Source organism: Paraburkholderia sp. SIMBA_027, from assembly GCF_046535315.1.
GTDB lineage: Bacteria > Pseudomonadota > Gammaproteobacteria > Burkholderiales > Burkholderiaceae > Paraburkholderia > Paraburkholderia tropica.
Genome location: NZ_JAWRWY010000003.1, coordinates 458,590 through 514,746, shown reverse-complemented (window position 1 = coordinate 514,746; position 56,157 = coordinate 458,590). Strand labels below are relative to the sequence as shown.

At 66.0% G+C, this 56,157-nt stretch carries 55 protein-coding genes and 1 pseudogene (1 of these 56 only partly in view); 33 read left to right on the top strand and 23 right to left on the bottom strand.

Annotated features, from left to right (window positions below):
* Positions 1-132: 132 nt before the first annotated feature.
* Entirely contained in the window at positions 133-351 is a 219-nt protein-coding gene (locus tag SB764_RS07945) for a DUF2964 family protein (protein WP_065057699.1), read from the bottom strand.
* Between the two features lie 329 nt (positions 352-680).
* Here SB764_RS07945 and SB764_RS07940 point away from each other — a divergent pair, with 329 nt between their 5' ends.
* The 3 genes from SB764_RS07940 (at position 681) to SB764_RS07930 (ending at position 4,325) form a co-directional block, all read left to right on the top strand.
* Positions 681-2,723 carry a sigma-54-dependent Fis family transcriptional regulator gene (locus SB764_RS07940; protein WP_410863139.1) on the top strand — a complete coding sequence of 681 codons (2,043 nt, stop codon included), beginning with the start codon at positions 681-683 and terminating at the stop codon, positions 2,721-2,723.
* Between the two features lie 76 nt (positions 2,724-2,799).
* On the top strand, positions 2,800-3,939 hold the full coding sequence (locus SB764_RS07935; RefSeq protein ID WP_410863137.1) for a VIT1/CCC1 transporter family protein: 1,140 nt from the start codon (positions 2,800-2,802) through the stop codon (positions 3,937-3,939).
* 86 nt (positions 3,940-4,025) lie between these two features.
* Entirely contained in the window at positions 4,026-4,325 is a 300-nt protein-coding gene (locus SB764_RS07930) for a 2Fe-2S iron-sulfur cluster-binding protein (RefSeq protein ID WP_065057735.1), read from the top strand.
* A gap of 148 nt (positions 4,326-4,473) precedes the next feature.
* Here the strand turns inward: SB764_RS07930 and SB764_RS07925 are convergent, their stop codons facing one another.
* On the bottom strand, positions 4,474-4,761 hold the full coding sequence (locus SB764_RS07925) for a DUF4148 domain-containing protein (protein ID WP_065057734.1): 288 nt from the start codon (positions 4,759-4,761) through the stop codon (positions 4,474-4,476).
* 353 nt (positions 4,762-5,114) lie between these two features.
* Here SB764_RS07925 and SB764_RS07920 point away from each other — a divergent pair, with 353 nt between their 5' ends.
* Entirely contained in the window at positions 5,115-5,372 is a 258-nt protein-coding gene (locus SB764_RS07920; RefSeq protein WP_321891471.1) for a DUF4148 domain-containing protein, read from the top strand.
* 193 nt (positions 5,373-5,565) lie between these two features.
* On the opposite strand, the gene SB764_RS07915 is transcribed toward SB764_RS07920, so the two are convergent.
* The 3 genes from SB764_RS07915 to SB764_RS07905 all read right to left on the bottom strand — a co-directional run bounded on the left by SB764_RS07915 (position 5,566) and on the right by SB764_RS07905 (position 6,504).
* Entirely contained in the window at positions 5,566-5,979 is a 414-nt protein-coding gene (locus SB764_RS07915) for a hypothetical protein (protein WP_183038889.1), read from the bottom strand.
* A 99-nt stretch (positions 5,980-6,078) separates the two neighbouring features.
* Positions 6,079-6,273: a YqaE/Pmp3 family membrane protein gene (locus tag SB764_RS07910; protein ID WP_065057694.1), complete on the bottom strand. Its 195-nt coding sequence runs from the start codon at positions 6,271-6,273 to the stop codon at positions 6,079-6,081.
* Between the two features lie 36 nt (positions 6,274-6,309).
* The gene (locus tag SB764_RS07905; RefSeq protein WP_373681580.1) at positions 6,310-6,504 is read right to left on the bottom strand and encodes a DUF1653 domain-containing protein; all 195 of its coding nucleotides are present in this window, start codon (positions 6,502-6,504) and stop codon (positions 6,310-6,312) included.
* A 475-nt stretch (positions 6,505-6,979) separates the two neighbouring features.
* Between SB764_RS07905 and SB764_RS07900 the strand changes: the two genes are divergently transcribed.
* Entirely contained in the window at positions 6,980-7,195 is a 216-nt protein-coding gene (locus tag SB764_RS07900) for a hypothetical protein (RefSeq protein ID WP_065057692.1), read from the top strand.
* A 57-nt stretch (positions 7,196-7,252) separates the two neighbouring features.
* Here the strand turns inward: SB764_RS07900 and SB764_RS07895 are convergent, their stop codons facing one another.
* Positions 7,253-7,987: a GntR family transcriptional regulator gene (locus SB764_RS07895; RefSeq protein WP_321904279.1), complete on the bottom strand. Its 735-nt coding sequence runs from the start codon at positions 7,985-7,987 to the stop codon at positions 7,253-7,255.
* 179 nt (positions 7,988-8,166) lie between these two features.
* Here SB764_RS07895 and SB764_RS07890 point away from each other — a divergent pair, with 179 nt between their 5' ends.
* The 10 genes from SB764_RS07890 to SB764_RS07845 all read left to right on the top strand — a co-directional run bounded on the left by SB764_RS07890 (position 8,167) and on the right by SB764_RS07845 (position 18,199).
* Positions 8,167-9,432 carry a cyanate transporter gene (locus SB764_RS07890; protein ID WP_410863134.1) on the top strand — a complete coding sequence of 422 codons (1,266 nt, stop codon included), beginning with the start codon at positions 8,167-8,169 and terminating at the stop codon, positions 9,430-9,432.
* A 279-nt stretch (positions 9,433-9,711) separates the two neighbouring features.
* Positions 9,712-10,185: a hypothetical protein gene (locus tag SB764_RS07885; RefSeq protein ID WP_410863133.1), complete on the top strand. Its 474-nt coding sequence runs from the start codon at positions 9,712-9,714 to the stop codon at positions 10,183-10,185.
* Between the two features lie 382 nt (positions 10,186-10,567).
* Positions 10,568-11,254, top strand: coding sequence for an NADPH-dependent FMN reductase (locus SB764_RS07880; RefSeq protein WP_065057688.1), 687 nt, complete (start codon positions 10,568-10,570; stop codon positions 11,252-11,254).
* A 348-nt stretch (positions 11,255-11,602) separates the two neighbouring features.
* Positions 11,603-11,830 (top strand): transcriptional regulator, encoded by a 228-nt coding sequence (locus SB764_RS07875; protein ID WP_065057687.1) that lies wholly within the window; start codon positions 11,603-11,605, stop codon positions 11,828-11,830.
* A 147-nt stretch (positions 11,831-11,977) separates the two neighbouring features.
* Complete coding sequence (locus SB764_RS07870; RefSeq protein ID WP_183038892.1) at positions 11,978-12,898, top strand: ferritin-like domain-containing protein; 921 nt, start codon at positions 11,978-11,980, stop codon at positions 12,896-12,898.
* A gap of 85 nt (positions 12,899-12,983) precedes the next feature.
* Positions 12,984-14,447, top strand: a complete 1,464-nt coding sequence (gene iaaH / locus SB764_RS07865; protein ID WP_065057685.1) for an indoleacetamide hydrolase — start codon at positions 12,984-12,986, stop codon at positions 14,445-14,447.
* Between the two features lie 268 nt (positions 14,448-14,715).
* Positions 14,716-14,991 (top strand): ferrous iron transport protein A, encoded by a 276-nt coding sequence (locus SB764_RS07860; RefSeq protein ID WP_065057684.1) that lies wholly within the window; start codon positions 14,716-14,718, stop codon positions 14,989-14,991.
* The gene (feoB, locus tag SB764_RS07855) at positions 14,988-16,850 is read left to right on the top strand and encodes a ferrous iron transporter B (protein ID WP_410863131.1); all 1,863 of its coding nucleotides are present in this window, start codon (positions 14,988-14,990) and stop codon (positions 16,848-16,850) included. Before SB764_RS07860 ends, feoB begins: the two co-directional genes overlap by 4 nt.
* Positions 16,847-17,137 carry a DUF6587 family protein gene (locus tag SB764_RS07850; protein ID WP_065057682.1) on the top strand — a complete coding sequence of 97 codons (291 nt, stop codon included), beginning with the start codon at positions 16,847-16,849 and terminating at the stop codon, positions 17,135-17,137. The genes feoB and SB764_RS07850 overlap by 4 nt, the downstream gene beginning before the upstream one ends.
* A 267-nt stretch (positions 17,138-17,404) precedes the next feature.
* Positions 17,405-18,199 (top strand): CDP-diacylglycerol diphosphatase, encoded by a 795-nt coding sequence (locus SB764_RS07845; RefSeq protein WP_080180818.1) that lies wholly within the window; start codon positions 17,405-17,407, stop codon positions 18,197-18,199.
* A 27-nt stretch (positions 18,200-18,226) separates the two neighbouring features.
* Here the strand turns inward: SB764_RS07845 and SB764_RS07840 are convergent, their stop codons facing one another.
* Positions 18,227-18,760 carry a MarR family winged helix-turn-helix transcriptional regulator gene (locus SB764_RS07840; protein WP_110325958.1) on the bottom strand — a complete coding sequence of 178 codons (534 nt, stop codon included), beginning with the start codon at positions 18,758-18,760 and terminating at the stop codon, positions 18,227-18,229.
* 66 nt (positions 18,761-18,826) lie between these two features.
* On the opposite strand from SB764_RS07840, the gene SB764_RS07835 reads away from it, so the two are divergent.
* Positions 18,827-19,312: a carboxymuconolactone decarboxylase family protein gene (locus tag SB764_RS07835; RefSeq protein ID WP_074981312.1), complete on the top strand. Its 486-nt coding sequence runs from the start codon at positions 18,827-18,829 to the stop codon at positions 19,310-19,312.
* A gap of 109 nt (positions 19,313-19,421) precedes the next feature.
* Here SB764_RS07835 and SB764_RS07830 read toward each other — a convergent pair whose 3' ends face one another.
* Genes SB764_RS07830 through SB764_RS07815 form a run of 4 tightly spaced genes read right to left on the bottom strand, consistent with a single transcriptional unit; the run spans position 19,422 to position 25,109 of the window.
* Positions 19,422-21,431, bottom strand: a complete 2,010-nt coding sequence (locus SB764_RS07830) for an acetyl/propionyl/methylcrotonyl-CoA carboxylase subunit alpha (protein ID WP_410863129.1) — start codon at positions 21,429-21,431, stop codon at positions 19,422-19,424.
* 34 nt (positions 21,432-21,465) lie between these two features.
* The gene (locus SB764_RS07825; RefSeq protein ID WP_336753517.1) at positions 21,466-22,251 is read right to left on the bottom strand and encodes an enoyl-CoA hydratase/isomerase family protein; all 786 of its coding nucleotides are present in this window, start codon (positions 22,249-22,251) and stop codon (positions 21,466-21,468) included.
* A 28-nt stretch (positions 22,252-22,279) separates the two neighbouring features.
* Positions 22,280-23,887 carry a carboxyl transferase domain-containing protein gene (locus tag SB764_RS07820; RefSeq protein WP_074981308.1) on the bottom strand — a complete coding sequence of 536 codons (1,608 nt, stop codon included), beginning with the start codon at positions 23,885-23,887 and terminating at the stop codon, positions 22,280-22,282.
* A 40-nt stretch (positions 23,888-23,927) separates the two neighbouring features.
* Positions 23,928-25,109: an isovaleryl-CoA dehydrogenase gene (locus SB764_RS07815; protein ID WP_065057677.1), complete on the bottom strand. Its 1,182-nt coding sequence runs from the start codon at positions 25,107-25,109 to the stop codon at positions 23,928-23,930.
* Between the two features lie 223 nt (positions 25,110-25,332).
* Between SB764_RS07815 and SB764_RS07810 the strand changes: the two are divergent.
* The 3 genes and pseudogenes from SB764_RS07810 to SB764_RS07800 form a co-directional block, all read left to right on the top strand.
* Positions 25,333-25,539 (top strand): annotated as a pseudogene (locus SB764_RS07810) (helix-turn-helix domain-containing protein); the annotation flags it as partial.
* A 99-nt stretch (positions 25,540-25,638) separates the two neighbouring features.
* On the top strand, positions 25,639-26,055 hold the full coding sequence (locus SB764_RS07805) for a TetR/AcrR family transcriptional regulator C-terminal domain-containing protein (RefSeq protein ID WP_408585172.1): 417 nt from the start codon (positions 25,639-25,641) through the stop codon (positions 26,053-26,055).
* 52 nt (positions 26,056-26,107) lie between these two features.
* The gene (locus tag SB764_RS07800; RefSeq protein ID WP_110325953.1) at positions 26,108-27,118 is read left to right on the top strand and encodes a DUF2891 domain-containing protein; all 1,011 of its coding nucleotides are present in this window, start codon (positions 26,108-26,110) and stop codon (positions 27,116-27,118) included.
* 1 nt (position 27,119) lies between these two features.
* Here SB764_RS07800 and SB764_RS07795 read toward each other — a convergent pair whose 3' ends face one another.
* From SB764_RS07795 to SB764_RS07770, 6 genes are all read right to left on the bottom strand, one after another.
* Positions 27,120-28,622 carry a chemotaxis protein CheW gene (locus tag SB764_RS07795; RefSeq protein WP_410863127.1) on the bottom strand — a complete coding sequence of 501 codons (1,503 nt, stop codon included), beginning with the start codon at positions 28,620-28,622 and terminating at the stop codon, positions 27,120-27,122.
* 54 nt (positions 28,623-28,676) lie between these two features.
* On the bottom strand, positions 28,677-29,174 hold the full coding sequence (locus SB764_RS07790) for a chemotaxis protein CheD (RefSeq protein ID WP_065057673.1): 498 nt from the start codon (positions 29,172-29,174) through the stop codon (positions 28,677-28,679).
* Positions 29,161-30,012, bottom strand: a complete 852-nt coding sequence (locus SB764_RS07785) for a CheR family methyltransferase (protein WP_065057672.1) — start codon at positions 30,010-30,012, stop codon at positions 29,161-29,163. Before SB764_RS07785 ends, SB764_RS07790 begins: the two co-directional genes overlap by 14 nt.
* 16 nt (positions 30,013-30,028) lie before the next feature.
* Positions 30,029-31,726 carry a methyl-accepting chemotaxis protein gene (locus SB764_RS07780; RefSeq protein ID WP_410863126.1) on the bottom strand — a complete coding sequence of 566 codons (1,698 nt, stop codon included), beginning with the start codon at positions 31,724-31,726 and terminating at the stop codon, positions 30,029-30,031.
* A 419-nt stretch (positions 31,727-32,145) separates the two neighbouring features.
* Positions 32,146-33,708, bottom strand: coding sequence for a DUF3443 family protein (locus SB764_RS07775; protein ID WP_343664147.1), 1,563 nt, complete (start codon positions 33,706-33,708; stop codon positions 32,146-32,148).
* A 13-nt stretch (positions 33,709-33,721) separates the two neighbouring features.
* A complete protein-coding gene (locus SB764_RS07770) occupies positions 33,722-34,186 on the bottom strand; it encodes a DUF2844 domain-containing protein (RefSeq protein WP_065057669.1) in 465 nt (154 codons plus the stop codon).
* Positions 34,187-34,832: 646 nt separating this feature from the next.
* On the opposite strand from SB764_RS07770, the gene SB764_RS07765 reads away from it, so the two are divergent.
* Entirely contained in the window at positions 34,833-35,222 is a 390-nt protein-coding gene (locus SB764_RS07765; protein WP_065057731.1) for a hypothetical protein, read from the top strand.
* Positions 35,223-35,241: 19 nt separating this feature from the next.
* Entirely contained in the window at positions 35,242-35,766 is a 525-nt protein-coding gene (locus tag SB764_RS07760) for a glycine zipper family protein (protein ID WP_065057668.1), read from the top strand.
* 105 nt (positions 35,767-35,871) lie between these two features.
* On the opposite strand, the gene SB764_RS07755 is transcribed toward SB764_RS07760, so the two are convergent.
* Positions 35,872-39,111 carry a transglycosylase domain-containing protein gene (locus SB764_RS07755; RefSeq protein WP_410863123.1) on the bottom strand — a complete coding sequence of 1,080 codons (3,240 nt, stop codon included), beginning with the start codon at positions 39,109-39,111 and terminating at the stop codon, positions 35,872-35,874.
* Positions 39,112-39,441: 330 nt separating this feature from the next.
* On the opposite strand from SB764_RS07755, the gene SB764_RS07750 reads away from it, so the two are divergent.
* Positions 39,442-39,774 carry a hypothetical protein gene (locus SB764_RS07750; protein ID WP_065057667.1) on the top strand — a complete coding sequence of 111 codons (333 nt, stop codon included), beginning with the start codon at positions 39,442-39,444 and terminating at the stop codon, positions 39,772-39,774.
* Between the two features lie 193 nt (positions 39,775-39,967).
* Positions 39,968-40,249 carry a hypothetical protein gene (locus SB764_RS07745; RefSeq protein WP_205997239.1) on the top strand — a complete coding sequence of 94 codons (282 nt, stop codon included), beginning with the start codon at positions 39,968-39,970 and terminating at the stop codon, positions 40,247-40,249.
* A 119-nt stretch (positions 40,250-40,368) separates the two neighbouring features.
* Here SB764_RS07745 and SB764_RS07740 read toward each other — a convergent pair whose 3' ends face one another.
* The gene (locus tag SB764_RS07740) at positions 40,369-41,088 is read right to left on the bottom strand and encodes a response regulator transcription factor (protein ID WP_065057665.1); all 720 of its coding nucleotides are present in this window, start codon (positions 41,086-41,088) and stop codon (positions 40,369-40,371) included.
* Between SB764_RS07740 and SB764_RS07735 the strand changes: the two genes are divergently transcribed.
* The 3 genes from SB764_RS07735 (at position 41,087) to SB764_RS07725 (ending at position 44,410) form a co-directional block, all read left to right on the top strand.
* Positions 41,087-41,263: a hypothetical protein gene (locus tag SB764_RS07735; protein ID WP_156773564.1), complete on the top strand. Its 177-nt coding sequence runs from the start codon at positions 41,087-41,089 to the stop codon at positions 41,261-41,263. The two genes, SB764_RS07740 and SB764_RS07735, sit on opposite strands and share 2 nt — an antisense overlap.
* Positions 41,264-41,454: 191 nt before the next feature.
* Positions 41,455-42,756 (top strand): MFS transporter, encoded by a 1,302-nt coding sequence (locus SB764_RS07730; protein WP_065057664.1) that lies wholly within the window; start codon positions 41,455-41,457, stop codon positions 42,754-42,756.
* A 166-nt stretch (positions 42,757-42,922) separates the two neighbouring features.
* The gene (locus SB764_RS07725; RefSeq protein WP_410863122.1) at positions 42,923-44,410 is read left to right on the top strand and encodes an MFS transporter; all 1,488 of its coding nucleotides are present in this window, start codon (positions 42,923-42,925) and stop codon (positions 44,408-44,410) included.
* A gap of 137 nt (positions 44,411-44,547) precedes the next feature.
* Here the strand turns inward: SB764_RS07725 and SB764_RS07720 are convergent, their stop codons facing one another.
* From SB764_RS07720 to SB764_RS07710, 3 genes are all read right to left on the bottom strand, one after another.
* On the bottom strand, positions 44,548-44,817 hold the full coding sequence (locus SB764_RS07720) for a hypothetical protein (RefSeq protein ID WP_065057663.1): 270 nt from the start codon (positions 44,815-44,817) through the stop codon (positions 44,548-44,550).
* 44 nt (positions 44,818-44,861) lie between these two features.
* Positions 44,862-45,293 carry a DoxX family protein gene (locus tag SB764_RS07715; RefSeq protein ID WP_065057662.1) on the bottom strand — a complete coding sequence of 144 codons (432 nt, stop codon included), beginning with the start codon at positions 45,291-45,293 and terminating at the stop codon, positions 44,862-44,864.
* Positions 45,294-45,512: 219 nt separating this feature from the next.
* Complete coding sequence (locus SB764_RS07710) at positions 45,513-45,674, bottom strand: hypothetical protein (RefSeq protein ID WP_167371392.1); 162 nt, start codon at positions 45,672-45,674, stop codon at positions 45,513-45,515.
* Positions 45,675-45,894: 220 nt separating this feature from the next.
* Between SB764_RS07710 and SB764_RS07705 the strand changes: the two genes are divergently transcribed.
* Positions 45,895-46,737 (top strand): helix-turn-helix domain-containing protein, encoded by an 843-nt coding sequence (locus SB764_RS07705; RefSeq protein WP_074981292.1) that lies wholly within the window; start codon positions 45,895-45,897, stop codon positions 46,735-46,737.
* A gap of 129 nt (positions 46,738-46,866) precedes the next feature.
* On the opposite strand, the gene SB764_RS07700 is transcribed toward SB764_RS07705, so the two are convergent.
* Positions 46,867-47,019: a hypothetical protein gene (locus tag SB764_RS07700; protein ID WP_161495605.1), complete on the bottom strand. Its 153-nt coding sequence runs from the start codon at positions 47,017-47,019 to the stop codon at positions 46,867-46,869.
* Between the two features lie 257 nt (positions 47,020-47,276).
* Here SB764_RS07700 and SB764_RS07695 point away from each other — a divergent pair, with 257 nt between their 5' ends.
* From SB764_RS07695 to SB764_RS07670, 6 genes are all read left to right on the top strand, one after another.
* Positions 47,277-51,059 carry a nitrate reductase subunit alpha gene (locus SB764_RS07695; protein WP_410863119.1) on the top strand — a complete coding sequence of 1,261 codons (3,783 nt, stop codon included), beginning with the start codon at positions 47,277-47,279 and terminating at the stop codon, positions 51,057-51,059.
* Positions 51,056-52,579, top strand: coding sequence for a nitrate reductase subunit beta (gene narH / locus SB764_RS07690; RefSeq protein ID WP_065057659.1), 1,524 nt, complete (start codon positions 51,056-51,058; stop codon positions 52,577-52,579). Before SB764_RS07695 ends, narH begins: the two co-directional genes overlap by 4 nt.
* A 1-nt stretch (position 52,580) precedes the next feature.
* Entirely contained in the window at positions 52,581-53,276 is a 696-nt protein-coding gene (gene narJ / locus SB764_RS07685) for a nitrate reductase molybdenum cofactor assembly chaperone (protein WP_410863117.1), read from the top strand.
* Positions 53,277-53,375: 99 nt separating this feature from the next.
* Positions 53,376-54,059: a respiratory nitrate reductase subunit gamma gene (gene narI, locus SB764_RS07680; RefSeq protein ID WP_410863115.1), complete on the top strand. Its 684-nt coding sequence runs from the start codon at positions 53,376-53,378 to the stop codon at positions 54,057-54,059.
* 33 nt (positions 54,060-54,092) lie between these two features.
* Positions 54,093-54,881, top strand: a complete 789-nt coding sequence (locus SB764_RS07675; protein ID WP_410863113.1) for a peptidylprolyl isomerase — start codon at positions 54,093-54,095, stop codon at positions 54,879-54,881.
* 45 nt (positions 54,882-54,926) lie between these two features.
* On the top strand, positions 54,927-56,157 hold the 5' portion of the coding sequence (locus SB764_RS07670) for an MFS transporter (RefSeq protein WP_183713201.1). It continues 47 nt past the right edge of the window; 1,231 of the gene's 1,278 nt are visible here — the first part of the coding sequence; the start codon lies at positions 54,927-54,929; its stop codon lies beyond the right edge, outside the window.

Sequence of the window (56,157 nt, the reverse complement as noted above, 5' to 3'; positions counted from 1 at the left end):
GCGCGTGCAGCATCGCATTCAGGATCGCGTCGGGTTGCACGCGCACACGCCCGCTCCCGCGCCGGCTCCGTGCGGGCGCATGCTGCATCGCAACGATCGTCGCGCGCCAGTGCAACGTGACGACTCGCAACGTCACGACTCGCGATGCTGGCGATGCTCGATCTCGAGATCCTTCGGATGCACGGTCAGCATGGCGACGAACACGGCGATGCCGCCCCCGACCGTCGCCATGCCGTAGACCACGAAGTCGTGCCTGTCGAAGAGCAGACCGTGAATCGCTGCCGCGAGACCCGCCAGCGCGACGAAGACGGCGAGCGCCGCCACCAGGATCCTGAATTCGCCATAGACCATGACGCACTCCCCTAGGGAGCCGCGACGGCCCGACATCCATCCGCCCACAACCCGCTGCGCCGCCGCCGGAACGCGCGCGAGGCGCATCCCTTCCTTTATCCTGGCACTCGCGCGCATAAAGGCAAGCAGTGGCAAACAGCAGCAAGCAGCGACAAGCGGCGCGTGCGGGCCGCGCTCCCCTCGGCACAAACCGGCCATCCCTATGCGCCGAAACGCCCGGATTCGCCCCGATGTGGCGCGCGCCCGCCTTCCTGTACCATGAGGCGAGGCATCACGGCGCGCGCCGGCTTGTTGCGGCGCAGCGCAGCCACACAAGATTGGAGACACGAGTGACCCGACGCCCCTCCGTCACCGTCAAGCCGCCCGAGGCGGCGCGCGCGGACACGATCGCCCAGGCGCATGCGCGCTCGCTGGCGCTCGGCCTGCGCGCGGGCGAAGCGCCCGACTTCCAGCCGCTCGGCGGCGCGGACCTGCGCGACCTGCTCGACGCGAATCGCACGCTCTACCATCAGGCGCGGCCCGTGATGGACGCGCTGCACGCGCAGATCGTCGATACCGAAAGCATGGTGGTGCTCACCGACCGCAACGGCGTGATCCTGCACAGTCTCGGCGATACCGATTTCGTCGAGAAAGCGCGGCGCGTGGCGCTGCGTCCGGGCGTCTCGTGGGCGGAGCGCGACCGCGGCACCAACGCGATCGGCACGGCGCTCGTCGACGCCCAGCCGACCATCGTCCATGCGGGCGAGCACTTCCTGCGCGCGAACCACATCCTCACCTGCTCGTGCGCGCCGATCGCCGATCCGTGGGGCCGCACGCTCGGCGCGCTCGACGTGAGCGGCGAATCGCGCGGCTTTCACAAGCACACGCTCGCGCTCGTGCGGATGTCGGCGCAAATGATCGAGAACCATCTGTTCAACATCGAGTTCGCCGATGCCGTGCGGCTGCAATTTCATGCGCGCGCGGAGTTCATCGGCACGCTCTATGAAGGCCTCGCCGCCTTCGCGCAGGACGGCACGCTGCTGTGCGCGAACCGCAGTGCGCTGTTCCAGTTCGGCTCGCCGCTCGCCACCCTGCAATCGCGCGGCTTCGACGCGCTGTTCGGCCAGCCCTTCGCCGCTTTCATCCAGCAACTCGCCCGCGCGCGTGGCGAGCCCGTCACGCTCACGCTGCCGAGCGGCGTGCGCGTGGTCGCGCGTGGCACGTTGGGCGCTTCGGCGTTCGGCGCGCCGTCGTTCGGCCAGTCCGCAAGCGCGTCGAACCCCGCGCAGGCCGCACAAGCCGCGCGCGATATCGCACGGCCCGCGCCCGCGAGCGCACGCGTCGCCGAAACGGCCTGGCAGCCGACGCTCGCCGATCTCGACAGCGGCGACGCGCGCGTGTCCGCCGTGCTTCAACGCGTCGCGCGCGTGCGCGGCCGCGACATCGCCGTGCTCGTGCTCGGCCGCACCGGCACCGGCAAGGAATGGCTCGCACGGGCGCTGCATCAGGATTCGCCGCGGCGCGACGCGCCCTTCGTCGCGCTCAATTGCGCGGCGCTGCCCGACTCGCTGATCGAAGCCGAACTGTTCGGTTACGAGGAAGGCGCGTTCACCGGCGCGCGGCGGCGCGGCAGTCCCGGCAAGATCGTGCAGGCGCACGGCGGCACGCTGTTTCTCGATGAAATCGGCGACATGCCGCTCGCCCAGCAAGTGCGCCTGATGCGCGTGCTGCAAGAGCGCGCGGTCGTGCCGCTCGGCGGGGCGCGGGCGGTGCCGGTCGATCTGCGCATCGTCTGCGCGACGCACCGCGATCTGCGCGCGATGATCGCCGACGGCACCTTCCGCGAGGATCTCTACTACCGCATCAACGGGCTCGCCGTGACGCTGCCGCCGCTCGCCGAGCGCAGCGATCTCGACGCGCTCATCGCCCGCGTGCTCGCGCGCGTGCGCGCCGAGGCACCCGACGCGCCCACGCGCCTGACGCCTGCCGTGCGCGCGTGTTTCGCGCGCTGCCGCTGGCCGGGCAATCTGCGCCAGCTCGCCAATGTGCTGCGCACGGCCGCGATTCTCGCCGAGGGCGAAGACGCCATCGACATCGTGCATCTGCCCGAGGATCTGCTTGCCGATTGCGCGTCTGAGTCTGGGTCTGGGTCTGCTTCGGAGTCGGAGTCGGTACGAACATCCGTCCACGCCGATGAATCCGCGCATTGCCGCCATGCGCACGCACAAGACACGCGCGACGACAACGGCGACGCACGCCCCGAACGTCTGGCCGACTGGCAAGCGCATCTGATCGACGACGCGCTGTCGCGCCACAGCGGCAACGTGTCCGCCGCGGCGCGCGAGCTCGGGCTCGCGCGCAATACCGTCTACCGGCACCTGCGGCGGCGCTAGCCGCGCGCGTGCAGCGATACCGGTATTCGCGCGCCGCCAGGGTAAGCTTCGCGACAACGCTTTTCCCCCGCGCGACATGGCCTCCGCCCAGGAACTCAAACGCTACCGGCGCAATCTCGCCGACGAACTCGACAGCGCCGTCGTCTACGACACGCTCAGCGCCTGCGAGCAGGACACGCGGCGGCGCGCGATCTACGCCGAACTCGCCGCCTCCGAACGCGAACACGCCGACATCTGGCGCAGCAAGCTCGCAGCCAACGGCGTGCGGGTGCGCACGCATCGGCGCAGCGCGAAGACGCGGCTGTTGCAGACGCTCACGCGCGCGTTCGGACCGTCGCTCGTCCTGCCGACGGTGGCCGCCGCCGAGTACGCCGACCGCGACCGCTACGCGCGCGAACCCGGCGCCGAAACGCTCTCCGCGCAGGAGCAGGAACACGCGGCCATCGTGCAATCGATCGTCGAGAGCAAAGGCGCACGCGGCGCGCGCGGCCGCACGAAAGGCGAGCAGATCGCGGCGGCCGAGTCGTGGCACAAAGGCGCGACGCGCGGCAACGACCTGCGCGCGGCAGTGCTGGGCGCGAACGACGGACTCGTCTCGAACTTCTGCCTGATCATGGGCGTCGCGGGCGCGGGCAGCGCGAGCCGCACGATCCTGCTGACGGGACTCGCCGGACTCGTGGCGGGCGCGTGCTCGATGGCGCTCGGCGAATGGCTCTCAGTGACGAACGCGCGCGAGCTGGCGCGCACGCAGCTCGCGAGGGAAGCCGACGAACTCGAACACACGCCCGACGCCGAGCGTCACGAACTCGCACTGATCTACCAGGCCAAGGGCGTGGACGCCGACGAGGCGCGCCGCGTCGCCGCCCAGATCATGCGCGACAAGGACGAAGCGCTCGACACGCTCGCGCGCGAGGAACTCGGCATCGATCCGAAGGAACTGGGCGGCAATCCGTGGTCGGCAGCGGCGGTGTCGTTCTGCCTGTTTTCGCTCGGCGCGGCGTTTCCCACGGCGGCGTTTCTGTGGGCGCACGGCACGGCGGCCATCGTGCAGAGCGTGGCGCTGAGCGCGCTCGGGCTGGCGGCCGTCGGCGTGTTCACCTCGCTGTTCAATGGGCGCAGCGCGGCGTTTTCCGCATCGCGGCAAATCGTGATCGGTCTCGCCGCCGCCGCGTTCACGGCGGGCGCGGGGCGTCTGCTCGGCGTATCGATATCATGAGCGCCGACAACAACCCGCGTGGCTTCGCGCAGGAGACCGAAGCATCGACAGCACCGGAACGTGAACCTCAACACGAAGTCACGCCCGTGCCGGCTGTATCGACAATACCGGTCGTGCGCGTGGAACCGCTCGGCGCGACCTTCGAAGCGCCGCCCGAACTGACACTGCTGGAAGCCGCTTCGTTCGCGGGCATTCGCCTGCCGCGTCTGTGCCGCAACGGCACGTGCCGCACGTGTCTGTGCCGCATCGTCAGCGGCGAGATCCGCTACACGATCGAATGGCCGGGCTTGTCGCGCGAGGAAAAGGCGCAGGGCGACGTGCTGACCTGCGTGGCCGTCGCGCTCACCGACCTCGTGCTCGACGTGCCCGACGCCGAATTGGCCTGAATCAGGCCGCTTTGGCCGGATTTCGCCCTTTTTGCGCGCTGTTATCCACTTCCGCGCCGATTATTCCGATTGATGAAAAAAACCGGCCCGCGATTCGAGATCGCGGGCCGGTTTCTGTGTACGTGGCGAAAGCGCTTCGCCTGACGGCTTATTGACCGCCGAAGTACACCGATTGCGGACCTTTGCGCGCGGCTTCGGAGACGTAGCCCGCACCGGCCATCGACGTGCTGCTCACGCCGCCGTACGCGCTGTTGCCCTGCGTGACGGGCGCGGCGACCGTGGCGGCGCCGGCGTTCTGGTTACGGCTGGTCTGCTGGAATTCGACGAGCTGCGCGCGCACCTGATCGCGCGTGAGACCCTGTTCAGACTGCGCAAACGCGGCCAGCGGCGCGGCGAAGGCAGTGGCGATGACAACGGCTTGAATGAGCGACTTCATGATGACCTCCGGATTGTTGGAATCGCCCGGCATGTCGCGGCACCAGGGCCGGCATCGAGCGTTGAGTGGATTCTAGGCAAGCGCCAGTTCCGGATATATGGCGAATCAGGCGATTTCCAGTTGCGGATTTCGCAATAATCCCGCGCGCGATGCGAAATGATCTGACACCTAAACAATGCGCCGTTTTAAGCGATCGCCGAAATAATCAGACGAATTGGCGGGACGATTGTTGTCGCCAGGAGAACACTGAATTCGTTTGGTAGGTATTTACCCTAGGCTCACGGTCGCCTACATTGTCGCCATGGGTCAAGGCGTCGCGCCGGCCCGCTAAAAAAGAACCGGAGGTCATCGTTATGAAGTCGCTTCTCAAGGCCGCAGTCATCGCCGCCATCGTCGCCGCCCCGGCGGTTTCGTTCGCCCAGTCGCAACAACCCGTCACGCGCGCTCAAGTCCGCGCCGAACTCGCGCAACTGCGCGCAGCGGGCTACGATCCGAGCGACTGGATGCACTATCCGGAAAACATTCAGGCTGCCGAAGCCAAGATCGCTGCCGAAAAGGCCAACACGGCTTACGGTCCGTCGACCGCCGGCACGTCGCAGTCGGGTCAGTAAGTTTTGACGCGCGGTCGCTGACAGGTCAGGCAGCGCGCCGCGTCCAGATGTGAATCAGGCCCGCCGCTCTTTTGAGCGGCGGGCCTGATTTTTTTCGGACGATACTTAGAGATTAGAGACAGCGGTTTGCCGGCGTCACAGCCTGGCGAGGCTTCCCGAAATTCCCGAGGTGTGACTCTAAAAGCCCGTCGGCTTAACGATGACCACCGCCTCCGCCGCCATGACCGCCGCCGCCACCGTGGCCGCCTCCCCCACCACCACCGTGGCCACCGCCACCGCCGCCGCCGGGCGGACCCCACTGACCGCCGTGTCCTCCGGGACCGCCTGGCCCGCGCCCGCCGCCGGGGCCGCCATGCCAGCCGCCCGGGGGCGGTCCGCCATGCGGCCCACGCGGGCCGCCGTGCCAGCCGCCGCCACGGTAGTAATCACCGCCGCCGCCCCAGATGCCGATATTCACGCTGCCATAAGCCGGCGCCGCATACCCCGGCGCGTAGCCGTAGTCGTAATAACCGGGCTGGCCGTAGCCGTATCCATAGTCGTAACCGGGCGCCACGGCGCACCCCGCGAGCAGGGCGACGGCGCCCACCATCAGCGCATATTTAAGCATGACCGAATCTCCTTTCCATATGTAAGAAAGTGGAATCAGTCTTAAGTTCTCGCTGAATTGTGAGCGCGCATTACGGGTGTAACCGCGCGACGCGAAGCATCAATTGCGGCGGCCGAACGCGTCGTTGATCTTGCGATCGGTTTGATACTGGCTCAGCGAATACACGGCCCAGATGGCCGCCGGAATCCAGCCGATCAGCGTGATCTGCAGGATCAGGCAGATGATGCCCGCGAGCGGACGGCCAATCGTGAAGAACAGCAACCAGGGCAAGACCAGAGCAATCAGTAGACGCATCGTGAGCGGACCTCGTGTGGTGTGAAAAAAGTGCGTTCAGTTGACGGGCGCGAAGCGCGGCACGAGCGCGCCATCGACTTCGACCAGCTCGAAAAAGACGGATTCGGGCCGTGTCCAGATCGTGCCGTTCGCGGCGCGATACACGATCATCGTGACCGACGGATCGGACTCGAGCGTCGCTTCGCAAACCAGTTCGTAAATGCCGCCTTTGTAGTGCCGGTAGCGCACCATCGTCATGTTCCTTTTTCGTCGATGTACTTCGATTGCGCCGTCACGTTCGCGGCGCGATCGGCGTAGTGTATCAATGGAACGCGCGCGCACGTAGCGCGACGCCTTGCGGCGCACGCAAGATCCCACGCCGCGAACTTCATCCCGGTTAATACGTAGTCCAGATAAATTATCGACGAAGGCGATTAGTTCGCGGTCAACGCGCTCGGCCCGGCGCCGGTGCCGGCCTTCTCACCGTGCCGAACCGGGCGCCGTATGTGGGCATCGACCTCGCGCGCCGGCCGGCCGCCGCGCGGGCGATCGTAGCGGATCTGGAGCGGCTCAAACGCGCACGCGACCAGAAAAAATAACCGGCGTGACGGCGGCGAGCCTGCGCATCGACGCAAAAAAACCAGCACGAGATTATTTTGACGCGCTGGCAGCGGTCTTTTTGTCGTGCGATAACCACTTAATCGCCACACTCGCCGGAGCCATCGCGATGGCCACGCTCGAAGCTTTCCGCACCGTACTCGACGATCCGCATACCCCCGAGATCATCCGCAATCACATTATCGATTCGCTGCAATATGCGCTGCGCAATCACGGCCAGATCTTCGCTTCGAAAGAAGTCGAATGGCTCGCCACCTGGGACGACGCGCGTATTCCGCTCGCCGCGACCAAGGAATTGAACCGGCGCGTGGCCGAAACGCGCTAAGCGCGTTCGTTGCTCATGCGCTGAGCGCGCCTCTGCGACGCGCCGGGCGCGCGGCCGCTACGGCGCCAGCCCGGCGAACACTGCCTTCAGGTCGAGGCCCGCGCGCGCACGCGCCTGCTTCACCACCCGCGCCTCGATTTCCGCCAGATGCTCGCGCATGGTCGCGAGCGCAGCGTCGCGCTCGCCCGCTTCGAGCGCGGCGATGATCTGCGCGTGCTCGTCGGGCGCGCAGGTGGTGGCCTTGTTCGGATCGAACAGCGCCTTGTACAGCTCCGTCTTCGCGACGAGCTGCGCCAGCGCGGCTACCAGTGCCGCGCCGCCCGCGATCTCCGTCAGCACCAGATGAAACTGGCCCGCGAGGCGCACCGCTTCGTCCACGCGGCCGTCGCGCAGCGCCTTCTTTTCGCTGCGCACGTGGGCGGCAAGCGCGCGGCGCGCACGCGCATCGAGCGCGCCGCACAGGCTCGTCACCACGCCCGCCTCCACCACCTGCCGCGCGCGAAACGCCGCGCGAATATCGTCCTCGGACGGCGACGGCACGAACGCCCCGCGATTCGGTTCCATCACGAGCTTGCCTTCGTAGCCCAGCCGCGCGAGCACCTTGCGCAGCGCGCCGCGCGTGCAGCCGAACGCCGCCGCGAGCTCGCGCTCGACGAGCTGCTGGCCCGGTGAGAGCTTGCCTTGCAGCAGCGCCGAATTGATCGACGCGTAGACGAGGGCTTCGACGTCGTCGGATTCGTCGTCGGTCTGGGGCGGGAGGGGCGGCGTGATCGAGCGGGTTCGGGATGCCATGAGCGTGGGTGCGATTTGACTTGCGGACAGGATCAGGCCGCATTGTAGCGACGCGCGCCCCCGGACGAAACCGGGCAACGCATGGCCGTTGCGTGATACCCGGGATAGCCGGGCAGATCATATTGTTGACAATCAATCTGTATAATGGTCAACCAAATATAGCAGATAAGGTTGACCGCATGACACTTCGCCAGGACCCTTCCCGCGCCTCGCCGCCCCACGCCGACGGAAAAGCCGCCCTCGTCTGGTACGCGACCATCGTCGCGATCGGCCTGAATCTGCGGCCCTTGCTCACGTCGATCAGCCCCCTCATGGCGACGATCCGGCACGACACCGCGCTGTCGTTCTCGGGCGCCTCGCTGCTCACGAGCCTGCCCGTGGTGGCGATGGGACTCGGCACGTTCGGCACCGGCTGGCTCGCGCGCCGGCTCGGCGAAACGCGCGGCGTGGCGCTCGGCCTCGTCGCGATTGCGGCGGCAGTCGGGGCGCGCGCGGTCGCGGCGTCGGGCGTCGCGCTCATGCTCACCGCCGTGGCGGCGGGCGCGGGCGTCGCGGCCATCCAGGCGCTGCTGCCCGCCGTCATGAAGCAGCGTTTCGCGCACCGCGTGCCGCTCGCGATGGGCCTCTTTTCCGCGTCGATCATGGGCGGCGGCGGCCTCGGCGCGAGCCTCAGCCCGCTCGTCGCACGCGCGGGCGCGTCGTGGCACGGCGCACTCGCGATCTGGGCGCTGCCCGCCGTGGCGGCGCTCGGCCTGTGGCTCGGAATCAATCGCGGCAAAGGGGCGAACCGCGCGCAAGCGGCGGCGCACGCAAGCACGCAAAACCACGCCCACGTGCCGGTCTGGCGCAAGCGCCGCGCATGGACGCTCGGGCTGCATTTCGGCCTCGTCAACGGCGGCTATACGAGCCTCGTCGCGTGGCTGCCCGCGTATTACCAGCAGCATGGCGCAAGCGTCGAGGCAAGCGGCTCGCTGCTCGCCGCCATGACGGTCTTCCAGGCCGCCAGCGCGCTGCTGCTGCCGCTCGCGGCCGCCCGTTTCACCGACCGACGTCCCTGGCTGATCGCCGGGCTCTGCGCACAGTGGATCGGCGTGGCCGGCCTCGCGGCCTGGCCCGAGGCCGCGCCGCTGCTGTGGGTCGCGGCGGCGGGCGCGGGCCTCGGCGGCACCTTCTCCGTCACGCTCGTCACCGCGCTCGATCATTCGGGCGATCACCGCATCGCGGCTCGCCTCGTCGCGTTCGTGCAGGGGCTCGGCTTCGTGATCGCCGCGCTCGCGCCGCTCGTGGCCGGACGCGTGCGCGACCTGAGCGGCAGCTTCACGGCCGCGTGGGTCATGCTCGCCGTCTCCATCACCGCGATGATCGTGCTCACGCTCGCGTTCTCGCCGCGCAGTTATGGGCGATGGCTCGGCATCCACGGACCGGGCGCGCTCGACGCAGCCTGATCTCTCTGCCTGGCCCGGCGGCGCAAACGCACCCAAAAATCGCGAAAAAATACCTTGCACCGCCGCGCCCGCGCACTCGGCGTATCCGCGCAACAGCGACGCGCGCATTTCCCTCAAACGTTTGCATTCACCGCTGTACGAATGTACAGTGCGTGCAGCCGGCCATCCGTGCCGCCCGGTTGCCGTACCGGGCACCGCCGCCTTCGGGCGTGCCCGCCAGCCCGCGCTTTGCGGGCCGGTGCGGTCGGCGGGGCAGTTCATCAAAACGGAGATCACGACGTGCGATTCATCTTGACGGGGAGCTTGTTGTGCGCCCTCGCATCCACCGCGCTCGCTGGGGAACACTACATCGAGATCTGGAATCCGCCCGAGGCCCGCACGCCCGGGGCGCATCCCACGACGACCGACAAGAAAGGGCACGGGCATCACGGCGCGAAGCACAAGCTCGCCAATAACGACCGCCTCGGCACGCGCAAGGTCGCCGAACCGGCGCTGCGCGCCTCCGCGCCCACCGTACCCGTGCTGCCGGGCTCCACGCCCATGCTCACGAAGCCGGAACCGGGCACGCTGCCCGCGATTCCGCCGCAGATCGGCCCCGACGGCAACGTGCTGCAAGTTGGCTACGCGGTGTCCGCGCGTCGCGCGCAAAGCCCGCTGATGGCGCTGTCCACGGTGCAGGTCGCGCGTCCGTCGATGCAGGCCGCCACGCCGTCCGCCGCGCAATCCTCCGCCGCTTCGCGCGCGCCGCAGTAAAAGCCACCCGCAAAGCCACCCGCGCCGCCTCATTTCCCGGACGAAAAAAAGCGGCCCCGCCACCTTGCGGTGCGGGGCCGAATCCCATGTCAAGGAGATGTCATGGAGGAGACGGTTTCATCGTACCGATGACCCGCTCGCGTCCCAACCAATGCTTTCGCATATGCATATCGCGCGCGTACCCCAGGTGCGAACCCGCCGCGACGGCATATGGTTAGAACAAAAAGTCGTTTCGCGCCGCGCGGCGCGCTCACTAAGATGACTGTTCCGGCCTGATTTAAGCCGCCCCAGCATCGGGCATCAGGCACCCGGCGAATGACCCGCGTTGCCGCGCGCCGTCATGCTTCGCACGCCCGCCCATCGCCATTTCGAGGAGCACCCCTTGAGCACTTCCGATTCCAGACACCGTCCGCTCGTGGTCGGCATTGGCGGCACGACGCGCGCCGCGTCGTCGACCGAGCGCGCGCTGGCCTTCGCGCTGCGCGGCGCGGAAGCCGCCGGCGCCCGCACGCAACTGTTCGACGGCACCTTCCTGCACAGCCTGCCGCACTACGCGCCCGAAAGCCCGACGCGCACCGACGCCCAGCTCCAGCTGATCGAAGCCGTGCGCGCCGCCGACGCCGTGATCATCGCGACGCCCGGCTATCACGGCGGCGTGTCCGGCCTCGTGAAGAACGCGCTCGATACGCTCGAAGAACTGCGCGGCGACGCGCGTCCGTATCTCGACGGCCGCGCGGTCGGCTGCATCGTGACCGCCTACGGCTGGCAGGCCGCCGGTTCGGTGCTGACCTCGCTGCGCTCGATCGTGCACGCGCTGCGCGGCTGGCCGACGCCGTTCGGCGCGGGCATCAACACGCTCGAAACGCGCTTCGAAAGCGCGCACGAATGCTCGGACCCGAAGGTCGTCGATCAGCTCTCGACGGTCGGCCAGCAGGCCGCGCAATTCGCGCTCGCGTTCAATTCGCGCCACACGGCGTCGCAGACCGGTGCGGCCCTCGCCGCCGCCGGTGGATCGAGTTCGTCGGCCCAGCCCGCACGCAACGAAGACCGCCTGAGCGTCGCCGTCTGAACGGCTGACCGGCGGAGCGTCTGACCACGCTCCGCCGACTGTCTGAAGCGTCCGCGCCCCACGGACGCTCGCCGCTTCCTCCTCTCCCGCCGGACTCGCCACGCGCTGTGCGCGCCAGCGCACGCATGCGCACGCCTTGCGTCGGTCAGCCCACAGACGGCGCATTGTGGCGACCGCACATTGAAGCCGCATACGCGAACCCGCCCTGCGCGAATCCTCATGCAGTTGCCGCTGCTGATCGTTGCAGACCGGACGTGATTTGCTTGCGACGAATGATTGGTTCCGCCCGCGCAGGGGTGTCACTACGCTTGGGCCTGTTTACGCAAGCATCGACAGGATTCAGTGGCCATGCACGCAACCCTTCGCTACAAAGGCTACGAAGTCGCGCCCAGTGCGCAGCGGCTTCCGAACGGCCTGTACGCCGCCAATCTGACGATCGGCACGCTGCCGAGCACGCGCCCGCGCGCGCACCGCTCGTTCGACGCGCTCGATTACTTCTTCGACGAGCGCCACGCGCTCGCCTACGCGTGCCGATGGGCGCGCATGTGGATCGACGAACAGCGCCGCTGCGCCTGATCCGGCCCGAATGAAGGACGAATGAAGCACGCTTGTAGCGGCCATCTACGGTCGTCGCCAGCCGGTTCCGGCCTGCGCGCGCCAAGGCAGGATTTCTTACGAATGTGACAGAATAGGAGTCATATCACTGTCATTTTTACTGTATCCATGTCCGAAACCCTGACGCATCCAGAGGTAGGCGGCGATCACCTCACCGACCAGGACGCCGCGCTGCGTCGCTGGACTCACGACACGCCAGGGCCCATCAAGATCGGATCGGACGAACATCGCAAGATGTTCTGCCGGATGTTGCTCGACACCCACGATCCGTACCGTCCCGCCGTGCTCGACTGGCCGAAGCTCGAAGCCGATGCGCTGCGCCGCCTGACGTCGCTGCCGATCTGGGATATCGCCGTGCAGACCGAAGGCCGCGCGTCGATCCGCGTGAAAACCTACGCCGCGACCGTGACCGAACCGCTGCTGCGCGAAGCCATCGAAATGGACGGCGACGAGGAAGCGCGCCACAAGGTCGTGCTCTCGCATCTGGTGCAGGCCTACGGCATCGAACTCGCGCCCGAACCGCATTACGCGCCACCGAAAGACGCCGAATGGGCGTGGATGTTCACGGGCTACAGCGAGTGCATCGACAGCTTCTTCGCCTTCGGCCTGTTCCGCTCGGCGCAGCGTTCGGGCTTCTTTCCGGCGGAACTGGTCGAGACCTTCGAGCCGGTGATCCAGGAAGAAGCGCGCCACATCCTGTTCTTCGTGAACTGGGTCGCGTGGTATCGCAAGACCATGCCGTGGTGGCGCCGTCCGTGGCACTCGCTGCGCGTCGGCGCAATCTGGATCAAACTGATATGGGACCGCGTGGCGATCGCGCGCGGCATCGACGCCGACGGCGTGGCGCACGACTCGAACTTCCTGCCCGCGAACCGCGAGGTGCTCGGCGACGCGCTCAAGCCGCGCGAGATGATCGAACTGTGCCTGAAGGAAGACACCGACCGCATGAGCGGCTACGATCCGCGCCTGTTGCGTCCGACGCTCGTGCCCGCGCTCGCGCGGCTCGCGCTGCGCTTCATGAAGCGCTAGCCGAAGACGTCCGCACCGGCGCGCACGGTTTGCGCGATTGCGCATGATTGCGCGCGCCCGCCGCGCCGCACAAGGAGGAGACTGCATGACCTGGACTGTCGACCAGCAGCTCGAATTGACCGCGACGCAGGCCGTCGACGCGATCCGCGCGGGCCGGCTCAAAGCCGCCGATTACGTCGCCACGCTGATTGCGCGTGCGCAGGCGCTCCAAAATCTCAACGCGCTGACCACGCTCGACGTGGAAGGCGCGCTCGCGGCGGCGCAGCGCATCGACACGCTCGGCGCCGCGGAACGCGCGCATCTGCCGCTCGCGGGCCTGCCCGTGGTGGTGAAGGACAACATCAACACGCGCGGACTGCAAACCTCGGCGGGCACGCCCGCGCTCGAAGGGTTCGTGCCCGCGCGCCACGCGCCGTCGGTGCAGCGTCTCGTCGATGCGGGCGCGATCGTGCTCGGCAAGGCAAACATGCACGAGCTGGCGTTCGGCATCACCAGCACGAATCTCGCGCCGCACGCGGGCCCCGTGCGCAATCCCTGGGATCCCGAACGAATTCCCGGCGGCTCGTCGGGCGGCACGTCCGCCGCCATCGCGGCGCGCATCGTGCCCGCGGGACTCGGCACCGATACCGGCGGCTCCACGCGCATTCCGGCCGCGCTCTGCGGCATCGTCGGCCTGCGTCCGAGCGTGGGCGACGGCGGCACGCAGCGCCGTTATCACGATCCGCAAGCCGTCGTGCCGATCAGCCATACGCGCGACACCGTGGGCCCGATGGCGCGCACGGTCGCCGACGTGGCGCTGCTCGACGGCGTGATCACCGGTCACGGCCCGCTCGCGGAAGCGGCCGTCGCGAATCTGCGCATCGGCTTGCCCGCGCCGTTCTGGGAAGGCCTCGAAGCGGCCACCGAAACAGTCTCGCGCGCGGCGCTCGCGAAGCTCGCGGCGGCGGGCGTGACGCTCGTACCGATCGACATGGGCGACATCTTCGCGCTCAACGACCGCGTGAGCCTCGCGATCGCGCTGCACGAACCCATCGACGATCTGCAGGCGTGGCTCGCGGCCAATCACGCGCCGGCGCGCAGCGTGGCCGAGGTGGCGGCGCGCATCGCCAGCCCCGACGTGCGCGAGGCCTACGATGCGATCCTCGCCGACGCGCGCGGCAGCGACTATCAGACCGCGATGACCGTGTGGCGTCCGCGCCTGCAGCAGCGCTACGCGCAGACCTTCTCCGCGAAGGGGCTCGACGCGCTGCTGTTCCCGACCACGCGCCTCGCCGCCGTGCCGCTCGACGAACTGAACGGCTCGTCGCGCGTGTCGATCGACGGCGGCCCGCCCATCGACGAGATGGAGGCCTATCTGCGCAACACCGATCCCGCGAGCAACGCGGGCATTCCGGGGCTCGCGCTGCCGTCGGGTCTCGTCGAAGGTGACAACGGGCCGCTGCCGGTCGGCCTCGAACTCGACGGACCGGCAGGCAGCGACCGCCGCCTGCTCGCCATCGGTCTCGCCTTCGAGCGGATTCTCGGCAGCCTGCCCGCGCCCGCCCTCTGAGCACAACGGCCCAGTTTTCTTTCGCTCGACTTCCGCTACGCTTACGCCTTTTCGGCCGTGCGCCGTCAGTCGTACGTGGCGTCGGCGCGACCTGCGCCGGCCATGCGTGCGACAAATTGGCGCATATCGTCGAACAAACTGCGCCCAGCCCTTTGCACACCGTCTCTCACCCCGATTGCAACGCCGCAATCTGACGCACGCCACCGCACGCAAAGCGCATCGCCGCTACAATGAGAACAGTTCTCATTTCAATATAGAAAGCTTCCCCATGCGTCTGACCGACCTTTCAAAAGGCGCAAGCGCCTTTGTCGCGCGCGTAGAAGACGCCTCCGCGCCGGACCCCATCGCCCAACGTCTGCGCGATCTGGGCTTCGTGCCCGGCGAGCCCGTGCGCGTGGTCGCACGCGCGCCCTGGAGCGCCGACCCGCTGCTCGTGCAGATCGGCTCGACGCGCTTCGCGCTGCGCCGCGCCGAAGCCGAACGCGTGACCATCCAGATCGAAGCGATCGACGCCACCGACACCCAAGCCGGAGCCGCTGCATGAGCACGACGAACGCCACGCCGCTGCGCATCGCGCTCGTCGGCAACCCGAATTGCGGCAAGACCGCGCTGTTCAATCTGCTTACCGGCGCGCGCCAGAAAGTCGCGAACTACGCGGGCGTGACGGTCGAGCGCAAGGAAGGCCGCTTCGTCACGCCGTCGGGCCGCAAGGTGCAACTGCTCGATCTGCCCGGCGCGTACAGCTTCGATTCCGCGAGCCCCGACGAGCGCGTCACGCACGACGTGCTGATGGGCCGCTATCCGGGCGAGGCGATTCCGCAACTGGTCGTCTGCGTGGCCGACGCGACCAATCTGCGTCTGCATCTGCGCTTCGTGCTCGAAGTGAAGCGCATGGGCCGCCCGGTCGTGCTCGCGCTCAACATGATGGATGCCGCGAAGCGACGCGGCATCGTCGTGGACGCGGCGAAGCTCTCGCAGGCGCTCGGCATGCCGGTGGTCGAAACGGTCGCCGTGCAGCGCAACGGCGCGCAGTCGCTCGTCGATCTGCTCGACCGCGTGAACGCGGACGACGCCGCGCCGTCGCAAGCGGCAACCGCCGACATCGCGCAGGACGGCGATCTCCACGCCGCCGTGCGCCGCATTCTCGCCGACGCCGTGACGATGCCGCGCGCCACCGACGCGCGCGACGACGCCATCGACAGCGTCGCGCTGCATCCGCTATTCGGCCCGCTGATTCTCGCGGTGGTGATGTTCCTCGTTTTCCAGGCGGTCTATGGGCTCGGCAAGCCGCTGACCGATTCGATCGGCGACGGCTTCGACTGGCTCGGCGGCATCGCGGGCGCGTGGCTGCCCGACGGCCCGCTGCGCAGCCTGCTCACAGACGGTCTGCTCACCGGCCTCGGCACCGTGCTCGGCTTTCTGCCCGAAATTCTCGTGCTGTTCTTCTTCATCCTCGTGCTGGAGGAGTCGGGTTATCTGCCGCGCGCGGCCTTCCTGCTCGACCGCATGATGGTGTCGGTCGGTCTCACGGGGCGCTCGTTCATTCCGCTGCTCTCGAGTTTCGCGTGCGCGATTCCGGGCGTGATGGGCACGCGCAGCATCTCCGATCCGCGCGACCGACTCGCGACCATTCTCGTCGCGCCGCTCATGACCTGTTCCGCGCGTCTGCCCGTCTACGCGCTGCTGATCAGCGCGTTCATTCCGCACCGCATGGTGTTCGGCGTGTTCAACCTGCAGGGGCTCGTGCTGTTCGCGCTCTACGTGGCGGGCATCGTGGGCGCGATGGCGGTGGGCTGGGTGATGAAGCATCTGCGCCGCGACCGCACCGAACACGCGCTGCTGATGGAACTGCCGTCGTATCGCATTCCGCGCGCGCGCGACGTGGCGATCGGCCTGTGGGAACGCTGCACGATCTTCCTGAAGCGCCTGACCGGCATCATTCTCGCGCTGACCGTGATCATGTGGTTCGTCTCCACGTTCCCCTCGCCGCCCGCGGGCGCGACCGGCCCCGCCATCGACTACACGATCGCGGGCTATCTCGGCCGCGCGCTGGAGTGGCCGTTCGCGCCGCTCGGTTTCAACTGGCAGATGAGCCTCGCGCTGATTCCCGCGTTCGCCGCGCGCGAAACCGCCGTGGCCGCGCTCGCGACGGTCTATGCCGTGGCAGGCGGCGACAGCGATGTCGCCGCGCTCGGCCATACGCTCGCGCAGAATTTCTCGGTGGCGAGCGCGCTGTCGCTGATGGTGTGGTTCGCCTTCGCGCCGCAATGCATGTCGACGCTCGCCGTGATCCGCCGCGAGACGCGTTCGTGGCGCGCCGTGGTGGTGTCGTTCGGCTACATGTTCGTGGTCGCGTACGCGGCATCGTTCGTCACGTATCAAGTCGCGAGGTATTTCCTGTGAGCGCGAATCTGCTGATTCAATATGCCGTGATCGCCCTGCTCGTCGCCGCGAGCCTCTGGCAGGCGCTGCGCAAGCTCGCGCCGAAGACCGCTTCACGCGTGCAGGCGGGCGCGGCCGCGCCGCTGTTGCGGCCGCAACGCGGCGCCTTCGCGCAACGCGTGGGACGCTGGATCCAGCCGAAAGGCGCGACGGGCGATTGTGGCGACGGCTGCGGCACCTGTGGCACCTGCGGGCCGTCCGACGCGCCTGCGGAGCAAACTGTGACGTTTCATCCGCCGCGTAAATGAGCGGTGCGCAGGCACTGTGAATGTCGATGAAATAGCGGCCCGCCGGAGTAATTCGGCGGGCCGCTGCGTTTTATGCCGTGTTTTTATGGGCTGTTTCGCGAGGGCGATTAAATCGACACACGCATCCGCGCACACGCCCGACACACGCTTCCGCTACACTCCCCGCAGCAAGGCCAGCCCGCGCGCAGCGAAGCAGACTCGACGCAGCCAGTCGCGCGGCCCGTCCACGATCGAACTCGAATCGATCCACTACGCCCTTTTGCGCCGATGCCTCACGTTCCCGCTCTCGCCGCTCGTCGCCGCTCACGCATCGCGGCGCTCTCCGCCGCGTTCTCCAGTGCGCTGATCGCCGCCTTCGCCGTCACGGGCTGCGTGCGGCTGTCGACCTTCGACCCGAACGGACTCTGGAAAGTGGTCGGCGAACAATGCGTGCCCAACGCACGCGACAAGGGCGAGCCGGGTCCGTGCACGACGGTCGACTTCCAGAAGCGCTACGCGGTGCTCAAGGACATCAACGGCCGCGCGCAATATCTGCTGATTCCGACCGATCGCGTCTCGGGCATCGAGAGTCCGGAGATTCTCTACGGCGGCTCGCCCGACTACTGGGTGGGCGCCTGGGACGCGACGCGCTACGTCAACGCGAAGCTGAAGACGACGCTGGCGCCGACGCAACTCGGCCTCGAAATCAATGCAACGGAACGGCGTTCGCAGAATCAGCTGCACATTCACGTCGACTGCATGCGCGCCGATATCGCCGACGCGCTCGCGCCTTATCGACACGACGCACCCGGCGCGTGGCGCTGGGCGACGCTCGACGGCAAGCGCTATCGCATCACGCGCGTGACGAGTCTCGCCGATCGCAGCAATCCGTTCCGCGTGGTCGAGCGCGATCTGGACGCGAAACAAAGCATGAGTGCGCAAACGATTCTCGTGACGGGCGCGGGTCCCGATACGGCGCGCGACGGCTGGCTCGTCGTCAACAGCGGGCTCGATGTGGACAACGGCTCGGGCAGCGCCGAAGGTCTGCTCGATCACGCGTGCGCCATCGCGCGTCCGCAGTAACGGCCGCAATCACCTTCACGATAACGTTCACGACAACGCCTGTAATCCGCCGGCCTCGCCCTCGCGCGCAAGGCTCGCGAGCCAGCGGCGGATCACCTGTTCCTCGCCCGCCGAAAAGCCCTCGATCATCTGCGCTTCGAGCTTCTTCACGCGCGTGCGACATTGCTTGAGCAACGCGAGCCCCGCCTCGGTCACGCCGATCTGCTGAATGCGCCCGTGCACCGGATGCGGACGCCGCTCGATCGCGCCATCGCGCTCCAGATTGCCGACGATCACACTCACGGTCTGCGGCGTGAGCGCCGCGAGGCGCGCGAGATCCGCGCCGGAAATGCCCGGATAAGCCACGAGCATCGTCAACACCACGAATTGCGGCGGCGTGATGCCAAGATCGGTCAGCGCGCGCTCCATGCGCAAACGGTGCGCCGCGCCGGCCTGGCGCAGCAGATAGCCCAGATAACCGGCCTCGCCGCGCTTGCCTTCGCCTGGCGCGGGAATCCCGGCGTTGCCGGATGCCGCGCTTTCAGCCCCGATTTTTTCGGACCGTTTCGTCGTCTTGCGCATGATATCAGAGTTCGAATATGATGTTCGTGCTCTGATATTAACCGCCAACTTGCGCGAGGTCCAGTCATGTCCAGCACGTCCACCCGCATCAGCTATGACACGTTCGCCCACGAAGCCCAGTCGGTGGTGGCCGGACTCGTCACGATGAGCAAGGCCGTCGACGCCTCCGGCCTCGAAAAGGCGCTCACCGAATTGCTGAAGATTCGCGCCTCGCAAATCAACGGTTGCGCGTTCTGCATTCAATATCACCTCAATATCGCACGCGCGCTGCCCGGCGAGCCGCTCACGCGCACGAAGCTCGATCTGCTCGCGGCCTGGCATGAAGCGCCCGAGCACTACACGGCGCGCGAGCGTGCGGCGCTCGCCTATACGGAAGCGCTGGTTTCGCATCTGCACGAAGGCGTGAGCGATGCGCTCTACGCGGAAGTGGCGCAGCAGTTCCCCGGCATGCAGATGGCGTTTCTGACTGCGGCCATCGCGAACATCAACGCCTGGAATCGCATTGCGGTGGCGCTGCGATTCGCGCCGCCGGTGCCGGCGCCGATTAACTAACGCGGCCTGAAAGCGCACAAAAAAGAAGGCGTTCCGCATTCGCGAAACGCCCCAGGGTCACACGCTCTCACGCGTCAAACCATGTCTCGTGCCGATCACCGCAATCGCGTCATTCGGTTTCGAGCATCAGCAGTTGCGCGCCGTCCGCGACCTGATCGCCCACGCCGTAGAGCACCTCGGTGACCTTGCCCGCAGCGGGTGCGCCGATCGTGTGCTCCATCTTCATCGCCTCCATGACGATGAGCGGCGCGCCCTTCTCGACCACCGCGCCCGGCTCGACCAGCACCGCGATGACCTTGCCCGGCATCGGCGCGGTGAGACGCCCTTCGCCGTGCTCGGCGTCCGCCGCATGCGCGAGCAGGTTCTGCCATTCGAACGACAGCGCCGCGCCCAGACAGAACACATGAAACACGTCGCCGTCGATAAACACGCGGCCCGTCACGCGCGTATCGCCGATCGTCACGCCGTATTCATTCGCACTTGCGCCGCGCCACCACGTAAAGCGCTCGTCGCTTGCGGCGCAGGCCAGCGTCTGCACGCCGCCGTCGTGTGCGAACGCGATTTCGATCGGCGTATCGCGTTCGACGTCGCGCCACTTGAAGGTTTGCGTGAAGCCGCTGTTGAGCCGCCAATGCGCGAGCGCCTGCCACGGCGACGCCGTGTTCACGCCGCCGCCCTCGCGCCCGATCAGCGCCGCGCTCGCCAGCGCGAGCGCTTCGCGCAGCGGTCTGTCGCGCGGCGCAAACAACGCGTCGTGATGACGCTCGATCAGCCCCGTGTCGAGATCGGCGTTCGCGAACGGTTCGCACGTCACGAGCCGATGCAGAAACTCGACATTCGTGCTCGGCCCCACCACCTCGCATTCCTCGAGCGCGCGCTGCATACGGGCGAGCGCGTCGGCGCGCGTCGCGCCATGCACGATCAGCTTCGCGATCATCGGATCGTAGAACGGCGTGATGGTGTCGCCCTCGCGCACGCCGCTGTCGATGCGCACGCTCGCGCGCTGGCCTGCATCGCCGAGCCGGAACTCGACGCCCGCGGGCATGCGCAGATGCTTGAGCGTGCCCGTGGACGGCAGGAAACCGCGCACCGGATTCTCCGCGTAAATACGCGCTTCGAGCGCGTGCCCCGTCACCGCGAGTTGCGACTGCGCGAGCGGCAGCGGTTCGCCCGCCGCCACGCGCAACTGCCACTCGACGAGATCGAGGCCCGTGATCATTTCCGTCACCGGATGCTCGACCTGCAAGCGCGTGTTCATCTCCATGAAGTAGAAGTTCGCGCCCGTCATGATGAATTCGACAGTGCCCGCGCCCACGTAATCGACCGCGCGCGCGGCGGCCACGGCGGCTTCGCCCATCGCGCGGCGCACGTCGTCGGCGAGACCGGGCGCGGGCGCTTCTTCGAGCACCTTCTGGTGGCGGCGCTGCACCGAGCAATCGCGGTCGAACAGATACACCGCGCCGCCGAGCGAGTCGGCGAACACCTGCACTTCCACATGACGCGGACGCTGCAAATACTTTTCGATCAACACGCGGTCGTTGCCGAAACTGCTCGCGGCCTCGCGCTTGCATGACGCGAGCGCCGCGGCGAAGTCCTCGCTGCGCTCGACCACGCGCATGCCCTTGCCGCCGCCGCCCGCGCTCGCCTTGAGCAGCACGGGATAACCCATCGCGTCGGCTTCGCGCTGGAGCAGCGCGGCGTCCTGATCGTCGCCGTGATAGCCGGGCACCAGCGGCACCGCCGCGGCATGCATCAGCGCTTTCGCCGCGGCTTTCGAACCCATCGCGGCAATCGCGGCCACCGGCGGCCCGATGAAAACGATGCCGGCTTCCTCGCAGGCTCGGCCGAACTCTTCGTTTTCGGAGAGAAAACCGTAGCCCGGATGGATCGCCTGCGCGCCCGTCGCTTTCGCCGCGGCGATGATGCGTTCGATACGCAGATAGCTTTGCGCCGCGCTCGCCTCGCCGATATGCACGGCTTCGTCGCAGGCGGCCACGTGTTTCGCGTTCGCATCCGCATCCGAATAGACGGCCACGCTCTTGACGCCGAGACGGCGGCAGGTGGCCGCGACGCGGCAGGCAATCTCGCCCCGGTTGGCGATCAGAATCTTGTTGAACATGTAGGGTCTCGCGATATCTGGGCTTGCAGGGCGATCAGGCACGCCAGCGCGGCGTGCGCTTTTCGAGGAACGACGACACGCCGTCGCGGCCCTCGTCGCTCGCGCGGATGCGGGCGATGCGCTCGGCCGTGTCGGCGATCAGCGCGTCGTCGATCGGCTTGCTCGCGACGTCCTGCACGAGCTGCTTGCACTCGCGCACCGCGTTCGGGCTGTTGGCGCAGAGCGTCTGCGCGATGCGCTGCACGGTGGCGTCGAGATCGGCCGCGCTCACCGCTTCGCTCACGAGTCCGAGGCGCAGCGCGGTCGCGCAATCGAACGCCTCGGCCGTGACGACATAGCGGCGCGATGCCTGCTCGCCCAGCGCGCGAATCACATAAGGCGCGATGGTCGCGGGCATCAGACCGAGCCGCGCTTCGGACAGGCAGAAGTTGACCGTGTCCGCGGCCACCACGATATCGGCCGTGCAGACGAGGCCCATGCCGCCCGCGTAGGCGTCGCCCTGCACGCGCGCGATGACCGGCTTCGGGCAGCGATACACGGCGGCGAGCATCCGCGCGAGGCCCATCGCATCGGCGCGGTTTTCCGCATCGGAATAGCCCGCCATCTTGCGCATCCAGTTCAGGTCCGCGCCCGCGCAGAAAGCCTTGCCGTTGCCCGCGAGCACGATCGCCCGCACGTCGTCGCGCGCGCCGAGCGATTCGAACGCGGCGCTCACTTCGGCGATCATGGTTTCGTTGAACGCGTTGCGCACGTCGGGCCGATTCAGCGTGACGGTCGCCGTGTGATTCGCGATATCGACCAGCAATGTTTCGTATTGCATCGTCATAGCTTCGTCTCCGTGGCGCCGCTCACATGCGGAACACGCCGAAGCGCGTCTCTTCGATGGGCGCATTCATCGTGGCCGAAAGCCCGAGGCCAAGCACGTCGCGCGTTTGGGCGGGATCGATCACGCCGTCGTCCCACAGGCGCGCGCTCGCGTAATACGGATGCCCCTGGCGTTCGTACTGATCGCGAATCGGCTGCTTGAACGCCTCTTCGTCCTCCGCGCTCCATGCACCGCCTTTCGCCTCGATACCGTCACGACGCACCGTCGCCAGCACCGACGCCGCCTGCTCGCCGCCCATCACCGAAATGCGCGCGTTGGGCCACATCCACAGGAAACGCGGCGAATACGCACGCCCGCACATGCCGTAATTGCCCGCGCCAAACGAGCCGCCGATGATCACCGTGAACTTCGGCACTTTGGCCGTGGCCACCGCCGTCACCATCTTCGCGCCGTTGCGCGCGATGCCTTCGTTCTCGTACTTGCGTCCCACCATGAAGCCCGTGATGTTCTGCAAAAACACGAGCGGAATCTTGCGCTGGCAGCACAGCTCGATGAAGTGCGTGCCCTTGAGCGCCGACTCCGAAAACAGAATGCCGTTGTTCGCGACGATGCCGACCGGATGCCCCCAAATGTGTGCGAAGCCCGTGACGAGCGTGGTGCCGTAGCGCGCCTTGAATTCGTCGAAAGCCGAGTCGTCGACGATGCGCGCGATCACTTCGCGCACGTCGAAGGGCTTGCGCGTATCGACCGGAATCACGCCGTACACGCTCTGCGCGTCGTAGCGCGGCGGCAGCGGCTCCTTCAGCGCGAGCGAGGGCGTCTTCACGCGATTCAGATTGCCGACGATCGAGCGCGCGATGGCGAGCGCATGCGCGTCGTTCTGCGCGAGATGATCGACCACGCCGGACAGGCGCGTATGCACGTCGCCGCCGCCGAGATCTTCCGCGCTTACTTCTTCGCCCGTCGCGGCCTTCACGAGCGGCGGCCCGCCGAGAAAAATCGTGCCCTGATTCTTCACGATGATCGACTCGTCGCTCATGGCCGGCACATACGCGCCGCCCGCCGTGCACGAGCCCATCACCACGGCAATCTGCGGAATGCCCTGCGCGGACAGATTCGCCTGGTTGTAGAAGATGCGGCCGAAGTGATCGCGATCGGGAAACACCTCGTCCTGATTCGGCAGATTCGCGCCGCCGGAATCGACGAGATAGACGCACGGCAAGCGGTTCTCCTGCGCGATTTCCTGCGCACGCACGTGCTTCTTGACCGTGACCGGATAGTAGGTGCCGCCCTTCACCGTTGCGTCGTTGCAGACGATCACGCACTCCTGGCCCGCGATACGGCCGATGCCCGTGATAACGCCCGCGCCCGGCGCATCGTCGTTATACATGCCGTAAGCGGCGAGCTGCGAGAGTTCGAGAAACGGCGTGCCCGGATCGAGCAGTTGCGCGATGCGCTCGCGCGGCAGCAGCTTGCCGCGCGACACGTGTTTGTCGCGCGCCGCCGCGCCGCCGCCCAGCGAGAGCTTCTGGATCTTCTCGCGCAGATCGGCGACCAGCGCATCGAGCGCCGCGGCGTTAGCCTTGAATTCGTCCGAGCGTGGATTGAGCTTCGATTCGATGATCGGCATCGCGGTGTCCTGTCCTTGCCTGTCTTGACGATAGTTAGGATTACATGGTTTCCGCGAACAGTTCGCGGCCGATCAACATGCGGCGAATCTCGCTCGTGCCCGCGCCGATTTCGTAAAGCTTCGCGTCGCGCCAGAGACGTCCGACCGGATACTCGTTGATATAGCCGTTGCCGCCGAGGATCTGAATGGCTTCGCCCGCCATCCACGTGGCCTTTTCGGCGGTATAGAGGATCACGCCCGCGCAATCCTTGCGCACCTGGCGCACGTGTTCCTTGCCGATCGTGTCGAGTTGGCGGCCCACGGCGTAGAGATACGCGCGGCACGCCTGATACGTCGTGTAGAGGTCGGCGACCTTGCCCTGAATGAGCTGGAATTCGCCGATGGCCTGACCGAACTGCTTGCGCTCGTGAATGTACGGCACGACCGAATCCATCACGGCGGCCATGATGCCGGTGGGACCGCCCGCGAGTACGGCGCGCTCGTAATCGAGCCCGCTCATCAGCACCTTCACGCCGCCGTTGAGCTGGCCGAGCACGTTTTCTTCAGGCACTTCCACGTCCTGAAACACGAGTTCGCCCGTGTGCGAGCCGCGCATGCCGAGCTTGTCGAGCTTCTGCGCAACCGAAAAACCCTTCATGCCTTTTTCGACGATGAACGCCGTGATGCCCTTCGCGCCCGCCTGCGGATCGGTCTTCGCGTAGACCACGAGCGTGTCGCAATCCGGCCCGTTGGTGATCCACATTTTCGTGCCGTTGAGGACGTATCGATCGCCCCGCTTCTCGGCGCGCAGCTTCATGCTGACGACATCCGAACCCGCGTTCGGCTCGCTCATTGCGAGCGCGCCCACGTGTTCGCCGGAAACGAGCTTCGGCAGATATTTGCGCTTTTGCGCTTCGGTGCCGTTGCGGTGGATCTGGTTCACGCACAGATTCGAGTGCGCGCCATACGACAAGCCGACCGACGCCGATGCGCGCGAAATCTCTTCCATCGCCACCATGTGCGCGGTGTAGCCCATGTTCGCGCCGCCGTACTCCTCCGCGACCGTCATGCCGAGCACGCCCAGGTCGCCGAACTTGCGCCACAGGTCCATCGGGAACTGGTCGGTGCGATCGATCTCGCCCGCGCGCGGGGCGATCTCCTTCGCCGCGAAGTTGGCGATGCTGTCGCGCAGCATTTCGACTTCTTCGCCGAGCGGGAACTGCAAACCGGGTACGTTGCTCATCTGTCTGTCTCCTGAGTGCGGGCGCGGGGTTGGCCGCGCAGGGCGCATGCTGTCCTCTTCGTCGCCCATTTCACGCCACATTTACGTTAACGTCAATAGGTGATTTTGAGTATCACTCAGATTTCTTAACATGCACACCTTAGCCATATAAAAACTCATTGAACAGCCAATGCATTCGTGCATAATCGGCTACAAATCCGCATAGAAGTGAAGCTTACTCAGAATGTCAGAAACCGCCCATCCCGTCCTGCCCGCGTCGCGCCGCCAACCGGCCGGACGCAAGTCCCAGCAGCGCGTCAAGGAAATCCTCGAAGCCGGGCGCGCGGTGTTCTCCGAGAAAGGCTACGCGCGCGCCACCACGGCCGAGATCGCGCAACGCCTGGGCATCTCGGAAGCGACGGTGTTCAGCTATTTCCGCGGCAAACGCGAACTCTGCGCGCGCGTGATCGGCGACTGGTACGACGAATCGATCGAGGCGATCGAAGCCGGACTGCCCCGCGACGGCACGGTGCATCAGCAGTTTGCATTCATCGTGCGCATGCATCTGCAATTGATGCTGGAAAGCGGCACCGGCATCTGCGAACTCGTGCTCTCTGAAGGGCGCACGCGTCATCACGAGCTGAGCGAGGCGCTCGTGGAAATGCAGCGCCGCTATACCGCGCCGCTCATGCGCGTGCTCGCGCGCGGCCAGGAATGCGGCCAGATTCGCAGCGACATGCCCTTGCGCCTGCTGCGCTCGCTGGTGTTCGGGCCGATGGAACATGTGCTCTGGGACGCGACGCTCGCCAATCGGCGCACCGATATCGAAGCCACCGCCACGCAACTCGCCAGCGTGCTGTGGAGCGCGCTGCAACCGCCCAACGTCGAACTGGCGGCGCTCGCGCAATTCAGTCAGGACGTCGGCGAAGCGATGCGGCGGCTCGAACGCGAACGCGCGCCGCGATGAACGCGGCGAATCGCGCTAAGCTGACGCTCTCGCGACATCGTCCACGGCTGCCATGAACGCCACGCTTTCCTCTGCACACGCCTCGCGTTTCGCCTCGCTCGCGCTCGCTCACCTCACGCGCGAATATCCGAACAAGCTCACGCACGCGCTCGCGGGTCCGCAGGACGTGCAGACGCCGCGCGCGCTGCATCCGGTGTTTTACGGCAGCTATGACTGGCATTCCTGCGTGCACGGCTACTGGCTCGTCGCGCGGCTGCTCGCGCGCTTTCCCGAGCTGCCGGAAGCGCCCCGCATTGTCGCCGTGATCGACGCGCATTTCACCGACGCCAACATGGCGGGCGAGCGCGCCTATCTCGACCTGCCGCATAACCGTGGATTCGAGCGTCCGTATGGCTGGGCGTGGCTGCTCGCGCTCGCGGGACAGCTCCATGCGATGACCACACCCGCGGCCGCGCGCTGGTCGCGCACGCTTGCGCCGCTCACGGAAACGTTCGTCGAGCGCTTCGAAGAATTCCTGCCGAAATCGACTTATCCGCTGCGCGTGGGCACGCATTTCAACACGGCGTTCGCGCTTACGCTGGCGCTCGATTTTGCGCGGCAAACGCAGCGAAACACACTGGCGAAGTTGATCGAGGAGACGGCCACACGCTGGCATGAAAATGATTCGGATTGCCAGGCATGGGAACCGTCCGGCGACGAATTTCTGTCGCCGTCATTGATGGAAGCCGTGCTGATGAGCCGCGTGTTGACCGCCGATGCATTCGCAGCATGGTTCACGCGATTTCTGCCCGCGCTGGCGCGGCGCGAACCGGCCACGCTGTTCATGCCCGCCACGGTCAGCGACCGCACCGACGGCAAGATCGCGCATCTCGACGGTCTGAACCTGAGCCGCGCGTGGTGCCAGCGCACGCTCGCGCGCGCCTTGCCTGCGAACGATCCGCTCGTGCAAGTGCTGCATGAAGCGGCGCAGACGCATCTGAACGCCGCGCTCGATCACGTCGCCGGCGACTATATGGGCGAGCACTGGCTCGCCACCTTCGCCACGCTCGCGCTCGAAGCCTGACTCACACCGTCGCGGCCTCTTGCGCCACGCGCTCGCACAGCGAAGCGGGATCGAGCAGCATCAGCGTACCCTGCCCCGGCAATTCGACCGCTTCGCGCATATCGCTGCGCACATTCGCGCCCGCTGCACGCGTGAGCATGGTCGGCATCGCGAGTTGCGCGCAGCTCTTGAGCGTGATGATGTCCTCGATGGAATCGACGAGCAGCCCATACTTCTCGCCGTGATGCTCGACGATCAGGATCTTCGCGCGCGTCAGATCCTCGTACGGCGGCATGGCATACATCGCGCGCACGTCGATCACCGTCACCAGCACGCCGCGCAGATTCAGCACGCCGCGCACGAACGCGGGCAGGCCCGGCGTCTTGACGGTGTCGTGGCGATAGTCGATCACCTCGCGCAGATCCGTAATGCGCACGCCGAGCAACTGGCCGATGCGGAACGTCACGAGCGTCTGACGTGTGCCCGTTCCGCGTTTTTGCGCGACGCCGGCCGCTTCCGTGGCCTTGCGGTAGAGATCGCGATGACCCGCCGCGAGCGATGCAACGCGCGCATGCGCGTAAAGCGCATCGGCGTTCACGAGCAGGACGCCGCTGGCACCCTCGGCACCCTCCGCTGCGAGATAGCCCGAGAACAGCGAGTGATGCGCGTTGCCGTAACTCGGCATCGGCAGCAGTTCGTCATCGCGGCAGGCGACGATGCTCGCCACTTCGTCGACGAGCAAGCCGAAATACAGATCGTCGCGGAGCAGTATGACGATGCGCCGCTCGTCGGCCGACGTCGTGTCTTCCGGCGCGCGCGAGAAACCGAGGAAGTTGCCGAAATCGAGCACGGGCACGGTCGCGCCGCGCAGATTGAGCATGCCGATGCACACGTCGTCGGCGAGCGGCGAATGCTGGAGCGCGGGCACGCGAATGATTTCCTGGATCGCGCCCATTGGCAGCGCGAGCGCGGTGCCGCCCACCTTGAACGACACGTTCTGGCGACGCTGCCCCTGCTGGGCCCGGCGCGCGGTCGAGCGCGCGGCGGGTTCGGCCAGATGCGGGACGTCGCGCAAACGCAGCAGCGCATCGGCGGACAACACCTGCAAAATGCGCTCGCCGCCGTCGAGCTTGAGCACCGAGCCGATCGCCGACGGCGCGCTGCCCTCGGCCATCGCGATCTCGATGACCTGATCCTTCGGCACGCGCAGGATCTCGCCCGTGGCGTCGAATTGCAGACCGACACGTCCCGCCGCCGCCTCGACAATCGCGATCTTGCGCGCCCCCGCGACGCCTTCGTCGCGCAGATTGAGCAACTGGCGCAGATCCACCACGGGAATCAGCGTGCCGCGCAGATTGAACAGGCCGAGCAGATACGACGGCGCGAGCGGCACCGGCGTGAGCGCTTCGGGATGATTGACCACCTCCTGGAGCGCCGACACCGGCAACGCGAGTTCCGTGCCCGCGAGGTGAAACGATCCATACAGCTCCAGCTTGCCACCCGCGGCCAGCGCACGATGATTCATCGCGAAGCTCCTTGATTCGTTATCCGAACGAATTGATCAGGCGCGCATCGTGCGTCACGACGCCCGCGCGAAATGACGCACGGCGTAGTGATGCTGTCCGCAATCGATGGTGAGCTGACGCCCGCACTCGCCGCCCACATCGACGTGCACCACGCGCACGCGCGCGCCGGCCAGCAACTGCTGCGCCATGCGCACGTTCAGATCGCCGATCGGCTCGTGGATCGTCGTGCGGTGATGCATCATGTTCGCGCCGCCCGCGAGCACCGCTTCGATTTCACCGTCCGGCGCCGCATCGGCGCCCATCATCGAGATCAGCGCCGGCAGGGCCTCGATCACGTATTTCGCGCCGTTGCCCGTCTGCGCGGCGCCAGGCGCACGCGCGCTGCCCACCGGTTGCGGCAGCAGACAATGCGCCAGCCCATAGGTGCCGCGCGCGCGCCACAACAGGCCGATGCCCACGCACGAACCCAGCGTCGCGCGAAGGATTTTCGCGTCGTCCGCGCTGCCTACCGCGATCTCGCACATCCGCACCTGCACGTCACGCGTGCTCATGGTCCCGTTCCTCGTTGTGTCTTCCGTTGCGGTAGATGAGCGGCTGCTCGAAGGTGAAGTCCGTCGCCATGCGGCTCAGCGATTCCGATTCACCCACGATCAGCACGGCGTCGGGCTTCATCGCGCGGCGCACGTTGGCGAGCACCGCCTGCTGGCCGTCCTGATCGAAATAGATCAGCACGTTGCGCAGCAGCACGAGATCGAACTGCCCGAAGTCGCGCGGCAACGCATAGAGATTGTGCTGCCGGAACGTGACGTTCGCGCGCAGCGCGTCGTTCACACTCGCCCATTCGCCGTCGCTGCGCAGATACTTCTGCGCGAGCGCGGGATGATGCAGGCGCAGGCCTTCGAGACTGCGCCCCTGATAACGGCCCGCGCGCGCGGTGGCGAGAATGCCGTCCGAAATATCGGTGCCGACGATGGTGTAGCGAAACGACGGCTGGCGCGCGCGAAACTCCTCGCACAGCATGGCCGTCGACCACGCTTCCTCGCCGCTCGACGCCGCCGCCGACCACACGCGCAACGGCGCGCCCGTCTCCAGCGAATGCCAGTACGGCAAGAACGCTTCGGACAGATACTCCCAGATACGCGGCGTGCGAAAGAACGAGGTTTCGTTCGTCGTCACGAGATCGATGAAGTCGCGCACTTCCTCCACGTTGGTGTCGAGCACCTGAAGATAGTCGCGATAATCGGGCAATCCCAGCGCCATCACGCGGCGGCGCAAACGGCCCTTGAGCATGGTCCATTTGCGCTCGTTCATGGCGATGCCGGTATGCCGCCTCACCTGCTCGAACAACGCACGCTGCACCGATGCTTCGGCATCCTTATCGATGTCCACTGCTCTCTCCTGATCGTCAGACGACGAAGCGTGCGACCGTCGTGTCGAGTCCTTCCGCGCCGCCCCTGAGCGAGGCCGCCGCGCGCGCGATGGTGTCGCACGCGCCCGCGGACTTCTCGGTCTCTTCCGCGACCTGCTGGATCGCGGCGGCCACTTCGCGCGCGGCGATCAATTGCTCGTCCGCACCGCAGGAGATTTCGGAAATGGCCTGCGTCGTGCGGCTCACACCCGAGAGAATGCGCTCGAACGCCTCGCCGGCCTGCTTCGAGATTTCGCTGCCTTGCGCGACGCGCTTGACCGACTCGTTGATCAGCTTGGAGATTTCCTTGGTGGCTTGCGACGAACGCTCCGCGAGCTTGCGCACTTCGTCGGCGACCACCGAAAAGCCGAGCCCGTGCTCGCCCGCGCGCGCGGCCTCGATTGCCGCATTGAAAGCGAGCAGATTGGTCTGGCTGGCGATCTCGCCGATCACCTTGATGATCTCGCCGATATCCTCCGAGGAGCGGTTGATGAGTTCCATCGATTCGATCGAGCGGCCCACCGCCTTCGCGCCGCGCTCGGCTTCCTGCTGCGTGTCCTTGGCGAGCTGGTCCGCGCCGCGCGAGTTGTCGGCGATCGAGTTGATCGATGCGGTCAGTTCCTCGATCGACGCGTTCATTTCCTCGACCGTCGCGCCGAGCAGTTGCGCGCCGCCCGCGACGGTATCCGCGCGCGCCGCGATGTCCTGCGACGAATCCTTGAACGTGCCCGCCGATTCCACCACCTTGCCGATCACGCCGGAGAGGTCGCTCATCATGCTCTTGATGCCGGCTGCGAGCTGATCGATGGGATCGTCGCCGGCCACTTCCACCTTGCCCGTGAGGTCGCCCGCCGCCGCATTGCGCACCACCTCGAGCAGCGTTTCCACCTTGCGCTGATCGCTTTCGGCGCGGTGCTTCACGCTCTCTTCGAGCTCGACTTGCGCGCTCACGTCATTGGCGAATTTGATGACCTTGTAGAGACGGCCATTGACGTCGAAGATCGGGTTGTAGGTCGCCTGAATCCAGACCACGCGTCCGCCTTTGCCCATGCGCTTGTAACGTCCGCCATCGAATTCGCCGCGATTGAGCTTGGCCCAGAACTCGGTATATTCCGCGCTGCATGCATACAGTTCGTCGCAGAACATGCGGTGATGCTTGCCCTGAATTTCTTCGAGCCGATAACCGAGCGTGTCGAGAAAATTCTGGTTCGCCTGCAACACGATGCCCTGCGTGTCGAATTCGATCACGGCCTGCGCCTTGTCGATGGCGCGCAAACGGCCTTCGTATTCCGCGTGCTGCTGCTTGATTGCGGTAATGTCGGTCGCGAACTTGATGACCTTATAGGGACGGCCGTCTTCGCCGAACACCGGGTTATACGACGCGTTGATCCAGATTTCGCGGCCGTCGCGGCCAAGACGCCGGTATTCGCCGCGATCGAATTCGCCGCGGCCGAGGCGCTCCCAGAAGAGTCGATACGGTTCGCTGCGCGCGTACTCGGGCTCGCAGAACATTCGATGATGCTTGCCTCGCACTTCATCGAGCGTATAGCCAACGGTTGCGAGAAAGTTCTCGTTAGCATGCAGGATGATGCCTTGCAGATCGAATTCGATCACGGCCTGCACGCGATTGAGCGCAGCGGTGACCGCGCTCAGCTCGATGAGTTCGAGCTGACGCTCGGGCGTCGAATGTTCCATTGTTATTTCCCTCGTGGTCATGGCGCGCAACTCGCAATCTGCATGCAAATCGCAAGCTTTCTCTCAGTGGCTTTTGTCGACGTTTTAAAACGCCAGTGCATTTTAGGTCTTGCAAAAAGGACCGATTGGAAACGGTCCGGCCTACTTGCGCTATAACGGCGCCCGGTCTGACGCCTTGACTAAGGGTTTTCGCCAGGGCAAACGTTTGTATTCGTGAATTTTTTAGGGCGCCATTGGGAATTTTTTGCCGCCTTACGCGTACCCGATCGAACTTTGCATGAGGTGCGAATAATAGGGGAAACGAATCATGCTTTGCAAATACTTTTTATGTTGTTAATGAGAACCTGACAGAGTAGTTTGAATAAAAAAAGCGCGCTGAAATAAGCGCGCTTTTTTATGCTAATTACCTGAAGAAAGCATTACCGGGCAGCAAAACTCACATAAGGTCCGGTGACATTCGCGCCCGCGCGCGTGCCTTCGATGCCGTACCAGACACGTTGGCCATAGAAGAACGGCATGCCGAGATCGAGCGTCTGTCCGAGGAATGAGCCGAGCGTGCTGAACGCCGTGTAACGCGTGGCGAGCAGCGCGCGCGCATTGCCGATACCGATGCTGGCCGTCGCGGCCGCGCCCGTGGTGTCGGAGAGCGCGAGCGCGCGCTGGATCGCCGAAACCGGCGCGTAAAAGCCCTGATATTGCGGCAGCGCCCAGTCCTCGAAGCCCAGCGTGTTCGAACCCGAATCGATGAACGCGGGCACGGCCGCGCCGCCCGCGACGCTGCCGCTGAAATTGCCCCAGCGGTCGGTCGCGAGGATCGTCGTGCCCGCGCCCGGCAACGCGTTATTCGACTGGGTGCCGACGCCGAAGATCACCGTGCCGGACGACGTCAGCGCGCCCGTCGCGTCGATCGCGGGCATATCGACGATCAGGCCGTTGTTGTCGATCGGGAACAGCGCGACGGGATTGGTAACCTGGTTCGCGAGCGGCATGGCGATGGGCGTCGCCGGCGCGGCATCCGCGTAGTAATAGCCGGCCTGCGCCGAACTCGCGCACGCCGCGCCGCAGTCGTTGCGCGCGACGCCCACGCCAAGAATGCCGTTCACGCCGCCGAGCGCTCCGGTCGTGTTGAGCGAATCGTTATAGACGCACGACGACGGCGCGCTCGACACGATGGCCGGATCGCCGATCACCTGGATCGGCGCCGAGGCGGCGATTTCGCGCGAGAGCTTCACGTCGGCGCTACGCAGGCTGCCCCACGTATAACCCGAGCCGAACATGCCGCACGCGGCGACGTTCGTGCCGCTCGCGGCGTCGCGCTGGATCGGCAGCGCGGCGAGCGTGGCCGGCGGAATCGCGGATGCATAGAGGCGCAGGCCGAACGAGCCGGTGTCGAGCAGCACGTTGTCGATCGTCGCGCAGTTCTTCTGGCCGCTGCTGCCGGGCTGGCAGACGGTCACGCTCACGAGCGGGACATTGCGCACGCTGCTCGCCGACGAAACGCTCACCGCGACGGTGTTGCCGATGTCGGCGGTTGCGCCGCCGTCGGGCGCGCCGCTGTCGCTGCTGCCGCCGCCCGGAGCGCCGCTGCCGGACGTGTCGCCGCCCGAAGTGCCCGAGCCCGATGATCCCGACGAGCCCGATGAATCGGTGCCGCCCGAACTCTGGCCGCCCGACGCCGAACCGCCAGCGCCCGCGTTGCCCGAAGGCGTGGTCGATCCCGAACCGGCCTTGCCGCCAGCCGAACCGTTATTGCCTGAGCTGCTGTTATTCGGCGGGTTATTCGTCGCGCTCGTCGCGCTGCCCGAACCCGATTTGCCCCCGTTCGTTCCCGAACCCGATGCGCCGCCACTCGACGGCGCGCTGCCGTTGGACACCGCCGCCCGGCCCGGCGCGCCATCGCCCTCGTCGCCGCCCCCACCGCCTCCGCACGCCACGAGCGCCACGCTTAGCGCGAGTGCCGAAGCCAGAATGATCTTGTTCATCGTCTCGCTCCGTTCACTGAATCTGATCCGCGCTCATGCCTTGCGGCAGCGCCTTCGGCAGCCACGCGCGCCCCGTCAGCGCCCCCATGTGGCCGCCCGACTCGACGGCCAGATCGGGGCCGTGCATCGAGACCGGGCCGTGGCCGCCGCCGCGCGCCGCACGCGCTTCGGCAAGACCTTTTTGCCAGGCCGGAAAGTAATTGCCGAGCAGCGTTTCGAGCGAGCCGACGCGCGGACCGCGCCACGACACCGCGAACACGGTACCGGCGCTATCGAGATACTCATGAATCACGGTGCCGTTAGCGAGCGTGGCCGTGGTCACCGTGTAGGACGCGGCGACGCCATTGGCTGCCGTCATCGTGCGGATGCCCGGCATGCGTGGCGCCGACGGATAAGTCGGCGCGCCACCCAAACCCGCCCATGCGGGCGCTGCGCTCACGACGGCGCACGCCGCCGCGCCCATCAGAATTTTCCTCATCTTTGTAGTCCTTATTAATTTTCAAGGATGGCGCCGCGCCGATCACGCGGCGGTCGGCCAGTCTAAGTGGCGCATGCGCGTGTACCGCGCGCGGCGAATCGAAATGACTATTCGACTTTTTCGCGGTCGCGCGCGGCGCCGATGGCGAATTCCGCGCAAGCCCGAACGCACGGGCGAGCGCGAAACAACGGCATGGGTAGACAGAGGATCGATTCGAGCGGCGATCGGGACAGATGCGCGCACATTGCGCGGCACATCTTGACCGGACAAGACGTCGAGGATTTCAGATCATTCTGGGGGACATCCGGCTTTTTCTATTCAATCCGAAAGCCAGAATCAGGCCTGACATCGCTCAACAGGCCCTTGTCTCAAATATCCAAATATTACCGACGCGCAGCTTACGGCAAACAAACGCGCCGCGCACGAACCGCGCAAGAAGCGACTGAAGACCGCCGATACGACCACGAAGCCGCAGCTTGTGCTCCGAACGGCGCGAGCGTCCGAGGTGCGTACCGGACGCCGTCACCGAGTTGTAACAACTCGAAAAAACAGTACAACTCGCGTAATTGCATTGAACCCCGCCTTGTCATAGCGTTTCATCATGCGCGGGCTGACCGGCCCGGGACCATCCGTACTGGAGATCGTTGTGAGAAGGTCGAAATTCATTCTCGGGGCTGCCGTGGCCGCCATCGCCTGCGTGAGCGGCGCGGCGAACGCGGCGCGCGTCGGCGTGTTCATCGGCGGCGGCGTGCCGTACTACTACCCCGTCGCGCCCGTGCCCTACTACTGGGGGCCGCCGCCCGTCATCGTCACCCCGCCGCCCCCGCCACCGCCCGACTACGTCGAGCAGGGCCAGGCCGGCGACCCGGACGCGGTCTACCAGCAAGGGCCCGCCAACGGCCCGAACGGCGTCGCCGCCAGCCAGAACGGCGACACCTGGTACTACTGCGACGCCTCCAAGACCTACTACCCGTACGTGAAGCAATGCGCGTCGGGCTGGCGCTCGGTGCCCGCCCAGGCGGCCCCTTCGAACTAACCGACCAGACGAGCTGCACATGAAATCGACTTATCTCGCGGTGCTTGCCGCGGCAGGGCTCCTGAGCGCGTGCGCCGTGGTGCCGACCGGCCCGAGCGTGATGGCGCTGCCCGGCACCGGCAAGACCTTCGACCAGTTCCGCAACGACGACTACAACTGCCGCCAGTTCGCCTTCCAGCAGGTCGGCGGCGGCGCCACCAATCAGGCCGCGACGAATGCGGGCGTGGGCAGCGCCGTGGTCGGCACCGCACTCGGCGCGGCAGCCGGCGCCGCGTTCGGCGGCGGCCAGGGCGCGGCCATCGGCGCGGGCGCGGGCCTGCTCGCGGGCAGCGCTGTCGGCATGGGCAACGTGCAAGGCTCGGCTTACGACGTGCAACGCCGTTACGACTACGCGTATCTGCAGTGCATGTACGGCAACGGCAACCGCATTCCGGTCGCGGGCCGCATGCAGACGCAGCAGCCGTATCAGACGCAACCGCAGCAGCGTTATCTGCCGCCGCCGCCGCCGGGATCGCCGCCGCCTCCGGACGCCGGCTCGTACTGAGCTTCGCCATCGCGCTCACGGGCGCATCGGCGGCACCAAAGAAAACGCGCCCATCCGGGCGCGTTTTTTATCGGCATCACGTTCATCCCTGCGCGCGGCGAACGCTCATTTCCGTTTCGCCATCGCACCCATCGCGCCCGTTGAGCCGGCATCCGCATAGAAGCCCGGCATCGTGCTGGTCCATCCGCTTTGCGCAGCCGCGTTCAGCGACGCGAGACTCACCTGCTGCATCGCGCCCGTTTGCGGATCGATCAGCGTCATCTCCTTCGATCCCGTTGCCGCCTTGAGCTTGCCGTCGGGCGCGTCCTGATCCTCGAGCAAAGGTTGCAGCACCGGCGCGAGCGACTTGAGCAACTGCACCGAGAGCGCGCTCGTGAACGTGTAGCGCGCCGCATACGGCTCGTGCACCCACGCGGTCAGCGTGCCATAAAAGCGATTGCCGATCACGAACACGAACGTGGCGCTGCGGTTCACCTTGCGCGACTCGATCAGCCGCGCGCCCGGCGCATAGACATTGAAACGCTGATCGCCGGTGCCGGTCTTGCCGTAGACGTCCAGCTTCTTGCCGTCGGGGAAGGTCATGCCGTCGGCGAGACGCTTGGCCGTGCCGCCCTCCACCACCGACGTCAGCAGCTCGCGCACCACCTTCGAAATATCCGGCGAGATGAGCGGCTGCGGCGCGGTGGCGGCATGCACGAAGCGCGTCTCGTACGGCGTGCCGCGCGCGAAGTCGAGCGATTCGAAGCTGTGCGTCGGCAGCTTCTGACCATCGCTCGACACGAGGCCGATCAGATACGCGAGCGCCGACGGCCGGTCGCCCGACGCGCCGATCGCCGCGCCATACGAAGGCGTGATGTTGTCGAACGGATAGCCGAGCGCGCGCCACGACTTGCCGATCGCGTCGTATGCGCGCAGTTCGATCATGTGGCGGATACGGCGATCCTGCGTCGCGTGATACTTCGTCTTGAACAGCCACTTATAGGTATAGAGACGCGTATCGCGGCTCGCCTGCTGAACCTGCGCGAGCGTCGCGTCGGGATGCGAGCGCAGATACAGCAGCAGCCACAGTTCGAGCGGATGAATGCCCGCGATATAGCCGCGATCGTTGAGGTTGAATTTGTCGATCGCGTACTTGTCGTAGTACTTCGCGAGATCTTCGTCGTCGAGCCACTGGAACTTCGTGTTCTTCAGTTGCGCGCGCATCTGCGTATCGAACCACGCGAGCGAGCCGTCCGGATTCGCGCTGCGCAGCACGGTCGCGATCCGCGCCGGTCCCTTGCGCGTGTGTTGCAGCAGGATCTGGATCGCTTCGTCGTTGCTCTTGCCTCGATAGCGCGCGTAGAAGCGCTTCATGTAGACCTGGCTTTCGCCGTCGGCAAACTGCGTGAGAAAGCGGTTGCGCACGGCCGGATCGTCGAGCCACGTGGCGGGCGGCCCGGACGTCTGGATCATCTCGTAGTGGACGATGTCGCGCATGAGCCGCACGAACACGAGATTCACCGAATGCTGGAACGCGCGGTGCAGGGTGAGAATCGACCCGTTGTCGCTCGACTCGAAGTTATTGAAGCTCTGCGCGCCGCCGCCCGTGTAGAAGGTTTCGCCCGGGCTCGCCGAGTATTTGCGCTCCACGGCCGCTTCGAGCATCGAGGGCAGCGAGCGGTCCGAGGTCTTCGACAGATAGTCGATCGCCCAGCGCGTGAGCGCATCGCTCGGGTCCACCTGCGGCAGTTCCGCGCGCAGCGTCTTCGCATCCTGGTCGGCGTATTTCGTGTGCAGCGCGCTCACGATCTGCAGATACGTGATGATGGTGCGCAGCTTCGCCGTCGAGCCCAGATTCAGGCGCGCGCCAGAATTGATATCGAAGGGCTGGTTCACGCTGTCGGTCTGCACGCGCACGAGATTTTCGCCGCCGCGCCGCTCGAACAACGTGAAGCTGTACGCGATCTTCGACGGATCGTCGGCAGGGCGCAGCATCTCGAAGCCCACGAGTCCCGCCGCGCGCGCGCCGTCCTTCGTCGCGGCATCGGCGAGCCGGTCGCTCACGGCCTGCTGCACGCCGTCGTCGAGCGTGGCGGTCGCGGTCAGGTCGAGGCGGTCGAGGTCGTAAAGCGTCTTCAGACCGAGCGCCTGCATCAGTTGCGTGCGCAACGTGAGCACCGCCTTGCGGTCCACGTACGACACGGCCGGGCGCGGCGCGGGCTTCGAGCGGTCGAGCGTCAGTTGCGTGGCGAGCGCGGCGTCGCGCAATTGCGGCGTGATCACCCCGCCGTTCGCGAGCAGGCGCAGATAGCTGTCGGTGAGCTTCGCGAGCGCTTCGTTGTTCTTTTGCAGGAAATACGAAGGCGCGCGCTGCGCGATCAGCAAGGACAGCACCTGGCGAAACGCGAGCGCCTGTTCGTCGAGCGTCGCGCTCGACACCGGCGCGCGCAGCACGCGGTTCACGTCGCGGAAATCGCGCCCGTACCAAGCCGCGAGCCCGTCGCCAATCCCGTTGACTTCGCCGATGCCCGCCTTCGCCGACAGCGGCACGGAATTCAGGTAATGAACGAGAATCTGCTGACGCGCGGGCATGGTCTGCGGCCCGTCGAGATACGCGCGCACGGAGGCCGACGCGATCTGGCGCAGTTTCTCCGGCGGCGTGGACGTGCGCCCGCCGGTGGAATGGCGAAACTTCTCGATCTGCGTGGCGAGCGTGCTGCCGCCCGGCGTCTGCTGATGGCGGTTCACGAGGCGCGCGCCCTGATCGATCAGCGCGTGGCTGAAACGGCCCCAGTCGATGGCCGGATTGCGGTTCGGCTGATCGGCGGCGAGCAGGTATTTGTCTTCGATAAACAGCAGCGAGTCGCGCACGAGCGGCGGCACGGCGTCGAAACTTTCATAGGCGCGCTGCGGATAGCGCGTGTGGAACAGCGTCGCGCCATTCGCGTCGCGCAGCGCGATGCCGGCCTGGTCCTTCTCCTCGAACGGGATGAAAAGACCCTGATCGGCCAGCGAAATCATGCGTTCCGAATCACGGGCCTGCGAAGCAACCGCGAAGCCGCGCTGCGCAAGACGGTCGGTGAACGTCGGCAGTTGGGCGTAGCCGAGCCGCGTGTCGTAAGGACCGTTCGTGGTGGGAAAGCGGATGCTGTGACTCGGCCCGTTTTCGACGGTGAAGCCGATGTCGCGTGTGAGTTCGGAGAGATAGCGCGCCTGTAATCGCGAGGTGTCGATTTCGATCTGTACGATGCGCGCGAGGATCACGATCGCCGCCAGCAGCGCGACGATGACACCCCACTTGATCCACCGCCAGACCGAGCCGGTACCGGTGGCACGAACAGGAAAACGGATCGACGGGCGGCTCATGGTTATTCTCCCTGACGTCGCGTCAGATCGCGGAGTGCACCTGTCGAATAGTCTATCTCGCCGCGATCAAACGTGTGCGTCTGTGTCGCGCGACGGGCGCGCAAGTCGCGTCTGTGCAACACACGTGCCCGCTTGTTCCGCGATGCGCCCGCTTTCCGTCACGCATCGCGCGTTTTTTCACGCGCTGCGTTGCCTTGCGCGCGGCGGCACGCGACGTGCTGCCGATATAATCTTTGGCTCTTTTTTCCGGCGCGCCGCCACGCGGCCCGCAAGGGCTTCCCCTCACTTCGCGCCGGTCGCCCACACGGTTAACTGGTTAACAGGAGCAATATGAAGCAGCTCGTCGTGCCCCTCGCCCTTTCGCTCACGCTTGGCGCCTGCGCCTGGTTCCAGAGCAATCCGGATTCCGGCCAGCCCGTTATCGATTCCACGACCAACCGCTCGGTGCGGGACGTGATCTCCTGCCTGACGGTGGAAGCGACGCGGCACGGATCGAGCTTCAACACGACGTCGCTGCCGCAAGGCGAAATGCTCGATTTCGGCGACTCGAACGTGATCAAGGTGCGCGCCGACAACGGCACGACCACCTATCGTTTCTACGCGGGCAAGCGCCACGCGAAGAATCTCTGGATTGAGGGCGCGAGCAAAACCTGCGCACCATGATTCCGGAATCGCGGTCCGCGCTGCGGAACACCAGGCGGGCATTCCGGCTGTCGATGCCGCCCGCATTAACACCTGCTTACTGGCGTAACCCGGTGTAGTACCGCGACACAATTGGGCGGGCGGTTTTAAGAATCGTTTAAGTCTTCGTCCGCATCATCGCGTCACCAGAAAGACAACGTAGCAGGAGGTGCCCGTGTACTGGACCAGTTCGAAGAATCAGGCAGCAAGCAACGAGCAACCGGCGAAGCCCGCGAAACGCACGATCCTGCGCCGCTTGCTGAGCCATCACGAGCTCGCCACGCTGCTGCTGTTGCTGCACGCGCCCATCGACGCGCACGCCAAGCCCGAGATCGCCATGCTCCAGGAAGCGGGTCTCGTGGAGCAGGTGCCCGGCGACGTCGCCGCAGGCGCCACGAAAATCCGCCTGACGAATGAAGGCAATGCGGTCCTGCAAGGACTCGGCCTCGCGCGCTGAAGCGGCGCACAGATTCCGCGCCGGTCCCGCACAGCCGGACCGCGCAAACAAAAAGGCGGCACGCATGACGTGCCGCCTTTTTTTTGCCCGCCGCGTTCGCGACGGCGCGTTCGCAAAGATCAGGCCGCCTCGCGCTGCAGCGGTGCAGCGTCGTCCTGCAGACGCAACAGGCGGTAACCGCTCTTGTAGACCGGCTGCAGCCGGTAGCCGTTGTGCTGTTCGATGTCGAGCAGCACGCGCAGCCGCGAAACGTGGCTGTCGATGGTGCGCGTGAGCGTCTGCAACTCGCGGCCCCAGACCATCGCGTAAATATGATCGCGCGACAGCACGCGCCCGACGTTCGCGAAGAACAGCGAAGCGAGCCGATACTGCGTGCCCGACAGCTCCACGCTCTTGCCGCGCACCGTGACCGCCTGACGGCGCATGTCGAAGCGATAGGCGCCGGCGTCGAGCGTCACGTTGTCGAAGCGATCGGGAAACGCGCGCCGCAGCAGCGCGTTCACGCGCGCGCGAAACACCGACGGACACACCGGCAGGCTCACGTAGTCGTCGGCGCCCACGGAAAAGGCGCGCAGCACGCTGTCGTCCGACGTGTCTTCGGACGCGAACAGCACCGGAATCTGATTGCCGTTGATCGCACGCACCGTTTTCAGCAGCTCCGCGCCCGAGAGCCGCGTGCCCTGCCAGTCGAGCACCAGCATGTCGACCGTGGAGGCGGCGAGCGCCTTGGCCAGCGAGATGCCGTCGCTGAACGGCATGCAGGCATGCCCGCATTGGCCGAGCACCCGCTCGATCTGCGCGCGTTGAACGGGGTCGCGCTGGAGAATCGCGATACGCATGAAGACACCTCTCTATGTCAGACAACCTGGCGGCAATTCTGTGGAGAATTGCAAAGGCCGCCCATCAGATCAGTCCGAATTGCGCAACAGTGCGCCGCATTCCTACGGCGACTCCACCAAACCTGACAGGAATCCTCCAGAAGCCGATGCCGGGCGCATCGTCGGCTTACTGTAAAATCGAGGATTGGTCAGCGTCGGCGCGTGCCCTACCCGGAACCGCGCGCCGTTCCCCGTGCCTACCAGGCCTCGATCCGCACCCGCGATCCGCGCCCGACCACCGCCGCCCGCCGCGCCACCCGCGCGCCTGCCGGTGAAGCCAATAGACGTGCCGTCCCACGGCTCATAACAACTTCTCGGTTTTCGGACATGCAAGCTACGGATCTGGGCGCTCAGGCGAGCGCACCGGCGCGCGCGCTCACGCGCAGCGACTACAAGACGCTCGGCCTCGCCGCCCTCGGCGGCGCGCTCGAGTTCTACGACTTCATCATCTTCGTGTTCTTCGCGCCGGCCATCGGCCAGCTGTTCTTTCCGGCGGCGATTCCCGACTGGCTGCGCCAGTTGCAGACCTTCGGCATCTTCGCGGCGGGCTATCTGGCGCGTCCGCTCGGCGGCATCGTCATGGCGCACTTCGGCGACCTGCTCGGTCGCAAGCGCATGTTCACGCTCTCCGTCCTGCTGATGGCGCTGCCCACGCTCGCGATGGGCTGCCTGCCGACCTACGCGACGATCGGCGTATTCGCACCCGTGTTGCTGCTCGCGCTGCGCGTGCTGCAGGGCGCGGCCGTCGGCGGCGAGGTGCCGGGCGCGTGGGTGTTCGTCTCCGAGCACGTGCCGCGCCGCCATATCGGCTACGCGTGCGGCACGCTCACGGCGGGTTTGACCTTCGGCATCCTGCTCGGCTCGCTGATCGCCGCGGCGGTGAATCACCATTTCGCGCCGTCGGAAATCTCGGCCTGGGCGTGGCGCGTGCCGTTCCTGATCGGCGGCGTGTTCGGGCTGTTCTCGGTGTATCTGCGCCAATGGCTGCACGAAACGCCCGTGTTCGCGGAAATGCAGGCGCGCAAGTCGCTCGCCGACGAAGTCCCGCTCAAGGCCGTGCTGCGCGACCACGGCCGCGCGGTGATCGTGTCGATGCTGCTCACGTGGATGCTGTCGGCCGCCATCGTCGTCGTGATCCTGATGACGCCGCCGCTGCTGCAGAAGCAGTTCCATCTCGACGCCACCACCTCGCTGCTCGCCAACTGCGTCGCCACGCTGTTCCTCACCGTCGGCTGCGTGAGCGCCGGGGCGCTCGCGGACCGCTTCGGCGCGCGCCGCGTGCTGTCGATCGGCGGCGTGGCGCTGGCCATCGCGTACTACACGCTGTTCCGCCAGCTCGCCGTGGACAGCTCGCTGCTGATGCCGCTCTACGCCGTGGCGGGCTTGCTCGTCGGGACGATCGGCGCGGTGCCGTTCGTGATGGTCAACGCCTTCCCGGCCGTGGTGCGCTTCTCGGGCATCTCGTTCTCGTACAACGTCGCTTACGCGGTGTTCGGCGGACTCACGCCGATCGTCGTCGCGCTGATGATGAAGTCGGAGCCGCTCGCGCCGCCGTACTACGTCGCGGCGATCTGCGTGCTGGGCGCGCTGACCACGCTGTTCTTCAAGGACCCGGCGCGCACTCGCTGATCGGTCCCCGAAAGGCTACGCCGTCGTCAAAAGCGCCACATCGTTCGCGATGTGGCGCTTTTTATTGGCGCACGCGCAGGCGCCGGCGTCGTGGGCCTGGAACCTGCACCCATCTTTCACCTCAGCCCGAAACGTCGTCGGCCTCACGCGGCCTATGATGAGTCGCATGAACCCCTCCCATCCGCACTCCGCCCCGCCCGCGCGCTTCACGCCGGCGCTCGCCCGCATCGTCGCCACCGTGAGCGTGGGCTTCGTCGTGACGCAGCTCGACGTCACCATCGTCAATATCGCGCTCGCGCGCATCGCCACGGACCTGCACGCCAATGTCGCGCGGCTGCAATGGATCGTCGATGCCTACACGCTCGCCTTCGCCGCGCTGATGCTGTCCGGCGGCGTGCTCGGCGACCGCTACGGCGCGCGCCGTCTGTACGCGATCGGGCTGGTGGTGTTCGCGCTCGCCTCGCTGGCCTGCGGACTCGCCGCCGATCCGGTCATGCTGATCGCCGCGCGCGCACTGCAAGGCGCGGGCGCGGCCGCGATGCTGCCGAATTCGCTCGCGCTGCTCAACGAGGCCTGCCGCCACGAACGCACGCTGCGGGCGCGCGCCGTGGGCTTCTGGACCGCCGCCGGGGCCATCTCGATCGCCGCCGGGCCGGTCGCGGGCGGCCTGCTGATCGCGGCGTTCGGCTGGCGCAGCATCTTCCTCGTGAATCTGCCGTTGTGCGCGGCCGGGCTCGCCGCCACGCTGCTGTGGATTCCCGCGCCGCGCAAGGCTTCCGCCGCTTCAGCCGCTTCCGAAACAGGCACCGCCCAACCCGCCGCCGCGCGCAGCCTCGACTTGCGCGGCCAGTTGCTCGCCGTCGTCGCGCTCACGGCTTTCACGGGCGCGGTAATCGAATGGCGGCCGCTCGGCCTCGCGCACTGGGCGGTGTCGGGCGGCCTCGCGCTCGCGCTGATCGCCGGCGTGGCCTTCGTGATGCTCGAAGCGCGCATCGACTCGCCGATGCTGCCGCTCGGCATGCTGCGCAACCGTAATTTCAGCGCGTCGGTGCTGTTCGGCATCTGCGTGAACTTCACCTATTACGGCACGGTGTTCGTGCTCGCGCTGTTTCTCCAGCATGCGCGCGGTCAGACGCCGCTACAGGCCGGGCTCACGTTCATCCCGCTCACAGGTGGCTTTCTGCTCTCGAATATCGCGAGCGGCCACGTGGTCGCGCGCTTCGGCACGCGTGCGCCGATGATCGGCGGCGCCCTGCTCGCCGGACTCGGCTACGCGCTGCTGATGCCCGTCGACGCAAGCACGCCCTTGCTGGCGATGATGGCCGCCTTCCTGCTGATTCCCTCGGGCATGGGACTCGCCGTGCCGGCCATGACGACGACCGTGCTGTCCTCGGTCGAACCGGCGCGCGCGGGCACGGCGTCGGCGTTGCTGAACACGGCGCGCCAGACGGGCGGCGCGGTGGGCGTGGCGGCGTTCGGCGCGCTCACGGGCAGCGGCGCGGCGACGGAAGTCGTCAGCGGTCTGCACGCGGACGCGGCGATCTCGGCGATCCTGCTGCTGATTGCGGCGGCGCTCGCGTGCTTCGTGCGGACGGACGCCGCCCACGCGCCGCCCGCCGCCGAGACGGCGCCGCGCATGAAGGCATCGCGCTAAACGAAAGAGAAGGACGTCAACGCGCGCCGCGAAGGCCAAAGCCCGGCGGCGCGCTTGAGACGACATCGAGCATGACGCTTGCGTGACACACCGCGTCGACGCAGCATCGCCCGAACGTGCGGATAAGAAGAGGCGCGCTAGAGCGACGTCTCCTGAATCGCGCCCGAGGCGAGCGCGCGTTCGATGAGCCCTTCGGTCTGCGCCTTGCGGATAGCGTGCGCGATCAACTGCTCGGGCTCCTCGAGTTCGGCCTTGAGCGCGCCGAGCAGGCCGGTCGCGTCGAGGATCACCAGCGTTTTGGCCGTATCGGCGGTGCTGATCAGCACGCGGCGCGTGCCGTCGTCGGCGAGGCTCGCGCAGAATTGCCCGGTCTTGCCGCCCACGTTGAAATCGAAATTCTGGATCAAAGCCGGCTCCTTGCGTTCAGGGGATCGGGGATGCGGCGCGGCGCTCAGCCTCGCAGGCCACCGCGCGGCGCGCGCATTCCATCGATGGAAGCACGTCCCGCGCCCGTTACCGTGAGCAGCAAAAATCCGCCGGCAATGGCGACGTTCTTCCAGAAATGCACGGCCGCTTCCTGCTGCTGTGCGGCATTGGTGACATTCCAGAAGTCATGCCCGAGCACGGCCGTGACGACAGCGTACACGGCCAGCAGGAACGCGATGGCGCGCATGCGCACGCCGAAGATCAGGGCGAGCGAGCCGAGCAGTTCGACCGCGATCACCACGGGCGCCGCGACCTGCACGTACGGCACGCCGCGCGAATGCAGATAGCCGATAAAGCCCGCGTAACCCAGCAGTTTCATGGCGCCGCCCCACAAAAACAGGATCGCAAGCAGGATGCGGGCGATGAAAATGATCAGGGAGTCGGCGGGTCGTGTCATGGAAGGCTCCGTTTCGCAATATGGCAGTGACACGTGTACTGTCATACAGTTCCCCGCATACGGGACAGACCCGATACGGCCGGAGCGCCGCAGCGCATCAATTACTTCGGAGTGCCATTCAATTGGCGTAAATCGCCTGACGCTCGCCGCGAATGGAATGCACGTATACCCGCAAGGCGCCGCCGCCGTTGCACCGATTGCAGCGCTACACTGGCACGCTCAATGCTTGTGGCGAATGCCGTGCCCCCGGTGCGCATCGAGCCAGCGCGCGACGCGCGCCTCGAAACCGCCGCGATGATGGCGCGACGCGGCCCACATGGCGGCGCAGATCAGCACCATCACGGCCGGACCCAGCAGATAAGCGACAACCGTTTCCCTCATGGCCTTCTCCCGCCATGTCAGCACGAAAAGTGAAATTGCATTCTAGGCGATCGCACGCGCAGCGATAAGTGGCTTGCGCGCACACCGCGCGCGCACAAACGCGCGGGATTCACATGATGCCCGCATCGCCGCGTCGACAAAAAAAGAATCGCACGCATGCAGCGGCGCCATTACGTCTGAAGTAATCGCGCGACGGCGCGATTTCGTTAGAATCGGCGCCATGAACACGCTCACGTCTGCATTCACGTCGGCGCTCGCCGTACCCGCTTCCGGCGACGCGCGCCGCGGTGTCGGCGAACTGTTGCGCGAATGGCGGCAGCGTCGCCGCATGAGTCAGTTGATGCTCGCCACCGAAGCGGAAATTTCCACGCGCCACCTGAGTTTCGTGGAGTCGGGGCGCGCCACGCCGAGCCGCGAAATGGTGATGCATCTCGCCGAGCGTCTCGACGTGCCGCTGCGCGAACGTAACGCGCTGCTCGTCGCGGCCGGCTACGCACCGCTTTATCGCGAACGCGCGCTCGACGATCCGCAACTCGCGGCCGCGCGCGAGGCCGTCGAACTCGTGCTGCGTGCTCACGCGCCTTATCCGGCCCTCGCGGTCGATCGCCACTGGAATATCGTCGCCGCCAACGACGCGCTCGCGCCGCTGATCGGCGACGCGTCGCCCGCGTTGCTGGCCGCGCCCGTGAATGCGTTGCGCCTCTCGCTGCATCCCGACGGCATCGCCCCGCGCATCCTCAACTGGCACGCCTGGCGCGCGCATCTGCTCGCGCGCCTGCAACGGCAGATCGACGTCAGCGCGGACCCCACGCTCGCCGCGCTGCACGACGAACTCGCCGCCTATCCCGCGCCGCCGCATGCGGGCCACGCGGCCGTCGAACCGGTCCAGCATCCCATCGCGATACCGCTGCGCGTGCAGACGGCGCTCGGCGAACTGGCGTTCTACAGCACCACGACCGTGTTCGGCACGCCCGTGGACATCACGCTTGCCGAACTGGCCATCGAGGCTTTCTTTCCCGCGGATTCCCGTACTGTCCACGCATTGCAGACACAGCGCGATTAACCCCACGGCTTTTCGGCCTCGTACCGATGGCGAAATGATCGTCATTGAGACCACCGTCACGATTGCAGTTGTCATATTTCAAATATCGATGCTTTACGCATCCCCGCGCTTTCCCCGCGCTTCGTTAATTCATTTTTCACGCCGATGTAAATAGCGCGTGACGCTGCGCCGCACGTCGTTCGGGACTTCATTAACATCGCCTTTCATACGCGCCGCACGACGAATCAACTTGTAAACACGATTTTGACGGCCATCCACCGCCTTTCCTTTCGGCCAAAGCATTCAACACTTTCAATTCAATTCGTTATTCCTTTTAAAATATATCGAAATGATACATAACCTCATTGGCACAAATTGCACACGCACAAATATCGCATCGTGCACAATGCCATCACACACTTCTTTTGATTCAAGTCGCGTTGCATTCGCAACGCGTGCATATGGCTACAAGTGTCTATTAACATTTGATGTATTAGATCTACTTGTTAAGTTTCATATTCTCGAATAAGCCTGTCCCCACAGGGTTGTCTGGAGGTGTCATGAGCCATTTTCTGGATCGTCTGCGTTATTTCACCACCGCAAGACCGTCATTCGCAGACGGCCACGGCGCCGTCACAGACGAAGACCGGAAATGGGAGGACGCCTACCGCACGCGCTGGGCGCACGACAAGATCGTGCGCTCCACGCACGGCGTGAACTGCACCGGCTCGTGCTCGTGGAAGATCTACGTGAAAGGCGGCATCGTCGCGTGGGAAACGCAGCAGACCGACTACCCGCGCACGCGCCCCGACATGCCCAATCACGAACCGCGCGGCTGCTCGCGCGGCGCGTCGTATTCCTGGTATCTCTACAGCGCGAACCGTCTGAAGTACCCGCTCGTGCGCAGCGCGCTCGTCAAGCTGTGGCGCGAGAAACGCCGCACGCTCGGCCCCGTGGAAGCGTGGGCCGCCATCGTCGACGACGACACCGCGCGCAAGAGCTATCAATCGCGGCGCGGCCTCGGCGGTTTCGTGCGCGCCGACTGGAGCGAAGTCACCGAGATCGTGGCCGCCGCGAACGTGCATACGGTCAAGCGCCACGGCCCCGACCGCGTGATCGGCTTCTCGCCCATTCCGGCCATGTCGATGGTCTCGTACGCGGCCGGCTCGCGCTACCTTTCGCTGATCGGCGGCGTGTGTCTGTCGTTCTACGACTGGTATTGCGATCTGCCGCCCGCCTCGCCGCAAACCTGGGGCGAGCAGACCGACGTGCCCGAATCGGCAGACTGGTACAACTCCACCTTCATCATGATGTGGGGCTCGAACGTGCCGCAAACGCGCACGCCCGACGCGCACTTCATGGTGGAGGCGCGTTATCGCGGCGCGAAGATCGTGTCGATCTTTCCCGATTACGCGGAAGGCGCGAAGTTCGGCGACATCTGGCTGCATCCGAAGCAGGGCACCGACGCGGCGCTCGCGCTCGCGATGGGCCACGTGATCCTCAAGGAGTATCACCTCGCGGGCAAGAGCGCGTATTTCGCCGATTACTGCCGCCGCTTCACCGACATGTCGTGTCTCGTCACGCTCGTCGAGCGCGACGGCCAGTACGTGCCCGACCGCTATCTGCGCGCCTCCGATTTCGCCGACGCGCTCGGCCAGTCCAACAATCCCGACTGGAAGACCGTGGTGATCGACGCCGCGAACGGCGAATTGGCCGTGCCGGCCGGATCGGCGGGCTTCCGCTGGGGCCAGCAGGTCGACGGCGATCTGGGCAAATGGAATTTGCGCGAGGAAAACGCCGAAGGCGAACCGCTCACGCCCGCGCTCTCGCTCGTCGCCGGACACGACGACGTGGTGGACGTCGCCTTCCCCTACTTCGGCAACGTCGCACACGCGCACTTCGCGCATACGGAGCACCAGTCGATCCTCTCGCGCCGCATCGGCGTGCGCCGCGTGGCCACGCGCGAAGGCGAGCGGCTCGTCGCCACCGTCTACGATCTGTTCATCGCGAACTACGGGCTCGATCAGGGCCTCGGCGGCAAGGACGTCGCCCACAGCTACGACGACGACGTGCCCTACACGCCCGCGTGGCAGGAAGCGATCACGGGCGTGAAGCGCGCCGACGTGATCAACGTCGCGCGCCAGTTCGCCGAGAATGCCGACAAGACCGAGGGCAAGTCGATGGTCATCATCGGCGCGGGCATCAATCACTGGTTCCATATGGACATGGCGTACCGCGCGATCATCAACATGCTGGTGATGTGCGGTTGCGTGGGCAAATCGGGCGGCGGCTGGTCGCATTACGTGGGCCAGGAAAAGCTGCGTCCGCAAACCGGCTGGACCGCGCTCGCGTTCGCACTCGACTGGAGCCGTCCGCCGCGCCAGATGAACGCCACCTCGTTCTTCTACGCGCACACCGACCAGTGGCGCTACGACCCGATGAATCCGACCGACCTGCTTTCGCCGCTCGCGGACAAATCGGCGTATCACGGCGCGCCCATCGACTACAACGTGCGCGCGGAACGCATGGGCTGGCTGCCGTCGGCGCCGCAACTGAAAAGTAATCCGCTCGAACTCGGGCGCTCGATCGGCGACGCCGCGCAAGCGGGCGCACGCGTTGCCGCGAGCCTCAAGGACGGCAGCCTCAAACTTGCCTGCGAAGATCCCGACGATCCGGATGCGTTCCCGCGCAACCTGTTCGTGTGGCGCTCGAATCTGCTCGGCTCGTCGGGCAAGGGCCACGAGTATTTCCTCAAGCATCTGCTCGGCACGACCAACGGCGTGCAGGGCGAGGAAATGTCGAAGCAAGGCGCGCCGCATCCCGAGGAAATCGTCTGGCACGACGAAGCGCCGCGCGGCAAGCTCGATCTGCTCTGCACGCTCGACTTCCGCATGTCCACGACCTGCATGTACTCGGACATCGTGCTGCCCACGGCCACGTGGTACGAGAAGGACGACATGAACACGTCGGACATGCATCCGTTCATTCATCCGCTCTCGGCCGCCGTCGATCCTTCGTGGCAGGCGAAAAGCGACTGGGAAATCTTCAAGAGCATCGCGAAGCGCTTCTCCGAACTGAGCGTCGGGCATCTGGGCGTGGAGCGCGACGTGGTGCTTTCGCCGATCGCGCACGACGCGCCCGGCGAACTCGCGCAGCCGTTCGGCGTGGCCGACTGGAAGCGCGGCGAATGCGAGCCGATACCCGGCAAGACCATGCCGACCGTGGCCGTGGTCGAGCGCAATTATCCCGAGACGTATCACCGTTTCACGTCGCTCGGCCCGCTCATGGACACGCTCGGCAACGGCGGCAAGGGCATCAGCTGGAACACGCAGGACGAAGTGAAGGCGCTCGGCGATCTCAACTATCGCTACGCGAACGAGCCCGCATTCGGCGACGCCGCCGGCCGCCCGCGCATCGAATCCGCGATCGACGCCGCCGAAACCATTCTCTCGCTCGCGCCCGAAACCAACGGCGAAGTCTCGGTGAAAGCGTGGGACGCGCTCAGCAAGATCACCGGTATTCAGCACGCGCATTTGTCCGAAGCGCGCGCCGACGAAAAGATCCGCTTTCGCGATATTCAGGCGCAGCCGCGCAAGATCATTTCGTCGCCGACATGGAGCGGCATCGAATCGGAACATGTGTCGTATAACGCCGGTTATACGAACGTGCACGAGCTGATTCCCTGGCGCACGCTCAGCGGCCGGCAGCAGCTTTATCAGGACCACGAGTGGATGCGCGCCTTCGGCGAAGCGCTTTGCGTCTACAAGCCGCCCATCGACACGGGCAGCTACGAAAACATGGTGGGCTCGCGCTCGAACGGCAATCCCGAGATCGCGCTGAACTTCATCACGCCGCACCAGAAGTGGGGCATTCACAGCACGTACACCGACAATCTGCTGATGCTCACGCTCTCGCGCGGCGGCCCGATCGTGTGGATTTCCGAGCAGGACGCGCAGCAGATCGGCGTGGTCGATAACGACTGGATCGAGTGCTACAACTCGAACGGCGCCTTGTGCGCGCGCGCCGTGGTGAGTCAACGCATTCCGCGCGGCATGGTGATGATGTATCACGCGCAGGAAAAGATCGTGAATACGCCGGGCTCGGAAATCACCGGCACGCGCGGCGGTATTCACAACTCGGTCACGCGCATTTCGCTCAAGCCCACGCACATGATCGGCGGCTACGCGCAACTCGCTTACGGCTTCAATTACTACGGCACGGTCGGCTCCAATCGCGACGAGTTTCTCATCGTCCGCAAAATGAAGAACGTCGATTGGCTCGATGGCGAAGAAACGCCCGTGGGCGCATTGCCGCCCGTCGTTCGCGAAGGAGAAACGTCATGAAGGTGCGCGCGCAGATCGCCATGGTGCTGAACCTCGATAAATGCATCGGCTGCCATACGTGTTCGGTCACCTGCAAGAACGTCTGGACGAGCCGCGAAGGCATGGAATACGCGTGGTTCAACAATGTCGAAACGAAGCCGGGCATCGGCTATCCGAAGGATTGGGAAAATCAGGAGCGTTGGCGCGGCGGCTGGGTGCGTAAAGCCGACGGCAAGATCGAGCCGCGTCTGGGCAACAAGTGGCGTTTGCTCGCGCAGATTTTCGCCAATCCGCACCTGCCCGAAATCGACGATTACTACGAGCCGTTCACCTTCGATTACGCGCATTTGCAGGAAGCCGGCAATACGAAGGCGACGCCGGTCGCGCGCCCGCGTTCGCTGGTGAGCGGCGAGCGCATGGAGAAAATCGAATGGGGGCCGAACTGGGAAGAAATTCTCGGCGGCGAATTCGAAAAGCGCGCAAAGGATTACAACTTCGAGAACGTGCAGAAAGAGATTTACGGCCAGTTCGAAAATACTTTCATGATGTATTTGCCGCGCCTGTGCGAGCACTGCCTGAATCCGGCGTGCGTGGCCGCGTGTCCTTCGGGCTCGATCTACAAGCGCGAGGAAGACGGCATCGTGCTGATCGATCAGGACAAGTGCCGTGGCTGGCGCATGTGCGTATCGGGCTGCCCGTACAAGAAGATTTACTACAACTGGAAGAGCGGCAAGGCGGAGAAGTGCATCTTCTGCTATCCGCGCATCGAAGCGGGCCAGCCCACCGTGTGCTCGGAAACCTGCGTGGGCCGCATCCGCTATCTCGGCGTGATGCTCTATGACGCGGACCGCATTCAGGAAGCCGCCAGCGTCGCAAACGAAAAAGATCTGTATCAGGCGCAGCTCGATGTGTTTCTCGATCCGTTCGATCCGCAAGTGATCGCGCAAGCCGAGCGCGACGGCGTGCCCGCCGCGTGGATCGAGGGCGCGCAACGCTCACCGGTCTACAAGATGGCGATCGACTGGCGCATTGCGTTTCCGCTGCATCCCGAGTTCCGCACGCTGCCGATGGTCTGGTACGTGCCGCCGCTTTCGCCGATCAACGCCGCCGCCAATAGCGGCGATCTGGGCATGAACGGCTGGCTGCCCGACGTGCATTCGCTGCGCATTCCGCTGCGTTATCTGGCGAATCTGCTCACGGCCGGCGACGAACAGCCCGTGCAGGTCGCGCTCGAACGTCTGCTCGCAATGCGCGCGTTCATGCGCGCGCGTCACGTCGATCGCGTCGACGCCACGCAGGTGCTCACGCAAGCCGGGCTTTCGCTGCATCAGGTCGAAGAGATGTATCGCTATCTGGCGATCGCGAATTACGAGGACCGTTTCGTGATTCCGACCACGCACCGCGAATACGCGGAAAACGCCTTCGATCTGCATTCGTCGTGCGGCTTCACGTTCGGCAACGGCTGTTCCGATGGACGCAGCGACGCGAGCCTCTTCGCGCCGAAAAGCGGCCATCGCAACATTCCGATTCAGGAGATCTGAGATGTTCGCGCCCCGCCCCAACGGCCTCACATTCAGGCTGCTCGCCGCGTGTCTCGAGTACCCCGACGACACGCTGATTCACTCCGTCGGCGAAGCGCGCGCGTATCTGCAAGGCGAGCGCGCGCTGCGCGGCGAAACGCGCGAGCGTCTGCTGCGCTTCTTCGATTATCTCGGCTCGCGCGATCTGCTTGCGCTACAGGAAAACTACGTGGCGCTATTCGATCGCGGGCGCGCGACCTCGCTGCATCTGTTCGAGCACGTGCATGGCGAATCGCGCGATCGCGGCCAGGCGATGATCGATCTGAAGCAGACCTACGAGCGCCACGGCCTGCTGCTCGGTTCCGAGCAGTTGCCCGATTATCTGCCGGTGTTCCTCGAATATCTCTCGCTGCTCGAAGCGAACGAGGCGCGCTCGCTGCTCGGCGAAACCACGGCCATTCTGCAATCGATCACCGCGGAACTGAGCCGCCGCAACAGCCACTACGCGTATGTGGCCGGCGCGGTGCTCGCGCTCGCGGGCGACAACGGCGCGGCACAGCCCGACGAAGCCCACGACGACGACGCCAACGCGCCGCACGACCGCGAAGGCTTGAGCGCGCTCGACGCCGTCTGGAGCGAGGAGCCGGTGCGCTTCATGGGCAACACGCAGCCGGGCGTCGCGCCGGTGCAGTTCCACGCACGGCGGCCGCCGCGTTGAGGCACGCCGCAAGAAAGCGGCGCAAATGAGCGGCGCAAGAAAGCGGCACAAGAGACAGCACTCAACCGCACGACACGTCTCACCTGGAAAGGATCAGTCATGGGCCAATATATCCATCAGTTCCTGTTCGGCATCTACCCGTACATCTGCCTCGCGGTCCTGCTGTTCGGCTCGCTGGTGCGCTTCGACCGCGAGCAATACACGTGGAAAAGCGACTCGTCGCAACTCCTGCGACGCGGCACGCTGCGGCTTGGCAGCAACCTGTTTCACTGGGGCATTCTCGTCGTGGTGGCCGGGCATTTCGCGGGCTTTCTCGCGCCGCACTGGCTCGTCGCGCCGTTCATCTCCGCGTCGATGCACCAGTTGCTCGCGATGGTCGCGGGCGGCATCGCGGGCGCATTCGCCATCGTCGGGCTCACGCTGCTGATCGCGCGGCGTCTGGGCGACACGCGCATTCGCCGCAACAGCAAGGTGTGGGACATCGTCATCGTGCTGATGCTGTGGGTGCAGCTCGCGCTCGGGCTCATGACCGTCGTGCTGTCCGCACATCACATGGACGGCGCGATGTTCGAACAGCTCACCGATTACGTGAAAGGCGTGGTGACGTTCCAGGGCAATCTCGCGGCGCTGCTCGACGGCGTGCCGCTCGTCTATCAGATGCATATCGCGCTCGGCTTCACGATCTTCCTCGTCTCGCCGTTCACGCGGATGGTGCATATCTGGAGCGGGCTGGCCTCGGTGGCCTATCTGCTGCGTCCGTATCAACTCGTGCGCAAGCGCTGAGCCGTTACCCCGCGAACGCCAGGAGACGAGACCATGAACGCCGATCCGCACACGCTCGACCACGCGCAGGCCGCGCGCGTGAATCACGTGGAAATCACCGCCGCGGCGATCGAAGAGGAAAGCCGCCATCACGCCGACGACCCGGACCCGCCGCTGGCCGCGCGCCGCGCGCTGGTCGTGCGCGAACTGCTGCGCCAGCGCGCCGTCGAACTCGCGCTGATCGACGCCGACGCCGCCCTCGACGACACCACACTCGACACGCTGCTCGCCCGCGAACTGCGCGTGCCCGAGCCGACGCCCGACGATTGCCGCCGCTATTACGCGCAGCACGCCGCGCAGTTCGTGCGCAACGAGATCGTCTACGCGAGCCATATTCTGTTCGCCGTGACGGAGCGCGTGCCGCTCGCGCTGCTGCGCCATCAGGCCGAAGACGCGCTCAACGCGTTGCTGCGCGAACCGCACGCGTTCGAGGCGCGCGCGGGCGAACTGTCGAACTGCCCGTCGGGTGCCGTGGGCGGCAGCCTCGGCCAGCTCACGCGCGGCGACACCGTGCCCGAATTCGAGCAGGCGCTGTTCAACAGTCCCGAACTCGGTTTGCTGCCGCGCCTCGTGCGCACGCGCTTCGGCTTCCACCTCGTGCGTATCGACCGGCGCGTGCCCGGCGAGCCGGTCGCATTCGAAACCGCCGCCGACGACATCGCACGCTTTCTCACCGAACGCGTGCGTCACAAGGCGATTCAGCAATACGTCTCGATCCTCGCATCGGCGGCGACGCTCGAACACGCCGCCGTCGAGGCGGCGACGAGTCCGCTCGTGCAGTAACCCGCCCATGCCCCACCCGCACCACGCGCGACCAGGAAAAACATCATGAATCTGCGCACCGAACCGCCCCCGACCGCCGCCACTCCCCCACGCGTGAGCGGGCAGGCATGGTCCGTTCTGTTCGCGAGCACGCTCGCCTTTCTGGTCTGCTTCGTCGTGTGGATGATGTTCGGCGTGCTCGGCGTGCCGCTGCGCGAAGAGCTCAAGCTCAACAGCACCGAGTTCGGCCTGCTCACGTCCACGCCCGTGCTGACCGGCGCGATCATGCGTCTGCCGCTGGGCGCGTGGACCGACCGCTACGGCGGGCGCATCGTCATGACGATCCTGCTCGTGGTCTGCGCGGTGCCGGTCTATATCGTCAGTTATGCGAGCCAGCTCTGGCAGTTTCTGTTCATCGGCCTCTTTCTCGGCTGCGTGGGCGCGTCGTTCGCGGTCGGCACGCCGTATGTCGCGCGCTTCTTCCCGCCCCAGAAACGCGGCTTCGCCATGGGCTTCTTCGGCGCGGGCACGGCGGGCGCGGCCGTCAACCTGTTCGTCACGCCCACCTTGCAGTCGCTGTACGGATGGCGCTTCGTGCCGCGCATCTACGCCGTCGCGCTGCTCGTGACCGCCGCGATCTTCTGGTTCGCCTCGGCGCGCGATCCGGGCGCGGGCAAGTCGAACGGCTCGCTGATCGACTCGTTCAAGGTGCTCGCCGATCCGCGCGTCTGGCGCCTGTGCCAGTATTACTCGATCACGTTCGGCGGCTTCACCGCGCTCTCGCTGTGGATTCCGCAGTATCTGAAGGCCGAATACGGCATGTCGCTCGTGATGGCGTCGGCGTTCGCGGCGGGTTTCTCGCTGCCGGGCTCGGTGCTGCGCGCGGTCGGCGGCCTGCTCGCCGACAAACTCGGCGCGCACAACGTCACCTGGTGGGGCTTGTGGGTCGCGTGGATCTGTCTCTTCATCCTCTCGTACCCGGCCACCGACTTCGTGATCCACACCATCGACGGCACCGCCACGCTCCATATCAGCATGCCGCTCGCGGGTTTCGTGGCGCTCACCTTCGTGCTCGGCGCGGTGTTCGCGTTCGGCATGGCGTCCACCTTCAAATATGTCGCCGACGATTTTCCGTCCAACATGGGCGTCGTGACCGGCATCGTCGGACTGGCGGGCGGGCTGGGCGGCTTTCTGCTGCCGATCCTGTTCGGCGCGCTGCTCGACCTGCTCAAGATCCGCTCGAGCTGCTTCATGCTGCTTTACGGCGTCGTCTGGGTCTCGCTGATCCTGCTCTATG

Excerpts from the sequence above, each read along its gene's own strand:
- feoB (WP_410863131.1), top strand. The coding sequence starts at position 14,988 with ATGAGCACGACGAACGCCACGCCGCTGCGCATCGCGCTCGTCGGCAAC.
- SB764_RS07830 (WP_410863129.1), bottom strand. The coding sequence starts at position 21,431 with ATGTTCAACAAGATTCTGATCGCCAACCGGGGCGAGATTGCCTGCCGC.
- narI (WP_410863115.1), top strand. The coding sequence starts at position 53,376 with ATGGGCCAATATATCCATCAGTTCCTGTTCGGCATCTACCCGTACATC.
- SB764_RS07795 (WP_410863127.1), bottom strand. The coding sequence starts at position 28,622 with ATGAATCATCGTGCGCTGGCCGCGGGTGGCAAGCTGGAGCTGTATGGA.
- SB764_RS07905 (WP_373681580.1), bottom strand. The coding sequence starts at position 6,504 with ATGGTGCGCTACCGGCACTACAAAGGCGGCATTTACGAACTGGTTTGC.
- SB764_RS07730 (WP_065057664.1), top strand. The coding sequence starts at position 41,455 with ATGCAAGCTACGGATCTGGGCGCTCAGGCGAGCGCACCGGCGCGCGCG.
- SB764_RS07700 (WP_161495605.1), bottom strand. The coding sequence starts at position 47,019 with ATGCTTTGGCCGAAAGGAAAGGCGGTGGATGGCCGTCAAAATCGTGTT.
- SB764_RS07755 (WP_410863123.1), bottom strand. The coding sequence starts at position 39,111 with ATGAGCCGCCCGTCGATCCGTTTTCCTGTTCGTGCCACCGGTACCGGC.
- SB764_RS07725 (WP_410863122.1), top strand. The coding sequence starts at position 42,923 with ATGAACCCCTCCCATCCGCACTCCGCCCCGCCCGCGCGCTTCACGCCG.
- SB764_RS07750 (WP_065057667.1), top strand. The coding sequence starts at position 39,442 with ATGAAGCAGCTCGTCGTGCCCCTCGCCCTTTCGCTCACGCTTGGCGCC.
- SB764_RS07820 (WP_074981308.1), bottom strand. The coding sequence starts at position 23,887 with ATGCCGATCATCGAATCGAAGCTCAATCCACGCTCGGACGAATTCAAG.
- SB764_RS07925 (WP_065057734.1), bottom strand. The coding sequence starts at position 4,761 with ATGAAGTCGCTCATTCAAGCCGTTGTCATCGCCACTGCCTTCGCCGCG.
- SB764_RS07875 (WP_065057687.1), top strand. The coding sequence starts at position 11,603 with ATGCACGCAACCCTTCGCTACAAAGGCTACGAAGTCGCGCCCAGTGCG.
- SB764_RS07915 (WP_183038889.1), bottom strand. The coding sequence starts at position 5,979 with ATGCTTAAATATGCGCTGATGGTGGGCGCCGTCGCCCTGCTCGCGGGG.
- SB764_RS07920 (WP_321891471.1), top strand. The coding sequence starts at position 5,115 with ATGAAGTCGCTTCTCAAGGCCGCAGTCATCGCCGCCATCGTCGCCGCC.
- SB764_RS07900 (WP_065057692.1), top strand. The coding sequence starts at position 6,980 with ATGGCCACGCTCGAAGCTTTCCGCACCGTACTCGACGATCCGCATACC.
- SB764_RS07710 (WP_167371392.1), bottom strand. The coding sequence starts at position 45,674 with ATGAGGGAAACGGTTGTCGCTTATCTGCTGGGTCCGGCCGTGATGGTG.
- SB764_RS07825 (WP_336753517.1), bottom strand. The coding sequence starts at position 22,251 with ATGCAATACGAAACATTGCTGGTCGATATCGCGAATCACACGGCGACC.
- SB764_RS07675 (WP_410863113.1), top strand. The coding sequence starts at position 54,093 with ATGAACGCCGATCCGCACACGCTCGACCACGCGCAGGCCGCGCGCGTG.
- SB764_RS07935 (WP_410863137.1), top strand. The coding sequence starts at position 2,800 with ATGGCCTCCGCCCAGGAACTCAAACGCTACCGGCGCAATCTCGCCGAC.
- SB764_RS07870 (WP_183038892.1), top strand. The coding sequence starts at position 11,978 with ATGTCCGAAACCCTGACGCATCCAGAGGTAGGCGGCGATCACCTCACC.
- SB764_RS07800 (WP_110325953.1), top strand. The coding sequence starts at position 26,108 with ATGAACGCCACGCTTTCCTCTGCACACGCCTCGCGTTTCGCCTCGCTC.
- SB764_RS07860 (WP_065057684.1), top strand. The coding sequence starts at position 14,716 with ATGCGTCTGACCGACCTTTCAAAAGGCGCAAGCGCCTTTGTCGCGCGC.
- SB764_RS07790 (WP_065057673.1), bottom strand. The coding sequence starts at position 29,174 with ATGAGCACGCGTGACGTGCAGGTGCGGATGTGCGAGATCGCGGTAGGC.
- SB764_RS07705 (WP_074981292.1), top strand. The coding sequence starts at position 45,895 with ATGAACACGCTCACGTCTGCATTCACGTCGGCGCTCGCCGTACCCGCT.
- SB764_RS07715 (WP_065057662.1), bottom strand. The coding sequence starts at position 45,293 with ATGACACGACCCGCCGACTCCCTGATCATTTTCATCGCCCGCATCCTG.
- SB764_RS07760 (WP_065057668.1), top strand. The coding sequence starts at position 35,242 with ATGAAATCGACTTATCTCGCGGTGCTTGCCGCGGCAGGGCTCCTGAGC.
- SB764_RS07735 (WP_156773564.1), top strand. The coding sequence starts at position 41,087 with ATGAAGACACCTCTCTATGTCAGACAACCTGGCGGCAATTCTGTGGAG.
- narJ (WP_410863117.1), top strand. The coding sequence starts at position 52,581 with ATGTTCGCGCCCCGCCCCAACGGCCTCACATTCAGGCTGCTCGCCGCG.
- SB764_RS07840 (WP_110325958.1), bottom strand. The coding sequence starts at position 18,760 with ATGCGCAAGACGACGAAACGGTCCGAAAAAATCGGGGCTGAAAGCGCG.
- iaaH (WP_065057685.1), top strand. The coding sequence starts at position 12,984 with ATGACCTGGACTGTCGACCAGCAGCTCGAATTGACCGCGACGCAGGCC.
- SB764_RS07910 (WP_065057694.1), bottom strand. The coding sequence starts at position 6,273 with ATGCGTCTACTGATTGCTCTGGTCTTGCCCTGGTTGCTGTTCTTCACG.
- SB764_RS07815 (WP_065057677.1), bottom strand. The coding sequence starts at position 25,109 with ATGAGCAACGTACCCGGTTTGCAGTTCCCGCTCGGCGAAGAAGTCGAA.
- SB764_RS07740 (WP_065057665.1), bottom strand. The coding sequence starts at position 41,088 with ATGCGTATCGCGATTCTCCAGCGCGACCCCGTTCAACGCGCGCAGATC.
- SB764_RS07895 (WP_321904279.1), bottom strand. The coding sequence starts at position 7,987 with ATGGCATCCCGAACCCGCTCGATCACGCCGCCCCTCCCGCCCCAGACC.
- SB764_RS07845 (WP_080180818.1), top strand. The coding sequence starts at position 17,405 with ATGCCTCACGTTCCCGCTCTCGCCGCTCGTCGCCGCTCACGCATCGCG.
- SB764_RS07835 (WP_074981312.1), top strand. The coding sequence starts at position 18,827 with ATGTCCAGCACGTCCACCCGCATCAGCTATGACACGTTCGCCCACGAA.
- SB764_RS07695 (WP_410863119.1), top strand. The coding sequence starts at position 47,277 with ATGAGCCATTTTCTGGATCGTCTGCGTTATTTCACCACCGCAAGACCG.
- SB764_RS07945 (WP_065057699.1), bottom strand. The coding sequence starts at position 351 with ATGGTCTATGGCGAATTCAGGATCCTGGTGGCGGCGCTCGCCGTCTTC.
- SB764_RS07780 (WP_410863126.1), bottom strand. The coding sequence starts at position 31,726 with ATGGAACATTCGACGCCCGAGCGTCAGCTCGAACTCATCGAGCTGAGC.
- SB764_RS07770 (WP_065057669.1), bottom strand. The coding sequence starts at position 34,186 with ATGAGGAAAATTCTGATGGGCGCGGCGGCGTGCGCCGTCGTGAGCGCA.
- narH (WP_065057659.1), top strand. The coding sequence starts at position 51,056 with ATGAAGGTGCGCGCGCAGATCGCCATGGTGCTGAACCTCGATAAATGC.
- SB764_RS07890 (WP_410863134.1), top strand. The coding sequence starts at position 8,167 with ATGACACTTCGCCAGGACCCTTCCCGCGCCTCGCCGCCCCACGCCGAC.
- SB764_RS07775 (WP_343664147.1), bottom strand. The coding sequence starts at position 33,708 with ATGAACAAGATCATTCTGGCTTCGGCACTCGCGCTAAGCGTGGCGCTC.